At 38.7% G+C, this 57,671-nt stretch carries 47 protein-coding genes and 4 pseudogenes (2 of these 51 cut by a window edge); 4 read left to right on the plus strand and 47 right to left on the minus strand.

The annotated features are described in order from the left end of the window. From MKX60_RS29725 to MKX60_RS29820, 20 genes and pseudogenes are all read right to left on the minus strand, one after another. Positions 1-1,031: the 5' portion of an HlyD family type I secretion periplasmic adaptor subunit gene (locus MKX60_RS29725; protein ID WP_341061838.1), read on the minus strand. 307 nt of this gene lie to the left of the window's left edge; the window shows 1,031 of its 1,338 coding nt (coding positions 1-1,031); the start codon lies at positions 1,029-1,031; the stop codon falls past the left edge of the window. Positions 1,032-1,033: 2 nt separating this feature from the next. After that, a complete protein-coding gene (locus tag MKX60_RS29730; protein ID WP_341061839.1) occupies positions 1,034-3,202 on the minus strand; it encodes a type I secretion system permease/ATPase in 2,169 nt (722 codons plus the stop codon). Between the two features lie 306 nt (positions 3,203-3,508). Beyond that, positions 3,509-3,721: pseudogene (locus MKX60_RS29735) on the minus strand (manganese catalase family protein); the annotation flags it as partial. A 56-nt stretch (positions 3,722-3,777) separates the two neighbouring features. Beyond that, entirely contained in the window at positions 3,778-4,185 is a 408-nt protein-coding gene (locus MKX60_RS29740; protein ID WP_341061840.1) for a hypothetical protein, read from the minus strand. Positions 4,186-4,307: 122 nt separating this feature from the next. Further along, positions 4,308-6,206: a reverse transcriptase/maturase family protein gene (locus MKX60_RS29745; protein WP_341061841.1), complete on the minus strand. Its 1,899-nt coding sequence runs from the start codon at positions 6,204-6,206 to the stop codon at positions 4,308-4,310. A 542-nt stretch (positions 6,207-6,748) separates the two neighbouring features. Beyond that, positions 6,749-7,183, minus strand: coding sequence for a ThiF family adenylyltransferase (locus tag MKX60_RS29750; RefSeq protein WP_341061842.1), 435 nt, complete (start codon positions 7,181-7,183; stop codon positions 6,749-6,751). A gap of 1 nt (position 7,184) precedes the next feature. Next, complete coding sequence (locus tag MKX60_RS29755; RefSeq protein WP_341061843.1) at positions 7,185-8,519, minus strand: hypothetical protein; 1,335 nt, start codon at positions 8,517-8,519, stop codon at positions 7,185-7,187. Positions 8,520-8,580: 61 nt separating this feature from the next. Then, positions 8,581-9,276, minus strand: a complete 696-nt coding sequence (locus tag MKX60_RS29760) for a hypothetical protein (RefSeq protein WP_341061844.1) — start codon at positions 9,274-9,276, stop codon at positions 8,581-8,583. Beyond that, complete coding sequence (locus MKX60_RS29765) at positions 9,273-9,977, minus strand: hypothetical protein (RefSeq protein ID WP_341061845.1); 705 nt, start codon at positions 9,975-9,977, stop codon at positions 9,273-9,275. Before MKX60_RS29765 ends, MKX60_RS29760 begins: the two co-directional genes overlap by 4 nt. Before the next feature lie 18 nt (positions 9,978-9,995). Further along, a complete protein-coding gene (locus tag MKX60_RS29770) occupies positions 9,996-10,331 on the minus strand; it encodes a hypothetical protein (protein WP_341061846.1) in 336 nt (111 codons plus the stop codon). Between the two features lie 342 nt (positions 10,332-10,673). Beyond that, on the minus strand, positions 10,674-11,444 hold the full coding sequence (locus MKX60_RS29775) for a hypothetical protein (protein ID WP_341061847.1): 771 nt from the start codon (positions 11,442-11,444) through the stop codon (positions 10,674-10,676). 33 nt (positions 11,445-11,477) lie between these two features. After that, positions 11,478-11,957, minus strand: a complete 480-nt coding sequence (locus MKX60_RS29780) for a hypothetical protein (protein WP_341061848.1) — start codon at positions 11,955-11,957, stop codon at positions 11,478-11,480. 432 nt (positions 11,958-12,389) lie between these two features. Continuing rightward, the gene (locus tag MKX60_RS29785) at positions 12,390-13,118 is read right to left on the minus strand and encodes a metal-dependent hydrolase (protein ID WP_341061849.1); all 729 of its coding nucleotides are present in this window, start codon (positions 13,116-13,118) and stop codon (positions 12,390-12,392) included. Between the two features lie 19 nt (positions 13,119-13,137). Beyond that, on the minus strand, positions 13,138-15,084 hold the full coding sequence (locus tag MKX60_RS29790) for an ATP-dependent DNA helicase (protein WP_341061850.1): 1,947 nt from the start codon (positions 15,082-15,084) through the stop codon (positions 13,138-13,140). 181 nt (positions 15,085-15,265) lie between these two features. Beyond that, a complete protein-coding gene (locus MKX60_RS29795) occupies positions 15,266-15,502 on the minus strand; it encodes a hypothetical protein (RefSeq protein WP_341061852.1) in 237 nt (78 codons plus the stop codon). A gap of 424 nt (positions 15,503-15,926) precedes the next feature. Further along, positions 15,927-16,178 carry an RHS repeat domain-containing protein gene (locus MKX60_RS29800; RefSeq protein WP_341061853.1) on the minus strand — a complete coding sequence of 84 codons (252 nt, stop codon included), beginning with the start codon at positions 16,176-16,178 and terminating at the stop codon, positions 15,927-15,929. Between the two features lie 83 nt (positions 16,179-16,261). Then, on the minus strand, positions 16,262-16,429 hold the full coding sequence (locus MKX60_RS29805; protein ID WP_341061854.1) for a hypothetical protein: 168 nt from the start codon (positions 16,427-16,429) through the stop codon (positions 16,262-16,264). Between the two features lie 141 nt (positions 16,430-16,570). After that, complete coding sequence (locus MKX60_RS29810) at positions 16,571-17,197, minus strand: hypothetical protein (protein WP_341061855.1); 627 nt, start codon at positions 17,195-17,197, stop codon at positions 16,571-16,573. A 31-nt stretch (positions 17,198-17,228) separates the two neighbouring features. Next, the gene (locus tag MKX60_RS29815) at positions 17,229-22,682 is read right to left on the minus strand and encodes an RHS repeat domain-containing protein (RefSeq protein ID WP_341061857.1); all 5,454 of its coding nucleotides are present in this window, start codon (positions 22,680-22,682) and stop codon (positions 17,229-17,231) included. 576 nt (positions 22,683-23,258) lie between these two features. Then, positions 23,259-25,094, minus strand: a complete 1,836-nt coding sequence (locus MKX60_RS29820; protein ID WP_341061858.1) for a DNRLRE domain-containing protein — start codon at positions 25,092-25,094, stop codon at positions 23,259-23,261. Positions 25,095-25,356: 262 nt separating this feature from the next. Between MKX60_RS29820 and MKX60_RS29825 the strand changes: the two are divergent. After that, positions 25,357-25,662: pseudogene (locus MKX60_RS29825) on the plus strand (transposase); the annotation flags it as partial. Positions 25,663-26,917: 1,255 nt separating this feature from the next. Here MKX60_RS29825 and MKX60_RS29835 read toward each other — a convergent pair. From MKX60_RS29835 to MKX60_RS29915, 17 genes and pseudogenes are all read right to left on the minus strand, one after another. Then, positions 26,918-27,090, minus strand: a pseudogene (locus MKX60_RS29835) (IS5/IS1182 family transposase); the annotation flags it as partial. A 909-nt stretch (positions 27,091-27,999) separates the two neighbouring features. Further along, on the minus strand, positions 28,000-28,167 hold the full coding sequence (locus tag MKX60_RS29840; protein ID WP_341061862.1) for a hypothetical protein: 168 nt from the start codon (positions 28,165-28,167) through the stop codon (positions 28,000-28,002). A 37-nt stretch (positions 28,168-28,204) separates the two neighbouring features. Beyond that, complete coding sequence (locus MKX60_RS29845; RefSeq protein ID WP_341061864.1) at positions 28,205-28,543, minus strand: hypothetical protein; 339 nt, start codon at positions 28,541-28,543, stop codon at positions 28,205-28,207. Positions 28,544-28,738: 195 nt separating this feature from the next. After that, positions 28,739-29,527 carry a hypothetical protein gene (locus tag MKX60_RS29850; RefSeq protein WP_341061865.1) on the minus strand — a complete coding sequence of 263 codons (789 nt, stop codon included), beginning with the start codon at positions 29,525-29,527 and terminating at the stop codon, positions 28,739-28,741. Between the two features lie 537 nt (positions 29,528-30,064). After that, entirely contained in the window at positions 30,065-30,742 is a 678-nt protein-coding gene (locus MKX60_RS29855) for a hypothetical protein (RefSeq protein ID WP_341061867.1), read from the minus strand. 17 nt (positions 30,743-30,759) lie between these two features. Continuing rightward, the gene (locus tag MKX60_RS29860) at positions 30,760-31,137 is read right to left on the minus strand and encodes a PadR family transcriptional regulator (protein WP_280788550.1); all 378 of its coding nucleotides are present in this window, start codon (positions 31,135-31,137) and stop codon (positions 30,760-30,762) included. Positions 31,138-31,199: 62 nt separating this feature from the next. Further along, positions 31,200-31,523 carry a hypothetical protein gene (locus tag MKX60_RS29865; RefSeq protein WP_341061870.1) on the minus strand — a complete coding sequence of 108 codons (324 nt, stop codon included), beginning with the start codon at positions 31,521-31,523 and terminating at the stop codon, positions 31,200-31,202. A gap of 1,322 nt (positions 31,524-32,845) precedes the next feature. Beyond that, positions 32,846-34,855: a hypothetical protein gene (locus tag MKX60_RS29870; protein ID WP_341061872.1), complete on the minus strand. Its 2,010-nt coding sequence runs from the start codon at positions 34,853-34,855 to the stop codon at positions 32,846-32,848. Between the two features lie 354 nt (positions 34,856-35,209). Continuing rightward, positions 35,210-35,581: a DUF2085 domain-containing protein gene (locus MKX60_RS29875; protein WP_341061873.1), complete on the minus strand. Its 372-nt coding sequence runs from the start codon at positions 35,579-35,581 to the stop codon at positions 35,210-35,212. Positions 35,582-35,680: 99 nt separating this feature from the next. Then, a complete protein-coding gene (locus MKX60_RS29880) occupies positions 35,681-37,519 on the minus strand; it encodes a hypothetical protein (protein ID WP_341061874.1) in 1,839 nt (612 codons plus the stop codon). A 14-nt stretch (positions 37,520-37,533) separates the two neighbouring features. Continuing rightward, a complete protein-coding gene (locus MKX60_RS29885; protein WP_341061875.1) occupies positions 37,534-38,463 on the minus strand; it encodes a hypothetical protein in 930 nt (309 codons plus the stop codon). Beyond that, positions 38,456-38,713, minus strand: a complete 258-nt coding sequence (locus MKX60_RS29890) for a hypothetical protein (protein WP_341061876.1) — start codon at positions 38,711-38,713, stop codon at positions 38,456-38,458. Before MKX60_RS29890 ends, MKX60_RS29885 begins: the two co-directional genes overlap by 8 nt. A gap of 536 nt (positions 38,714-39,249) precedes the next feature. Then, positions 39,250-40,104: an ATP-dependent DNA ligase gene (locus tag MKX60_RS29895; RefSeq protein WP_341061877.1), complete on the minus strand. Its 855-nt coding sequence runs from the start codon at positions 40,102-40,104 to the stop codon at positions 39,250-39,252. 411 nt (positions 40,105-40,515) lie between these two features. Continuing rightward, positions 40,516-40,877, minus strand: a pseudogene (locus MKX60_RS29900) (GNAT family N-acetyltransferase). Between the two features lie 143 nt (positions 40,878-41,020). Continuing rightward, positions 41,021-41,767 (minus strand): hypothetical protein, encoded by a 747-nt coding sequence (locus MKX60_RS29905; protein WP_341061878.1) that lies wholly within the window; start codon positions 41,765-41,767, stop codon positions 41,021-41,023. Positions 41,768-41,930: 163 nt separating this feature from the next. Further along, positions 41,931-43,181, minus strand: coding sequence for a replication initiation protein (locus MKX60_RS29910; RefSeq protein WP_341061879.1), 1,251 nt, complete (start codon positions 43,179-43,181; stop codon positions 41,931-41,933). A gap of 1,838 nt (positions 43,182-45,019) precedes the next feature. After that, positions 45,020-45,643 (minus strand): hypothetical protein, encoded by a 624-nt coding sequence (locus MKX60_RS29915; RefSeq protein WP_341061881.1) that lies wholly within the window; start codon positions 45,641-45,643, stop codon positions 45,020-45,022. 280 nt (positions 45,644-45,923) lie between these two features. Here MKX60_RS29915 and MKX60_RS29920 point away from each other — a divergent pair. Next, positions 45,924-47,230 (plus strand): IS3 family transposase gene (locus MKX60_RS29920; RefSeq protein WP_341061882.1). Its coding sequence is split into 2 segments (ribosomal slippage): positions 45,924-46,311 and positions 46,311-47,230, totalling 1,308 coding nucleotides; the frame shifts between segments, so codons are not numbered across the junction. Between the two features lie 102 nt (positions 47,231-47,332). Here the strand turns inward: MKX60_RS29920 and MKX60_RS29925 are convergent. The 6 genes from MKX60_RS29925 to MKX60_RS29950 form a co-directional block, all read right to left on the minus strand. Then, positions 47,333-47,518: a hypothetical protein gene (locus tag MKX60_RS29925; RefSeq protein WP_341061884.1), complete on the minus strand. Its 186-nt coding sequence runs from the start codon at positions 47,516-47,518 to the stop codon at positions 47,333-47,335. Between the two features lie 38 nt (positions 47,519-47,556). Then, a complete protein-coding gene (locus tag MKX60_RS29930) occupies positions 47,557-48,033 on the minus strand; it encodes a hypothetical protein (RefSeq protein WP_341061886.1) in 477 nt (158 codons plus the stop codon). 568 nt (positions 48,034-48,601) lie between these two features. Next, positions 48,602-49,237 carry a hypothetical protein gene (locus MKX60_RS29935; protein WP_341061887.1) on the minus strand — a complete coding sequence of 212 codons (636 nt, stop codon included), beginning with the start codon at positions 49,235-49,237 and terminating at the stop codon, positions 48,602-48,604. Between the two features lie 345 nt (positions 49,238-49,582). Then, positions 49,583-49,744, minus strand: a complete 162-nt coding sequence (locus MKX60_RS29940) for a hypothetical protein (RefSeq protein WP_341061888.1) — start codon at positions 49,742-49,744, stop codon at positions 49,583-49,585. A 214-nt stretch (positions 49,745-49,958) separates the two neighbouring features. Then, complete coding sequence (locus MKX60_RS29945) at positions 49,959-50,156, minus strand: hypothetical protein (RefSeq protein WP_341061889.1); 198 nt, start codon at positions 50,154-50,156, stop codon at positions 49,959-49,961. After that, positions 50,150-50,518, minus strand: coding sequence for a hypothetical protein (locus MKX60_RS29950; protein ID WP_341061890.1), 369 nt, complete (start codon positions 50,516-50,518; stop codon positions 50,150-50,152). Before MKX60_RS29950 ends, MKX60_RS29945 begins: the two co-directional genes overlap by 7 nt. 610 nt (positions 50,519-51,128) lie before the next feature. Between MKX60_RS29950 and MKX60_RS29955 the strand changes: the two genes are divergently transcribed. Then, positions 51,129-51,659, plus strand: a complete 531-nt coding sequence (locus MKX60_RS29955) for a hypothetical protein (RefSeq protein WP_341061892.1) — start codon at positions 51,129-51,131, stop codon at positions 51,657-51,659. A 180-nt stretch (positions 51,660-51,839) separates the two neighbouring features. On the opposite strand, the gene MKX60_RS29960 is transcribed toward MKX60_RS29955, so the two are convergent. Then, entirely contained in the window at positions 51,840-52,202 is a 363-nt protein-coding gene (locus MKX60_RS29960) for a hypothetical protein (RefSeq protein WP_341061893.1), read from the minus strand. A gap of 274 nt (positions 52,203-52,476) precedes the next feature. Between MKX60_RS29960 and MKX60_RS29965 the strand changes: the two genes are divergently transcribed. Then, a complete protein-coding gene (locus tag MKX60_RS29965) occupies positions 52,477-53,013 on the plus strand; it encodes a DUF3267 domain-containing protein (protein ID WP_341061895.1) in 537 nt (178 codons plus the stop codon). A 96-nt stretch (positions 53,014-53,109) separates the two neighbouring features. Here MKX60_RS29965 and MKX60_RS29970 read toward each other — a convergent pair whose 3' ends face one another. From MKX60_RS29970 to MKX60_RS29980, 3 genes are all read right to left on the minus strand, one after another. After that, a complete protein-coding gene (locus MKX60_RS29970; RefSeq protein WP_341061897.1) occupies positions 53,110-56,031 on the minus strand; it encodes a hypothetical protein in 2,922 nt (973 codons plus the stop codon). Position 56,032: 1 nt separating this feature from the next. After that, entirely contained in the window at positions 56,033-56,683 is a 651-nt protein-coding gene (locus MKX60_RS29975) for a hypothetical protein (RefSeq protein WP_341061899.1), read from the minus strand. A gap of 138 nt (positions 56,684-56,821) precedes the next feature. Further along, positions 56,822-57,671 carry the 3' portion of a DUF6094 domain-containing protein gene (locus MKX60_RS29980; RefSeq protein WP_341061900.1) on the minus strand. It continues 86 nt past the right edge of the window, so only the last 850 of its 936 coding nucleotides appear in the window; its start codon lies off the right edge, out of view; its stop codon occupies positions 56,822-56,824.

Raw genomic sequence — 57,671 nt, forward strand, 5'->3', positions numbered from 1 at the left:
TCCTGGTTGGCAATCGTCGCTTCTACAATAAGCGGCGTATCATCCGGCACAATGGAAATGACATCCTCAGCCGAAGTTACTACCCCTCCAATAGTAAAAGAGGACAATCCATGCACAGTTCCGTCTACCGGTGAGGTTAATTGCTGCAGCTCAAACCGCTTCTCTGCTTTGGTTAACTCAGATTCAAGGGTGTAAAGTGTCTTTTCATTCTCAACAAGTTCGTCCAATACTGTTCTACTACGCTGTTTCTTAATGGATATGACATTTTCTTCGGCTTCAGCCAGTGCATCTTCTGCCTTGATAATTTTCTTTTCCTGAGAGTCTATGTCCAGTAACGTCTTATTTAAATCATTATCCGCCTGGAGTAGATCTGTACTGTCTGTGAAGTTCTCATCTCCGCCGTTTTGTGATTTCATTAGGGCGAGCTCATAGTCTTTGCTGGCCAATTCCAAGGCGGATTGTTCCAGATGAAGCTCCTGTCGGGTCTGAGATACCACGAGTTCGGCGGCTTTAATCTTACTGTCGAATTCCTCATCCCTAGCCTCGCGTAATTGCATCTGCACTTGCAGCACTTCTTCTGCAACAATAGCTGAGCTAGCTGGTGGAGCCTCACCCTGTTCAAGCCCCTCAAATGATTTGCCCTCAAGTTCAGCTTCAAGCATCGCTTTTTGCAGTTTGGCTACATATAGTTGCTTTGCCATCTCTTGAATGTCCGCCTCCGAGGTCGTTGAATCTAGTTCGATAAGCAGCTGTCCTTTTTGCACATGCTCTCCTTCAGTTACCAGCACTTCTTTGATGGTTCCCCCTTCGAGTGGCTGTAGAACCTTGGTTCTTCCATCAGGGATAACTTTTCCACGGGCTACTGCGACTTCATCAACCTTTCCCAGATAAGACCAGACCATCACAATAATAAATAAGATAATGATCGTCCAAATCAGCCAGCGTCCGAGCGGTGCCGGAGGAGTCTCTTCAATTTCCACTGCTGCAGGTAAAAATTCATATTCTAACCGATCTGATTTCAATCCAAACATATCTATTCCCTCTCCTGCTGGTTGTACAGATAATGGTATAACCCTTTGTTCGCCAGCAAGCTTTGATGTGATCCTGATTCAATTAAATGTCCTTTATCTAGCACGATAATCTTACTGGCTGTTCTGAGAGTAGAGAGCCGGTGCGCAATGATAATTACAGTACGGCCTGCACAGATTTTTTTCAGATTGTTCTGAATAATACGTTCCGATTCATAATCCAACGCAGAAGTCGCTTCGTCGAAAATTAGGATTCGCGGATCAGATAGCAACGCTCGTGCGATCGCTATCCTCTGACGTTGACCTCCGGATAACCCTTCACCCCGTTCACCAACCAACGTGTCATAACCTTCTGTCAACTCAATAATAAAGTCATGTGCCCCGGCCAAATGAGCTACCCGAACAATATCCTCAATCCGGGCAGAAGGATTATTTAAAGCAATATTCTCCCGGATCGTTCCGCTGAAGAGGTAGTTCTCCTGCAGCACGACACCGATCTGTCGGCGCAACCATGAGGGATCGGCCAAGGAAATGTCCACACCGTCGATCAGGATTTTACCAGACTCCGGGACATATAAACGCTGGATCAGTTTGGATACCGTGCTTTTACCGGAACCACTGCGACCCACGATTCCAACAACCGTTCCTTGTGGTATGGCAAAGGAGAGATCCCTTATAATTTCCGGACCATCCACTTTATAGCGGAAGGTAACGGACTCAAAACCAATCTTCCCTTGAATCCGCGGCAATCTTGTTTTAGATGCAGATACTGCTGGTTCTGGCTTAACCTCGAAAATATCTTTTAGTTTATTAATGGAAATGCCTGTTTGCTGAAAATCCTGCCACATCTGTACCAGCCTTAACACTGGATCACTGACACGGGAGGCTAACATCTGAAAAGCAATCAATTGTCCCACAGATATTGTTCCCGCTAAAACTAGATGTGTACCGTAGAACAAAATAACGAGATTCGAAATCTTCTGGATAAATTGTGCAAGCGATCCCGCTGTGCCAGATAGGAGAATAACTTTAAAAGTTGCCCTTGTATAATTAGAGAGTAATCCCTCCCACTTCTTCTGAGAAATCGGCTCAAGCGCGAATGATTTGATCGTTTGAATTCCCGATACCGCCTCAACCAGATAGGATTGGGACTCTGAACCGCGTTGAAATCTCTCCTCCAGCCTATTTCGAAGTAAAGGAGTAAAGATTAAAGATAGTAAAGCATATAAGGGCAACGTACCTAACGCAATAAATGTTAAATTGGAACTGTACGCAAACATAACAACTATGTATACAACAATGAATAAAAGATCAAGTACCGCCGTAAACGGGGAACCTGTAAGAAACTGGCGAATATTCTCTAATTCTCGAACTCTAGCAATGGTTGCGCCAGTTCTCCGGTTCTCAAAATAAGATAGGGGGAGGCGAAACAAATGACTGAACAGCTTTGTACTTAGGGTTATATCCACTCGGCTGGTCGTATGGGTGAAGACATATGTACGGCTAATTCCAAGAATCAATTCAAATGTGATTATAATCAACAGACCGACCGCGAGCACATTTAAGGTGGAGAGTCCATGATGCACAAGAACCTTATCGATAATGACTTGTGTAATTAATGGGGATACAAGCCCGAACAATTGAATAAACAGGGAAGCCAACAGAACCTCGGCCAGTATCTTTTTGTGCTTCCATAGAGCAGGTAGGAACCATTTGATTCCGAACTCTTCTGTATACCCCGTTTTCACTTTAGGAGAGAATAAAATGATATCATTGCTCCACAGTTCTATCATTTCTCTTGTAGAGAGAGAAGACGGTTTCCCTATAAGCGGATCGAAAATCAGAAACTGGTCATCTTTCGCTTTAGCCAGAACCAAATACTCTCCCTCTTTGGTAATCAATACAGCGGGTAATGGTAATTTGTACAATCTTTTCAGCTGAATTGTTGCCTTCTTAGATTTTAGACCTAGCTCACTGGAGGCTTTAAGCATTTGCAATGTGTTCATCCCATCATCGTCAATAGCAAAAGAATGCTTAATCTGCTCATAATCTGCTGAGATGTTATGATAGTTGGCCACCAAGATTAAACAGTGCAGCCCTGTATCAGTTTTCTGAATCTTCTCCTCTTCGTTTTGCTGAGTATTTTCTTCCTCATAAACCACTTCTGCCTTCATCGTTTGCACCCTTTATGATGTAGTTAAATCCAAATTTAAAATCTAAACATTTTAAATTTGGTATTTTACGGTATATATAGATTTATAAAATAATATTGATTATAACAGGTTCAAAAGAGAATTTTTACCTTTTTATATAAATTATCGGTTTAATAATTCTAAATATGTACATTATTGTTTTTAATTTCTCGTAAGCTAACTGAATCTGTTTCTTATAAAAATAAAACACACCGCAGAAAACGCCGGTGTGAGTTTGGTTTAGTGTTAAATTTCATTATTATGATTACGCCGCATTCCAAAGCCCCCTCAGAACACCCGGTTCTGATTCCGATCATCAATAATAATCTGCACGGCTTCTTTAAACTGAATCGCATGGATAATCTCCCGCTCCCGCAGGAACTTGAGACTATCCTGCAGATCCACATCATCCGTCATGTCAATCAGCCACTGGTATGTAGCTCCAGCCTTTTCCTCCGCTGCAATGTCCTTATACAAATCTGCCAGCGGGTCCCCTCTAGATACATTGATCATCGTACATATTGCTTTATCACTTTTTAACTAATTGCGGGAAAACTTTATCTGCATAGATTGGGACGGCAACTGCCAAAACGAGCGTTAAAATTATTATAATGAACGACAATACTATTAGAACTAAATAACTCGTTAAGGACAGTAGATATCTGAAAAGCTGCCATTTCATTTGCAATCATTCGCTGCGGTTGATACGGCTCTAGTCCACAGTTGTGAGAAGGTGGAATAGCATCCTTTGCATCGATAGGATATACCGAGTTAAGAGCAGGCAAAATGACTTCTCCTGCTTTCTTAAGACCTACAACGACTTGACCTGAATACCCACTTTCCAAATTGTCTAAGACTTCTTCCGGAGTCCACTCTTCCTCCGTCTTATCTTCAGGAATAAACACTCCTTCAATACCGGCATCTATATAAATCAAATCATCGGTTTTATTGAAGTATTCATTCATGATGTTTCGTGAATAGTCGTAGGGTAAGCCCCAAGCGCCAAATATGTTTACGCATACCGGTTTCTCAAGGCTCCCCTCGGAACCGGACTTGAAGCTTTCACCTCATCCGGCTCCCCAGATAACTAACATCCTACATATTGCCTAAGTGTACCTTTGTGTAAATCCACGTGACATTTCCTACATAGCGCTATAGTTTTTCGTTGTCTCGCTATCATTACTCTTTCCCATAGCTCCTTACCGTTCAAACCTTTGAGTTTACGTACATGGTGCATCTCTAGTTCTACCCCAGAAGTTCCACACCATTCACAAGTGTCTGCAGCAAGTCTTGCCATAAGGCTTCCTCTTCCAGTGTAGATAAGCTTATTTGGTATTAGATCGACGTCTACATCAACGAACGCCTTCTCGGACCGCTTAAATGGTCCATTAAAAAGTTTGTTGATCATTAGCTTCCCTTTGCTGTTCTTATATGTAACTGCAAGAGCGCCATCGATTGAATACTTTCGACGTATCTCGCTTGCCGATGTCCTATACTTATTGGCGAGCGTCTTCTGAAAGCTTTGATGAATAATGAAGTACGGATGGTGAAAATTGAATATGTTATGTGCAAGCTGGTAGTAGTTATAAAAGCCTCTAGTTGTTGCATTGTATGATCTGATGATTTCAAGTTCATCAAGGTTAGTTAGAGGTTTGTTATGCCTGGCTCTCCAGCTCCCATCTTGTCCAATTGACATATATCCATTTTTCAAGAGAAACTCTCTTACTCTGTCGTGAGGCATGCGTAGTATTACATTCCCGTTGAGCTGTTTTACTAAGCCTCTCTTCGTTGGAATACCTGCACTTGATCTCGCGATTTCAATTTCGTATCCAAGAAATCTAATTGGCTTTGAATTGTGAGTGATGAAAGTTTTCTCCTCGCTGAGATTCAACTTCAACTCTTCCTTAAGGAACTGCTTGATTTTCTGTTTTAGTTCTACCGCATCTTCTTTGTTTCCGATTACACTGATAATAAAATCATCTGTATACCGGAAATACTTTAGCCTACGAAACCCCGCGTCCATGTCATCTTTGCTTGACATATTACGTTGAATCAGCTCGGATTTCCTTATCTTACTTAAGAGTGTCTTTTTCTCCTTCCGATCAGTACATGCCGCGTAGTATTTGCGGTATTTTTTGACTTGGAAGTTGGCGCTACCCCAGGCATTGCTGTGTCCCCTTGCATCTCCCTTATAGAATTTCTGAATAAGGTTGTCCATAAATAAATCTAGTTCACCTAGATATATATTGGAGAGAATGGGGCTCAATATGCCACCTTGCGGAGCGCCACTGAAAGTCTTATGGTACACCCAGTTTTCAACGTATCCAGCTTTAAGGAACTTGCGGATCAGATTAAGGAATCTTTCGTCCTTAATCTTTTTGCGAAGAATGTTTATAAGAATATCATGGTCGATATTATCAAAGAATCCTTCAATGTCACCCTCAACCCACCATTTAGTACTTTTACATCTATCCCTTATCTTGAGGATTGCTGTGTGACAGCTGCGACCGGGTCTGTATCCGAAAGAGTCTTCGGAAAAGGTCGGTTCATATAGGCATTCCAAAATCACTCGGACTGCTTCTTGAACTATCTTGTCATCCATTGAGGGAATGCCCAATGGACGCATCTTACCGTTCCTCTTTTTGATATACGTCCTTCTGGCGGGGGTGGGACGAAAGCTTTCGTCCCCAAGAGACTTGATCATTCTGTTGATTCTATCGAGACTATACCCATCGATTGTCTTTCCGTCATAACCAGGCGTCATATTGCCTGGGTTAGAAGCTTTTCTCGAGTAGGCTCTTAAGTACAGCTCTGAATTGTAAAGAATACGATACAGATCCGTGAATTTAAAATTCTCCACTTTAGTCTTTTCTTGTAGGATGTCTAAAACTACATCAAGTCTTTGCATGGTATTCCACCATAACCTCTCGTATGTTTTAGAAAAGTAATCCTGCTCTCCTTCGCCAGCACCAGTAGTGTCACTCATGCCTCCATGAATGTGTGGGCGTCTTTCACGCTTCCGAATTTACGGCAATCCCTGTTAATTCAGGTTCCTCAGACTACTACGAGAGCTCCGACACCATATTGGATATTCATAGACCATTGTCTAATAGCTCATTCAGAGCGTTCCAACGTAGGTGTTCTCCGTTTAACCCTTAGCTGATATTTAAGAAACTACTTAGGCTCCCATTTCGCTCTTGTAACCTGCTTATTGTAGGCGGCTGAATCTACGGTTGACGTATGCGAGGATAACGAACCCACATAACCTAAGATTCACCTTCACTCTTTCCCACGATGACGTGAAGGGGGGCGCGTTCTTCCCTCCTAGAGCTTGGGTTCAGGCAATTCAGCTTTAGCCATATAGTTTCGTCTCACTCCAGAAGCACTCAGAATCGACGTGGTTTCAATTCTGCCACTTCTTCTGTTACCATGCGATTGTCCCCCAAGCGGTTTCCCTTTGAGGTAAGGTATGGAGTGGCAAGAGGCCACACTCTTGGCAGGCTTCCCTGTCATTCAGCTAAATGTCTTTTACGGACGCACGTTATCCACTGCTCCAATCAAGACTTTTTGAATATGCTGGTCATACCCATGACGATAGTCCGTGAGTGTAAATAACTTCTCCAGAGATTCAACTGATTCAATATAAGAATTGGAATAAGATCCAATCTTAAGTCCATAAGTAAGTCCGTATCTCTTGGCCAAGACATCTGCCTTTTTGAATCCAATATCAGAAGAGATAAAAGGTTGCCGAAGCAAATTTTTCTCTTCGACTGCATCCGGATCCGCTATGAGCAAATAGGAATTCACTTTATCAAAAGCGCTCATTATTTTTGTAATACGCTGAACGGCATATCCGCCGGTCCCTCCGCTACCAACGATCACGATATAATACATCATCTTTGAGACTGAAGGCAGATGAGATTGTGATTTCTCTCTTTTATGAAAGTCGAATAATTGAATCATTTTAAAGGACCTCCTGAGTTGAGATCACAACGCGGTTTCTCCATTTTTGCGGATAAGGTGTATAAAGAATTAGATTCCATGAGTCATCTTGGTTATCGTAGTTACCTTCTATCCAGACTGACGAGAGGAGCGGGAGGAATTTACCGGCTACTCCAGCACGAGTCTTGATGTCAAAACGAATAACGCCATCTCCTTTAATGATTCGGCCAATTACACCATATAGCATTGTGCCAATTTCATCTTCGTTATCAATAGAGCTGAAATATGCTCTCATCGTATTGTGGGAGTGAATTTCAGCAACACGGATGAGATTTGGTCGAAATTCGGTGTAATTCGGCTCAATTGATTCTTTGCTTACTTTTTGTTGAGGAATGTTTAGAACATAATTTTTATTTAAACTATCCCAGTAGAGAACCCCCATAACCTCGACTTCTAGAGCGGAATAATCCGCGAAGAAGGAGATTAGCTGAAGTATTAGGTGCTCAGGAATCTTTGGAAGAGATAGCTTAAAACCCTCCTGGCATTGATCTAGGCTATTTATCTCGGGAAGCTGTGTTAAGAGCTGCTGGAATCCTTCCCAATTTTGAAGTTCGCTAATATACGATTTGGCCACGAAAATACCAATAGGATTCTCACGTACTTCATAGAACCCATCTTGAGCTGCCAAGATATTGACTATTTCTTTATTTTCAAATAGCTCCTTGGCTGTAGAAAAAAAACCGCGGGAACCTTCAATAAAGAAGGCTCCTTTCTTACCACCAGTGATAATCGGTACGATAATGTTCTGCTTCGCATCCCAGTCCATTTTTGTTCTACTCTTAGAACATTCTGGGTGATCCTTCTGCAGAGCTTTTCGTACATCGTCTAGTGTGGCCACGGATAGTTTATCTAGTGCAATGTATTTAGTGATAGGTCGGTTTATACCGGCATAGCAGATGAATGTCGTACTCGTAAAAACTGGTTTCTCCTCTATTTTGCCTGCAGTAGACTTAGGTTCAGTAGATGGAGACTTCCCAGCAAGCTCATTTTCATCGGCATCTTTTTCGTTTTCCTCTTGATCTTCAGATAAGGCATCTTTCTCTTCTTCAGATAAATCGCTATCCTTCAGATCCTGGTCATCACATCCATAGTCAGAACAAGAATCTATTACGGATGGTTTAATCGGTTGTGAGGCGTTACGCTTTCCATTCAGAAGAGGCGAGAAGCTTTTATCGTCACTTTTTTTATCATCAGATGATTCTGTATCCTTTGACTGCGATTCAAGGGGGCTGCTGAAGCTACCGTTGAAATAATCAAAGAGATTTTTACCACCAAAGCTATCATTATTAGTTGTCATTTTTATATCCTCCAGATTCGATCTATTTTTTAAAAATGTAATCTTGATCTTATCGCTAGAATTAGATCAACTCATTAACCCAATTGAACAAAGTTTTCCCCGACTTTTTTAGGTATTCTTCAGGGAAATCTTTGCCTTTTAACGTTTCTAATAATTCTCTATACGGCAGGTTACTTGAATTTGCAGTATTGTAATAGCAATCAGAATTAGTAGAGTTAAAAAACAACTCTGGAATCGTTGTAAGTTGCGATATACGGGTCAGAATAGGACGATCTGTTCCACCCCAACAGACAACGAAATCTGATCTTACATTAGAATAAGGAAAAAGATAGATTTCTGAATCTTCATTAAGAACACCATAACTTTCACAAGCACCCAAAAATGCTCTAGTGATAACATACTCATCTCCTCGATGAAGTAGTTCAAATCCAAAGACAAGTCTCGGAAATGGAACTTCATCAACTAGGGCTTCATGATAGTAAATTGATCTGCGATGAGGAGCTATCTCTAGAAAGCAAGTACACTTTGACCCATCAGTTACCTCTGAATAATATAAAGAACCGCGAGGCAATATCGGAGTTGCAAAGCTACCTAACTCTACAGGTGGTTTAAACGCATTAGCGATCGCTTCATGGCTATGATATCCTTCTCCGGTTTTGATTCCATCTTGATAATCTTCAACGTACGGCAAATTAAAATCAGATATCTTAATGATTTGTACATTTCCTTCATCTTCTATATTTAGGGACACCTTCATGCTACTTCATCAGCCTCTCTATGATTTTTCGTCTTCTTAGATAGGAATGTATCTTGCTGTACTGCAGATGAACTAATCGTGACATCCAGAGCTTGATCCTGGAGTGGATCTTTAAACCCTTCTGCCTTGATTTTAGTAGACAGCAACTCCTGATCTATCTTGTGAAGAAGAACACTGCGAAGACGTTGCACCAATTTTTCTTTTTTTGAATCTATTTGCTCCTGTACTGCATTACAGATTTTTAACAATTGCGCTAAGAAGGTGTGGTTATCCTCGGCGTATCCTAAAAACCTGATTACCAAGCCATCGGACGAAAGTTTACCGGTCATCTCTCGATCCCCATAATTTGAGTCGATACGCATCATTTGATTAATGCGTTGGATAATCTTCGATTCTTCTTCTGGTGATAGTAGCGACAGTAGTTCCTTCATCTGAGGGAATGGTAGTGTTAGGGTGATAGATTCACCGCCAGTTTCCTCGTATTCTCCTTCGTCGATTTCATAGCCACCAAAAATGCGAGATATACACTCGTAAAAGACAGAGATCCGAGAATCGTAGTCATAGTAATAATTACTAATAAAATCAATCGGACTATTACAAATGTCGAATCCAGCATCATGAGTCATTTTTAGCAAGATCATTGAATCGAATTGGGATTGCAATTGTATTACTTCCTCACTAGAAAAAAAGCTACCCTCCATTTTTCATAACACACTCCCTTAAAAGAATTGAATGTCTTCAGTTTGCTTTACAGGATCGGATATTTTTAGACTTCTGATAGCATTTCTATTATGCAGATATTGATGAATCACATTATCCTTGTTTGGATTAATAAGGAGTTCTGAATCCATATACTCTTGGTCGCAATAACCAAATGCTTCGTACATTGCGATCATCGCATCCTCTAGTGTGAAGGAATTCCAGTCCACACAATTACTTTCTCCTTCAAAACCAGCTTCAATAGCTTTAAATACACCCGGCTTAAATTTAGGTGAATTTGTGGCAGTACCTGATAGCTTCCGTCTGAAGCTAACAAGATCGAAACTCTCTATCATTTTTATCCTCCCTTGTTTTAGGCACAAAAAAAGCCGTGGAAACCAATAAAAGCATGCGAAAATCGCATACTTATAGTCTCCACGGCTGATTTAGCCTACATTTTTTTAAGCAACACTACTGTTGCTCTTCTCACTCTTTCATCGAATCATTAACGATGAAGAAAATCAATTAAATCGGAATAAACTTATTATAGCATACGTGACTTGGCTGTAAAGAAAGGAGCATTTTTTTTGTACATAGGGGTACCATCTCATTTCACATACATTATTTTTTAACTCTACAACTTTATTTTCATTACAAAGAGCCTTACTACTGTATGTACCAAGACTCATTAATGAACTTTACTTTTCGTATAATTTCGAATCTGGTGCAACAGAATGAAGTCTGGTTTCTTCACTTAGTACAATTGCCCATCTACCATCAATCTCAACCATCGCAGGTAGAGTACCATCTGCTTCTGGTAAAATGTAGATTGACTCAGTATATGAATAATCTATAGATTGTAATTTATCTAAAACGAATTTCTTATATTCCGTTAAGTTGTAGAGTAAATTTGAAGCATCGTTAATCACGATTCTAAAATCGTCCTCATAAAGTAGACTTAGTGAGGTTAGAGATTTATCCGTTCCATCCGTAAAAGAGATGAAAAATTCTTGGTTAAAGCCTAATGTTATCTGATACTTCTTTGTTTTAAAATCTTTGAAAATATTCATAGCAACAAATGGCAAAGCGATTTTTCGTTCTTTATCATATGTTTGAGCTTTAGCTAAATTCACATTGTTTGGTGCAAAGGATAAATTTTCAATGAGACAATTAAAGGCGTTGTTATCGTGATGTTCTACAATAAAATTTTCAGCTCGAGCTTTTTCAAAATTATCCAGTCCGTACCAATGAATCATTACAACTTGATGTAATGTTTTAGCCCTTAATTTTTTTGAGTATGTAAAAATATATGTTTTTTTCTTTGCTTTTAAAGCATCGGTATTAACGTTCCAGGTGACACTATTAAGTTTCTTAAATAAATCTGCGTCATAGGTTGTATATCCCATGAAACCATTTTCTTCATTTCTAAAGTATATCCTATCTGTAGTAGCAGTTAAATTAAGTTTCACAAACAGTCCTCTTTTCTCTATCTATCAATTATTTTAACTTGGACTTTTAATATATTTTTCTGAATTTACAAGCCACTCATATTTAATATACGGTAGGCAACAATGCAGACCTTCCGTATTCATAGCTGCTCGTTCCCTTATTATATTTTTTAAAAGAGTGCTATACTTATTAAAGTAATCAAACCAGTTAAATTCATAGACAGTACAATACTTAAGTGGAACTTGTAAGTGAAGAATAATGTCCCCCTTTTTGAAGTTGAAACCGCAAAAATCTCCTTTTAGAATTTGTTGTTCTACTGATTTATTTGCTACGAAACAAAAAATAGGTTTTTTAACGATATTTTTATTTTTTATTGATATATATATACTCATGTTTATATAGTTATGTTTTAAGGTTTTAGAATTATAGCCTTTAGCAACATACTTCTTTTTATTGATAAGTTCAGCTAGTACATTTGAATGTTGAACAGTATATAATTCTAAATATTCGTTGGTTTTTGTTGAGAACTTCAATTTAATAGCCACCTTATGAATCATTTACTTGGATTTTATATTAACCCCATGATGTAATCAATAATTACTAAATTGCTTCATTTCAATTGCCATTCAATCTTTTTAATATTTTGAGCCTCGATCTTCAGTTCAGTATAATAACATTTGAATTTCAATTCTATTTAACTTATGGTCTAAAAAAAGACGCGATATTCGGCCCCAGTAGATTCCCTTCCCTTAACCAATTTCAAGAACTCCTTAAATAAGAAGAAAACTAAAGCTTGTACAGCTCCTAATAACTCAATTTTAACACATATTGGAACTATCCTCCTGCCCGTAGTTTATCACCTTCGGCAGTCTAGTACGTTATTGTTCAGTCTATTACATTATTTTCTTCTGAAAGCAAACATAGCACTAGCATGTAGTATTCCATATTGATGAGGATAATGTATATCAGAATATGAAATGCTCCAAATTTACTCTGCGAAAGAATACAAACCATACGAGAACGAACGTGAGACCGATACAGAGGTTTTCTACCAAAGTGCCTTTCATAGTTCCAGTACTCATCAGGCCTAGCTTCAGACGGAAATCGAACGGTGGTAATGGGCGAATTCCGTGGTTTGTGAGTGCATCAGCGATTAGATGAATTAGATAAGATAAGCCACCGGCGGTCCATAGCGCATGTCCATAGTTATAAGTTGAAAAGTAAAGAAGTGCAGTCCATCCAAGTACACCGTATAAAGAGTGGGTAATCCCACGGTGAGGCACTAGAGCACAGATAATGAGCAGGCAGCCGATGATAGTGCTCCACGGAATATAAGACTGACCAAACAAGATCAGGCAAGCGCCAATCAGGATCATCATGACGTTCCGGAGTGTTCGGGTTGGCATGAAAGATACTAGTGCAGCTAGAATGGCAATGACTGTGTTCCATGGTGCGAGTTCAGTTCCATAAAAATAAACGAATGCAGCAAGTGCGATAAGTACTCCCTGCAGATGACGAAGCAAGGATGTTGGGAGTGCTCTTGATACTATAAGTGAATTAGGTTCATCGATATCCGGCAGAAGAGAACTAACCACAGTTACAGCGACTACTGGTACTGTTATTTTATAATCGGCTAACCCTAAGATCGAAATAGTAACTCCGGTACTTATTGCTAAGTGAGCTCTTCCCATCATAAGAATCAACAACCTTTCTTTAGCAAGGTAGTATGTGAATGATATCCTCTAATTTTCTTGAATATTGACACTTTGGGAGACTACGAATGACTCTTCCCCCATATCTCTTGGTTAAGATCCTATTATCTAGAATGATAAAAGCGCCTTGGCACTTCATGGATCGATTTAAACGCCCAAATCCTTGCTGAAGCTTTACCATCATTTTAGGGAACATATAATCAAAGAAACTGCTGCGCTTGGCTTTTTCAATGACGGCGAGCTGGGCTTGGATTAATGGCTCATTAGGCTGAGGAAAAGGAAGTTTAGCAATTACTACTGTTGTTAATGCATCACCAGGAACATCTACGCCGGTCCAAAAGCTTGCACATCCAAGTACTATTGTTCGTGGATTGGTTTTTAACTGATGAATGATATCCTCTCGATCGCATCCAGGGAATTGAACTAGAAGGTTTAGCGAACGTTCACTGCAGTAATCTTCGAGACTACGAGCAACACGGTTCATACTCTCGAAACTGGTGAATAAGACAAGCATTCGGCCACCGCTATATAGTAATATTTCTTCAATTTTGTGTGGGAGGTATTCGTCATACTCGGGACTACTGGGGTCAGGTGCATCATCGGGGCAAATAATCATTGTTTTCTTCTCATATTCAAATGGGCTGTCTACTATAATGGTTCCATACTCTTTAAGACCGAGTCGGCCAGCATAAAACGTGAATGTTTTTCCCTCTTTAGTACTCGTGGACATGGTAGCGCTCGCCAAGATTACAGGTACCTTGTCGAATAAACCTTTACTTAATATGACTTTTGGGTAAAGAGGAGCGGCATGGAGTATTACATTGCCTCTGCCTTGAATCGTAGCCCAATATGCCCAAGAATTCTTCTCGTTTGAGCTAATGAATTCTAAATCATCATTACCTTCAAAGAGTTTTTCAGTTAAGTCTGATATCCCTCGTACCTTTAAACTTTTGACTTTCTCAATGAAGCTAGTTAGAGTAGCACAGACCTCGGAAATTTCAATCTTTGTTGTCATGAGCTTGAAGGCAAGCAATCCCCCCTGATCATCTCTCATCTTCTTTCCTACTTGAGCGTACACTTCATCAATTTGCTGGTGAAAAGATTGACGAAGCTGAGCAAGCTCGATTTGACTTCCATGATCAAGTTCCGAGAATGCACTTCGTTTGAAGATTGCTTCAAATAAAATTTCAAAACGGTTGATATCTACTTTCTTCTCGAAGACATTGCAGCATACATCTTCTATTTCATGTGCTTCGTCAAAAATGACGGCATCATATGCTGGAAGAGTACCATTCCCCGTCTTCATTCTCATTTTTAGATCATTAAAGAAGTAAGCGAAATTTGTAACAATTATATGGGAGGTATACATTTTTCCTTTCAGGTCTTCTAACATGCAGTTGCTTGGTTTAGTAATGGCTGGACAATTGGAAGCACTAATCTTTTTCCACACATTGTCTTCAACATCGAATCCTAGCGCCGCACGATCCCCAACCCGTTCTTGTTTTACCATCTTTGAAATCTGACGTACAAGTTTAGCTTCAGAATCATTACTGCGTAACTTTTCTTGCCAGAGTGTTTCTAATTTTGTATTACAGATATAATGATCCTTTCCTTTGACATGTTGGAACTTAAGTGATAACTTCTCCATCTTAAGGATGTTAACAACCCTTGGTAGCTCCACATTAACGATTTGATTCATTAAAGGGATCGTATGCGTACAGACAATAACTGTTTTCTTATTAACGACAGCCCAGCGAGCTGCAGGAGTTAAATATCCAAGTGATTTACCAGTGCCGGTGCCGGCTTCGCAGATTAAATGCTGTGAATTTTCTAAAGATTCGCCAACCTTTTTCGTAATCATTACTTGGGGGGCTCGTGGGATATATCCATTTACTAGCTTAGACAAATGTCCTTGAGCCCCAAAAGCCCGTTCAATAAAATCCTCCACAGCGAATCCTCCAATTAATATAGTAATATATTATATATGTAATATATTACTATATTAACAAAAGCGTGAGAAATATCAACGAAAACCATCATAATTATTTAGTAACAATGCTAATTCTTTCAGCACATATGATGTCCCCAGTCGCTGCCTATATTCAAAAAGTTAATGATAATACCATACACTAAACCATTATCACAAACGCCAAAATCCCAAATAAACAACAACCTAAGAAAGACTTCCATCGATCTAAACTATTCCCAAGTTTTATTGATCTAATGAAAGCTACAAAACCGGCCACGATAAGAATTAAATGCTGTGGTTTCTCAGGAAAAGAAACTATTCCAAGCATACCCCAGATTGAAATCAATAAATAGTAAATTGTAAATGCTTTTGCAGGAAGCTTGTTAATAAAAGCCATTGTATCACTCTCCTACTTATTTATTCATTTAAAATTTTGGAAGCATCTGATGCGTAAAAGTATTCATTTTGTCGATCTTTATACTCCTTAGGAATTTCCTTCCCCCAATATTTTAAAGCTTCCTATCCCACTTTGTGTACCTGTCAACCTCGTTGTTCGATTTGCTTTATCATAGGCATAGGCTGTCGAAGGTGTCATTTTTGATTCCACTACTCCCAAAGATGCCCTTATTTTGCTGTGTATTCCCTCCAGTTCCCGTAAGCAAAGAATTTCTACCTGATTTCTTCCATCATATTGATAATTAAAAACCGTACTACTGCGATCAGTTTTTTGTGCAGGCAACCCTAGTTGATTATAGGTTTGATTCTCGCTGAGCGACGCGGCATCTTTCTTGTTATAGAGTAATCCCAATTCATTATTCGCTTTACTCTTTTAGGCTGACCACTGGCCCATTACTACTATTTTGCATGGTCGTTTTTATGACCTGTCCGCTGCGATCATATTGGTAACTAGTGATCTGATTCATCGATTCATTTACAGAAATTAAGCGATTTAACCTATCATACGTATACTTTGTTGTCACTCCCTCATTGTTTTTGTTGTTGTTCGGATCTGTGTAGGTCAATACATTGCCTGTAATATCATAACTATACGATTCCGAAATCTTATTAGACACATTTTGAATGGGCCAGTCTATATAAGTTACGTTGGAGAGTAATTGACCCCATTGATCATAATTTTGTTCTATATAACTGCTCTTTAGTGTGGCATCGTTCGTTCTACAATAAGTTTCACTCCAGAAGCCGCTACTGTGTATTTCGTCTCTTTACGGAGCTTCAAGTTATAAGTATCTTCAATATCATCTTGCTGACCCCAAGCATTATATTTTGCGGTAGTTACGTTCTTAACAGGATCTATCACATACATAAATCTGGATAAATCTCCACATGGTATTGGGTTGTTACCCCTGTATCCAATGTTTCATCTATTCTCAGGAGTCCTAAAAGTACCGCCCAATGAAAAGAAAAACCACAATACGAGGGTTAGTCGCATTGTGGTAGATGAAGTTTAATTAACTCTACTTGTTGTTCCTGCTATGATGTCTATCTCGAATTTCTCTTCAGGTATACCCAGATCTTTTGTCGTATATAGAATATATTCAGAAGCGGTGTCCGTAGGTTCTAGCATGACCCAATGATTTACCTTTTTCACACCAAGTCCTACAATCTTTCTGGTCTGAATATCGATAGGAATGTAGGTTTCCGTTCCCGACCCTGAATCTTTTAGGTACAGACGTGCATGACTGTTCTTTTGAAATAAATTGATTAAATCAATTCGATATTCATACTTATTATCTGCCGTAACTTTGACTGAATCGCTTTCAATCTTTTCATTCGCCCAACCGTGTGTGCTTACACTTTGAATCAGCGTGACTGAGAGTAGTATGGATATTAACAGTCCAAGGAAAACTACAACATACTGTCCTCCGTTAGTTGGAGTCCATCCTTTAATGAGCAAGATAGTAAATAATCCAACAAGCAAGAGAACAGGTACAGCCGAACCCCAAAAAAAGGAAATTCCAATAATATCCATACCTCGTTGAAAATACGCTGTTGAACCTAGAAGAAACCAAACACATGATGAAACGCTAGATATTATTACTGCAATCAGTAGAAGCCGAAACCATCCTAGCATATTCGCCCTCCTTTTGAGTTTGGATTGTACATTATTTCAACTTTAATATGGGCTTAATATACTTATTCCAAATACTTATATTGCTGTGCATAGATGAATGTGCTTCGACCTTGGTACCATTTTTCTCGGCATCTTTGGCACGTACGTTATCAGCGCCATCCATTTTACGTGAACCTGAAACTCCTAAAATTACTTTCCACTTTGGGACTCCCAGTTGATTTTGGACAATATCCCTATTATTATACATATTTATATGTTGCCCGACCACAGTTTCAAGTTTATATCCTCTTACTGGAGTTGCTATAGTAATTAAAGTTTCCACCTTCACGCCTTTTTTTGCCAATGAATTAGACAGCATAATTGCTACGTTTCCTCCGTGACTATGACCCACTAATCTAATTGGCTCATCTGGGTTTTTTTGATGCTCTGCGTACACTTGGTCCACAAACACATTAGCTGCATCTGAGCGAGCATCATTAGAATCTTTACCCGACCAATTTAATTTCTCACTATCTTCGTGAAATAAACCCTCAGTATAATCCACAAAGTCGTCTGTCCAAGTATCTCCATTTGAGAAAGTACCATGAATAAGATATACTTTATGACCACTTGGGTCAGAATAAATCAAAGGATTATTAAGAACATACGTATAAAGATTCTGACTAAGCGGATTATTAATCTGCCCCTCATACGTATCCTCATTTAAAAATCGCCCTATAGAGGGATCATAATACCGCGCCCGCAGATAGTAAAGCCCCGTTTCTTCGTCATAGATTTCCCCAGCATACTTAAATGAGTTAGCGATTCCTTCCGTCTGGTTCGTAATGTTCCCCCATGCATCATAAGAATACGAATTAATAACGTTCCCATTTGTATCTAAGATTTGTACCACATCACCGTGACCATTGTATAAATAATAATAGTCCTTCGTTGTAGTTGTGGTGATAACATCCTTTTTAACTAGCAATCGATCTCCCCGTACGTAGTTTGCTCTCTGTCCATTACTTTTGGTCTCTGAGATCACCTCTCCATTCCCATTATAGTTATATTGCGTTTTTAGGGTACCGCTCGTTTTTTGATATCTTAACCCACTAGGTAAATAGTTTATTGTAGTTGTGGTGTTATTTTTTGTAACACCAGTTAGTGTGTTTTTTAAGTCATAGGTGTAGCTTGTATCTGTATATTCAGATGAGATAGAAGACGTATCCGAAACAATTTGTCGATTTCCTTGCAGATCGTAAGCATAGGTTGTAGTTCCACCTCCATTAGGACGTGTAATATTGTAAATTCGATTTAATTTGTCATATGCGTAAATTGTCGTCTCAACCGTTCCATCCATTAACGTTTCTGTCACTGTAGTTATATTTCCGTTGTTGTCGTAAAGATACGTGTATGAGGAGAGAACACCTGTGCCTTTTGAATTTTTCATTGTCCATATCTGATTTAAACTATTATACGTATACTCTGTTTTTAATACAGTTCCATTTGCCAAGGTCGGATAGGTAATCGTTTTTACCTGTCCTGTTGGAAAATACTCATAGGTAGCATTCACCGTTGCTGCGTTATTAATGATTGAACTTCCGTTTGTTTGAACTTTATTTAGGCGCTTCAAACTGTATTGATAATTGACATAAAAGCTACCTATCCCACTTTGTGTACCTGTCAACCTCGTTGTTCGATTTGCTTTATCATAGGCATATGCTGTCGAAGCTGAGTAGTCTGCTGTATTTGAAGAGAGTAATGTTGTTACTCTTTTCAAATTATCTATAGTTTCTGTTTGCGAGGATACCTTTGTTCCATTTAGATAAAGTTCTTTGGTATTATTTTTGATCCCACTACTCCCAAAGATACTCTTATTTTGCTGTGTATTCCCTCCAGATCCCGTGAGCAAACTAATGACTACCTGATTTCTTTCATCATACTGATAACTAAAAAACGTACCATTGCGATCAGTTTTTTGTGCAAGCAACCCTAGTTGATTATAGGTTTGACTCTCGCTGAGCGACGCGGCATCTTTCTTGTTATAGAGTAATCCCAATTCATTATTCGCTTTACTCTTTAGACTGACCACTGGCCCATTACTACTATTTTGCATGGTCGTATTTATGATCTGTCCGCTGCGATCATATTGGTAACGGGTAATTTGATTCGTCGAATCTTTTACAGAATTTAAGCGATTTAACGTATCATACGTATACTTTGTTGTCACTCCCTCATCGTTTTTGTTATTGTTCGGATCTGTGTAGGTCAATACATTGCCTGCAATATCATAACTATACGATTCGGAAATTTTATTAGACACATTTTGAATGGGCCAGTCTTTATACGTTACGTTGGAGAGTAATTTACCCCATTGATCATAATTTTGTTCTATATAACTGCTCTTCAGTGTGGCATCGTTCGTTCTACGATAAGCTTCAACTCCAGAAGCCGCCACCGTGTATTTCGTCTCTTTACGGAGCTTCAAATTATACTCACTAATGTACAAATTACCATAAGTATCTTCAGCCTCATTTTGCTGACCCCAAGCATTATATTTTGCGGTAGTTACGTTCTCTACAGGATCTTTCACATAAACGGCTCTGGATAAATCATCCACATGGTATTGGGTTGTTGCACCTGTATCCACTGTTTCTTCTAGTCTCAGAAGACCTAATCCATCGTAATACTGATTTTGCTCAGATAAATATGTGATCTCTCCATTCGACTTCTGCGTGTATTTCCGCTTGGAATTGACCTGAAGCATATAAAGCGATTGATTTTCTGAATCAAATAAATAAGATTTAAACATACCTAGAGTGTAGTTATATTGATCTTCAACATCATACTTTTCCTCGTTTAGATTGGTTATTGCTGGGTAGGAAATGGTTTTGACCCTACCTAATAGATCATAGGTGTACTTCGTTGTCTTACCATCCAGATCACTTTCTTCCTTCAGTGCACCTGAGCTCATATCATATTTCATTTTTTTTTGGACGAAAGAAGGCGTTGCCTGACCACTAGTGGAGATGTTAGTGAAGTTGTTGGTTATTTCAGTGGGGTAAGCATAATTGCTATCAGGTCCATAAACCGTTGTCGCTCTAGATACTAGACCATTTTCTATGGATTTCTCTTCAATTATTTTACTGATTTTCCCTGCATCACCAGGTACTGATTCATAGGTGTAATTGGTTATTTCAGGTTTAGGATTTGTATAGCTTTTTATTCGACCGTTATCGTAGTATTCATAATTTTCGGTAACATAAGTGGAATCATTCTGGTACCAAGATTTTGACTTTATAAAATGATAGTTAGGTTCATAGTCTAATGACGTCGTAAATTTACTTTTAATATTGGAGTCGTTGATTTGACTTAATGTTAAGGGTTGAGTCTGACTCTGAACTGCTCCCCAGTCGGTGTAGGAGATATCTGAATACAAGGTATTTGCAGTGCTGTCATTGTCACCAACTGCAAAGTCTGCGCTAGTTGTGCGTGTCGGTAAATATTTGAATATTGAATGAAATGCTGTATTACGTGCCTCTTTTCGTTCACCATTTGGCGCTTGTGTTATGGTAGCTATATTCTGCTGTAGTCCATTAAAGTGTGTAGTTGTTGATAATCCGTTGGTTGCTGAAGTGCTCTGCACTGTAGAAGTAGATGAAAATCCATATGTTTCTGGTAAATTATTTGGATCAGAATAAGTAGAGTATCCCGTGTAATCCCCCAAATACGTATATTTGACCTGATTATACGTGTTTTTCACTATATCGTTTCTAGATTTTATACGATACTCTTCTCCGAAGCCGTAAACACCTAAATTTCTCGTAACAAGTTCATATATGTAATTAGTCGTTGAAATAGGATAATGGACTCCAATTAATCTGTGATAGCTATTATAACCTGCGTAACTATTCACTTCTTTTTGGGTATAGTGAAACTTCGCAGAATTTGCACTATCGTAATCGAACCATGTTTCTTGTCCTATTTGGTCTTTTATCTTCCATAAAGTAGGTGCATATCCATCTGGAGCACCATTAAAAGTACTTGAGCTTCTCCATTTAGTCAAGGTAACCTTTTGCGCTTCAGTACCATTGGTATTAAGTACACTTACAACAATGTTTTCTCCATTAAACGTATCCGTCGTATTTAGATTACTTTCATAATTGAATGTTACTACTCTCCCCAAGCTATCTGTAATGGCAGAGATAACTTTATTAGTTTTTCCATCATAGGTTAGTCGATCTATATGCTCGAACTTAATAGTATTTCCAAATCGGTCGACGATTCCTAACAAGCGACCATCGCTAGCAAAGTACTCTCGCTTTTTATCGCTATATTGTAAATAGTAAGCTGAACTTGTTAGACCATTACTAAATGTTCCATTATCTTGAATGAATTGCATGTCTTTTCCTTGATACCCTACTAAATGTGTGTAGTTGCTTAAAGAATCACTTCCGTTAAAATCAACCCGGTACACTGCCCCTTGTCCATCGTGATAGTATATAAAGCCATCGGCTAACTGAACGGAAGGAAATTGAAAAGACCAACCCATTCCTAAATCATACCGCGAGATTAGATAATTATATTTTTTGATTTGCCCATAAGATTCATAGTCTCTCATGTACGAGAATGACTGATTGGAATTGTACATTAGTCCTATATTGAGATCCAGACCATCTCTTCCGGGCAGACTGATTTCATTTTCTTTCCATGTTAAAGATCCAGAAGCAGGGTCAATCAATTCACTAGAAGCATTTCTATCTGAATATTGTTGCTTGTTAGCTTGATTAATTAATTGCTGCGTCGCTAACCCATAAAACACACTGTTGACAATGGAATCAAAACTAGTAATAAACGGGGTCTCTAATTTTTTTTCGAGTTGACCTTTCAAAATTGTTTTGTCATATACATCATCCGTAACTGTTAGTGGATTCAAAGAGAACTCTGTCGCAAAAGTATCCTGATATACTGTATCTTCAACTGAGGATTGTAAATCGAAAACATTATTTCGTATTTGGATTTCGATGTCTTCCCAAGTCTTCTCCCCGTTTTTTTTGATATCCAATATATCCATTGGTGTTAGTGTGGACTCTTTAACAATTAAATTAATCCAATAAACATCAACTATACTTGCTCCAGCCAAAACGAGTTTTTCAATTTCTTCCTTATTCAAATCATCAACTCTATTAGGAGTAGAGGTAAGGCTTTGTCTATATCCCTTCAGGGTATTTCTTTGAATTGACAATGCCTTTATTTCTGCTAACTCTTTTGGTAATTCAGAACCATAAACGGCATTGGCCGCTGAAATAACATCTTTTGGGATCGGTATTGTAGGTACCGTATTATTTGGTTCCATATAATTATCAGTAATAATAGTTTCAGCAGAACGATCACTGATATTATTTCCTTGATTACTAGCTGCTGCATTTATCTGGTAATTAGGTAAGAGTACTATTACACATAATATAATAATTAATAGTCTCTGGATTAAACGGTTGTTTCTCAATTCTAATTCCTCCTAAGATTAAACGAATCTTTGTAAACGCGATGTGTTGTAAGTCAGTCGTTTGTAGAAAACAAGAAGACACGCGATTGTTCATTTTCACGGCCAAGATATAAGAGCAAACCTAAAATCGTGCTTGTAGCGTGAACCGCTAGTTTCTTTCACTAGAACAGGAATTCGAATAGCCTATTCTTTCACAATGTTACAGCCCTCTTTATAAGGGCATCCGAGCTGCTCAAGATCAATATCAACCGCTGCACCATTCACATAATACACACAACCAAATCGTTTCCTTGCCAATATGCAAATGCTACGCCTGTTAGTGGGTACGAACTTTGTACATTCTAAATCCGATTTACTCTATATTATCGATTGGGTTCCCAAAGTATTAGTGTCTACCTGTAATGATAGTGTATTACTAGTAAGCGTAGCTGAACTATTGATATTGAACAAAATTCAATTTTCCGAAGTGTCCACCCAGTAAATAGGTAAATGACACCACCTACAAGATTTCGAGTCTTTTCTTCAGTAGATTCTGTAAATGCTCGTCCCGTATCAGGCTTGCTACGGGGATTTTCATTATTTGATCTTAATTAAGTTTCCATTCAAATCATAAATGTAATATTTCGGGGTTCCATTTTGAGGGATTATATGATGTAATCGGCCATTCTCATAAAAATACTGAACGGTTTCTCTAAGGAGAATTGTTTGAAAGTATGGTTCTGATTTATTGCCAGCTGCATCTTTTGCAAGAACAGAGAATGTATATGTCTTCCCTATGGTTGTATTAGTGACGGTATACGAATTTTGATTAGCCGGTGTCGAATCAATATAAACCCCGTCTTGGTATATTTCGTAGAGACTAACTCCCACATTATCGGTGGAGGGGTTCCAGTTCAGTTGCACATTGCTGCAAGTATTGGTACACTTCCCACTTAAGTTTGTCGGTTTTGTAGGTGGAGTGGTATCGATTGTAGGAATTGTATATTGAACAATTAGTTGTAGAGGGTTGTAAACTTTACCTAAAGATAAAGAACCTGGGATATTATCAGTCATAAGGGAACCACTGGTGTGAGCCGCTGCCGCACATACAATGCCTACACTTACAATTTTGGAGTTGTTATAGCTATTCTTTGTTATATTAGTGATATCAAAGTTAATATTCCGTTGTCCTGCATCATAATTTGTTTTGGATATCCAAACGCTTGATGCAGCTGGTTCATAATAGTTGAGTGAAGGCTTTGTATTCCATGTAGTACCGGATATCCAAGTGTCCCCAAATATTAACCTTGACTCTAATTTTACCTGTGTAACAGAAGTGCTAAAGTTAAAATTTTCTATGAAAGCATTTATTTGAGCTTTTGAAATAGTAGCGTTTACAGGAACATTTTGCAATGAGAACTGAATATAAGTTTCAGCGATATCATTGGAACTCTTCTCAACCGGCAAACTATATGCAGCAGCTTGGAAATTCATTGTAGGTTGCGATTTTCTTACATATGTGGAGTACATTGAAGTATTTATCGTAACCGTTGGGTCAATTGTTATCGGATAGCTCAATCCTTTAATATCCCATGAAAAATCCATGAATTTCTTATCCCCCTGCTCCCTTTGTGTGACCTTGACTGGTTTCGTTCGCCCATTTTTATCAACGAGGAATGCTGGGAGTATGGTCAAGGAGCCAGAGTTAAAATTCTTATCCAAATCACCCAGCACCTGAAATGTTATTTTGCCGGGAGAACCTTCTCCTTTTAAAATAATATCCTCTTTAATTCCAGTGCTTGTCAGTGTTAGAGATAGGTCTGTGTTCGCCCAAACATTTCGATATTTAATTTGGTCCGGAGATCCAGGCATTACCACTCCAAAGCTATTTTTAGCATTAATAGGTATAAATGTTAGTCTGTCATAATCTTTTCCTATTGAATAACCTTTGCTGATATCTTTTGGGATTTTTACATCAAAAGGAGATTTAAGGGCTCGGTATCCATTCTTATCAGAATTCTCATTATGTATAGTTCGGTAAACTTCCGCTGAAGAATCCGTATGAATGGAGTCAATATGCATCTCGTCAACGAGAACAGAATCAATTTCCTCCCACTTCCCTTTCGCATCTTTGTAATGTACATCACTAGAAGAGAAAACTACTTCATAAGTACCATCATTCATTAAGAAATGCTTGCTACTAGCTGTTCGTTTCTCAATTAGTTCTTTTACTCGTTTCTTCTCCTTACTTTGATTTCCAGCTTCTTCTGGAGTATTAGGAGAATCAATAAACAAATTGTTAGAATAAACCGTGGAATTGACTGCTGACTCCGATTTTTGGGTTTCAGTGAATGATAAGCCTTCTTCAGAAAAGGCTGTCACTGGCAATAACAAAAAAAAAATTAATGAGATGCTCAGTGTATGCTTCCTCATTTGTTCGCCACCTTTTTAAATTTTTGTAAAGAAATTTTTGATTTGTGTAACAAGTTTAGTACTCAAATATAAATTTTCCCTTCGTTAGTATTATCAATCGATAATACTATCCGAAGAAAACGCTATCTTAACCGTTTTTTGAAATAATATATGAATTATTCAAGTGTTTTTTCACCCTCAATACAGTCGTCCGGTCCTTCCGCGCTTCAACATATTGGGATGAGGGGGTAACTCCATCATGAAAAACGCTCTGCTGTTTCCTCAGATTGAACACGAATTACATATCGTATTGGAGCGCATTCCCTATACCCAAAAGTTACTTACCATTCGAGGTATAAATGTTACCATTCTAGCCGGTATGTTGGGAGAAGCTGGTGATCTTAGTGATTACGCACACGGAAATGCCTTGCTTCGTCATGCCGGTCTAAACTTGGTGAGACTAGCTCTAGGAAATGGCGCGGAAAAATAGTACTCAGCAAGTGCGTCCGCCCGCGTCTAAGGCGTTTTCTCTATCTCATGACGATGTGTATGGTCATGACCAATCCGGATGTTAGAGCCCTGCACCACTACAAACTTGTTGGTCTAGTCAAGAGTAGCGTTCAGTTAAAGAATTTCCGCAAACAGCTTAATCGCGTTATTTCGCCAGCAGATGCATTCGCAGGATGGACAAGAAGTACGGAGTATCGGGAGGCATTAAACAAAAGGGCTTAGACCCGTTCCGTTAGAAAAACCGACCTCCCCCCTTAGTTAGATGTGATGAAAAAAAGGAATGAATTGGCATAGCCACATTGAGACATGGGAGTGAAAATCACTTGGGGTGATGTGAAGATGTGCACAAATGGAACAAATTGGGTGATATGCTCTCGCCTTTATTCCTGAATGCCCTTACAGTTGTCCAAATCCATTGTGGTTTTTCTGATGCTCTCTACCTTTATGCAATCTGCGAGTTCTAATCTTTTTGAGCTAATCCACGTCGACAGTATCACTGGCCGTAATGATCATTTACATTTGGAATTTTACTTAATAGAATTTTAGTTCGAAGATCGAGCTTGTCGTCACTTTCCCGGAATTCAGTATTCTCCTGGACTAGATACCCTTCGTTTATTGAAAGCGATTACATTTAAAGATTCGTGCTTACGTAAATCTTATTTATGTATACAAAAAATATACACTCTCCTTCTACCTCCTTCTACTTCTTTCTATATTCAATATAAAAATAGTGTATTTTCTATTTTTTTACAAGCTATTCGACAAAACCTCTAATCATTTACGATAATCTACAGTAAACTACAGTATTGAATTCTTATAGTTCACATCTGCGAATACTTCTTACAAGGGCAACGTGTAGAGGTTGACCCATTGTCTACCCTTACCCTAGAACTCTGAATAAGTAATTTTAATGGAGGAGAGTCTGATTTAACTTGTAAGTTATTATTTGATTCTTAGGACGAGTGGTTAGGAATAAGTGTTGCAAGTAACAACATAATTGAAGACAGTTTAGATCCTAATTACAATGATGCTATAAGCTACTCAAATAGTTTGGACAGTAATAAGAAAAGAAAGTCATAGCTGTATTACAGATCCTTATAACAATAAATACACAGGAATTGAATTATACTTGCTATCTCCTTACGACTTCATTAACTTCAAATGGAAATCTAAACGGTTCACTGAAATCATAGAGCATTGATTTACTTCTTTCTTCGGTTGAATTGCTGCTACTACATCCACTTATTAAAAAAATCAATACATGAATCAATTTCATAATTTATTGGCTAAAAAATTACAGACTACTCCAGTGCAATCGTATACCATTTTAAATTTTACGCTGCTTGTGCTCTTTGTTGTTTGTTCACACTAACCACGACTAGCTTAATACTGTTGTAAACTAATGTTGCGAGGGTAAAATGCAGACTCACTTTCTGACCTGAACGGTGCCTTACGTTGTTTAATTGAAACAGTATGCATTTACTCGTTCGACTGCGGATCTACTCTTGTCAAAAATAATTAGAGCCTCTGTTGATGTCTAGTACGTCAACAAAAAAAGATGAGATGATTAGCTCCCTCAATATGATTTAGTTTTCTCACTCAAGCTCATGAATTCGCAGGATTTCACCATTAGCTAATTTGTGAGATAAGAAGGAAACAGAGAAGGCGGTGAAGATGTTTATGATGATTAGGAGTGTATAGTTTTCCCAAATGTTATAAAGTTCGTCGCAAATATAGATACAGAAAGAAAGATCTGCGAAGGGTTTTACAGATAGTATGTTATCGGAAATTACCCTAAGTACATTAACCAAATATAACAACGAAATCGTGGTTAAGGCATAATACATAGGATTGTGACCAACCTCAAGACTAAGCGTATGAATTATCGGATTATCACCAATATCTCCTGCCATACGATAATCAGGATTGCTTACAATAGTAAATCGGCTACAAGTTCATCGTTGAAGGTGAAAAACAGCTCCTCAACGAAAAGCCTAAAGGTAAACAGAAAAAGGTTATGGTTTCGTAAGTGTTATATAGAAAAATTATCTTGCTCTAAATCTCCTACCTTGAATAGACGAGTTCTTTACTATTTTTTCATATAAGGTATTTTTATGACCATTATTTATTAGAAACCTAATTGACACTGTTAAAGCTAGCCAAATCATTTTTATAAAAATTCGATTGAATCTTTTCCGAACCAGGTAGACAGAGTTTCAATTGCTGGATCAGATAGCTTTTGAGTGAAAAGTAATGCTAACCGCTTTTTTGGCCTTGAAACAGCAACATAAAAAAGATTTCTATTTCGTTCAAAAAACTCAAGCTTTTCCGGGGGAATATTCCACTGAATGGAGCTAAAAAGATTCCTATATCTTTTAAAAAAGATAAATCAGCCACAATGAATACACCGTCCTATTCATTTTGTATCTTGCTGATCAATTTCAATTTTTCTTTTCTTTTCTACGATTGAATCGCTCTTTTTATTTTCCAATCTCCCGTAACAGCCCTCACCATTTATTTCGAATACTGGATAATAAATTTGATTATCTTGTTTAAGTTTTTGAAGTTCGTTCTCTTTCTTCATATTTAATACCTCACTTTCCCCTTTTTAATACACTAGGTTATTCATTAAGTGTCCAATCCTTCATATCTTGGTAATTACATTCTTCTTCTTTGTAATCGTTCATTTTTGAACCGTTCACAGGATTACTTATATAATAAATTATCTTATTTCCATTAGCCCAACCCATGATAACCCTAACTTCTTGGCCATCTGTATAACTTTCACCTTCAATAATCAACTGATCATTAATCTTTGGGATTTTGGAAATATCAACTCCCTGCCATTCAGTACATTCACTACATAAATCATGTTCTTTATTCAACCAATAACAAGGACCATTCTCTGACACGCAAGCGTTGTTATCAGTGTATCCACAAACTTTACAGATCCCGTACATAATGCTCGCTCCTATTCAATAGTATCTTGGCTCATGCAATGTTGACCCGTCGACATTTTTAGAAATTTGCTCTATTCCTTCTTTTGAAAAGATAACAAAACTCCATATACTTTCCATAACAATACTCTCTATTGATAATGTTAGATAATAGAACCTGTTGTGGTCACGATAGAAAATATAAAACTGGGTTCTTTTTTAGCGAATTTCACGTTTGAAAAAGGGATAAGAAGTTACGTCTTCTAATTCACTATCGAAGTTTTTATTATTTATTTCTTCAAGTGTACAATCAACACGAAGTGAAGTATTTATTCGATAATCTACAACTACTTTGCCATTATATCTTTCGATTTGCCCTTCTTTGAAGTCTCTTAACTCTTTAGAAAATACATAATCAACGGACTTAGGAGCAATAGTTTTTAGTTCTAAAAGCTTTGTCTTTATATAATCAAATGTTGCACGAGCATATTTTTCTGTTTTTACACGAGACGGAAATATCCCCTTGTGTGTTACATCATTACGGAAGGTTATATATTTATCTTTCATTAGTATAGGTGTTCGTTTAAATGTAATAAGGTATAGCATGATGTAAGCACCGTATTGTCGTTCAGACTGTTTACTTATCGCTTTCCAGGACTTTTGATACTCATCATCGAATGTTTGGTTAATAATTCTAAATACGTCCGAAGAATCGCTTTGCTCACCCCCATGTTCCTGGGCAAAAACAGCAACAGAAAATTCATGGAATCGCTCTATAGCAGCGGCGAAATTTGCTGCTGCTTCACGAGAATAACCGTCGTTTAATGCATAGAGTCCCATTTCAAAAAGCATTTCAAAGCTATGATTTCTTAAAACAAGAACATTTTCATGACCTTCTTTGCAAGTAAACTCATAAACTTTTTCTTCAGTTAATTCTAATTCATACAAATGATCGTCAGCTTCATCTTCAAAGCTATTGCACATAGGGCATTTCGTTAACATTTTCATTGTAACCTCCGAGGTTTAATCTGGACGCAGTGTATAAAAACATTGATACGTCAGACTTCTAATATTTCTTAATCTCTATTTCGCTTTTCTTCAAAGTCAGTCAAAATTTGCTGCAGAAGTTTGTGATTTAAATGCCGGTATATGCTCGAAGCAATATACCAAAGATTCGCGGATTAGATTCGGGTTCCTTCCTGGCATCTTACTTTGCCGTCTTACACTGCTGGTATTTATGATTGGTACCAATCGAATTATAGATCGACTTTTTCCATTACCGAGACGATGGCCACTCTACAGTTGATGTGAAAGGAGCGGGAACCGTTCATAACACATCTGCATTCATATATATTAATATAATAATATATTAATTAGTATTATGGGTAGTTAAGACTCTTTAACTCCTATTGGTAAGTATCATGACAATGCATAATTTCTAATAATTAATCCACTTTTTTTCTTTATGATCAAATATTTCCGCGATAAGTATGAAAAAACTAGTAGCAAAAAAACAGTAGGCTATTAAAATGAGTAAAGAAGATATCATATCGTTCTCCTTTCATTGTTTCGCTTCTCTTCAAAGTCAGTCAAAACTTGCTCCGGAAGTTTGCGTTTCAAATGTGCCGGTATATCTTCGAAGCAATATACCATTGATTCGCGGTTTAAATTCGGAATCCTTCCTAGCAGCTCCCACTCGGCATTAGTCAGATTTTCTTTACACTTCAGGCATTTATGGTTTGAAACCGCAAATGATTGCATTGGAGCGGCTCCATCCTCCACTCCTGCAGGTGGTCCACTCTGTAGTAAATGTGCAAGCGCTGGGTTCCCTGCCCAGTCCTCAAGCTTGTAGGGGGCGAGATCCTTCCATCCCATCTCATAAGTATCAATCGCGTCGATGAAAGCTTCATTGACTGCCTGATCGACCGCTGTACGTATTAACTTGGGCTCAGCAGCAGGATCTCCATTCATAATCGATAATCCGTAGCCATCACGAGAATAGGTTCCAATACGGATCTGTACGATCGCTTTTACATAGCGATGTGGCACGCTAATATCCAGCTCCTTAATCTCCTTATCCCACTCACTGCCTGTTGCATTCTCAATTCGATCTGTATAGACCTGATTGGGGATATAAACCCCCTTCTTATCTTTTCGGTGTGTTACTGTCCCTTCCGGAAAGCGCTCCTTCAGCGAAGCTATGATCTCCTGATAGTTATCCATCCTCTCATACCTTTCTATTAGTCATATTTTTTCATGATTTTAGAGAACCGTTCATAAACCTGGATGGCCATGTTTACTTTTTCCGGTAACTCTCGTAGCAGCTGCTGAAAATACTCTTCTCCGGAAGGTGTGATCTCATAGTAGCGGTTGTACCGGTTATCGTTTTCCCATCTACTAGTGGCATGGCCTTTCTCGGCTAACTTCTTCAATCGCTGTGACAGGTAGGAATCATTCACGCCCACGCCATCAAGAGCCTGAATAATAACCTGGTCAATTTGTTTACCATAACGCTCGCCCTTCTGCAGCTCAGCCAGAACCATGAAATCAATGACTTGCTGAACTTTAACGACTGAACCAAGCGTAGACTCTTTTTCAACCTTATCTGTATTTCTCATTTGTCTGTATCCTTTCTATAATCCATTCCAATCGCTATGTGTATGGAAAGTAAAATGAAGTATTAAACTACTTTTAGTTTGTTCATAGCATTTTGGAAAGCTTTCTGGTATAAATCAATCAGATTGGCAAGAACTACAGTAATGTCATTTTGATTTCCGTATTTCTGCTGAATCTCATGAAGCTCTAAGGCTGATGGTGAGAAGTAGTCATACATTTGTGCAATATCAGGTTCACTAATTCCTCTAAAGTGAATCTCAGGAGCCTCTATGACTTCGGAATACCAAACATCATCGTTGTTCAGTTGATCTATGGAATACTTTCTCAGTAGTTGATCACGAACCCAAGTAACATGACCTTTAAGTATCCAAGGCATTTGCCTTTTCATATGATCACCATCCAGTCTGTAACGTCTCAATGTCTTCTACCTACCAGTAACTTGTCCGATGGGGGAGAGCTAAACCCCGCTCCTAGCACAGAGTTACAAACCCCAAAAGCAAACTACTCATATTCCTAATTATACCATAACACACGTGATAATAACATACGTGTTAGCACGTATTCACAATATTTAGCCGCCTCATTCCCCTCTTTATCTGTATCTCCACCCTTTATACCGCACTTCAACACACTCCGTACTTAGACTCCACTTAGTAACAGAATTCAACTCTACATCTATATCCGTGTTTATTCTTTTGCTATCTACGTATCCAGTCGAAAAGTTCAACTCTACTACTAAATCCGGATCAAGTTACAATTTTAGATGGTTTGGGGGGCCGGGCGACGCGAAAGGCAAAAACCGGGTTAAAAGGTAAACCAAAAAGATCCAAAAATGCAGGTTACACCTGCAGGAGTTTATTATCGGCTATGTTGAAGAAATGGGTTCAGAAATAGACATAAGAATCATAGTCATTCCTGGATAGATGATAGATTCGTGGATATGCTTACGTGCAGTGTCCCAAAAGACAATACACATAAATAGATTTATCGATGTAGCTAAGCAGCCGGATCGAACGAACAAAATAGTAGCAAACAATCAGTGAAAGAAGTAGAAATGCGGGGATCGAGCTCGTAGGAGCGGGACGCTGGGGACGGTATGCGTGCAAACACGTATGTTTAAAACACGCGTTTATTTATTTGTTCAAATCACAAAGATTTTGATCCCTGTCTCAAAAACGAGAGTCAATTCCCTATACCTTTTTTTACAGACTAAGGGCGAACAATAACTATTATTATTAATAATTACAGCCGAATTTCTAACAGACGTCCTTTTTTTCTTATAATTTAAGCAGCCTAGTTTATCCTCTACAATCAGTAGATAGCCTATTTATAAACCACATCATCAATGATGTTCATATTGTTCCTCCAAATTTTGAATACGAAAGATAGCGCTAATTGATTTCATTATCCTCATTAAAGATTATCTTCTCAATTTACATAATGATTGACTGCATATTATTTAATCTATACTAAACTCAAACATAGAAAAACTGCACCTCAAATGTTAGTCGTGTCTCTTAATCTAAAACCTATTATTTTCTGCTTTGCAGAAATCCCCTTTCTCTGCTGAATTATAGTTCTGCAGAGAAAATTATAAGTAATTAACTAACCCAATAGTAGAACAGCAGTAATCAATGATGGGAAAAAGTCCATGACTACTGCTGTTATATTGAACTACCTATGTTAGTGGTGCATAACTTCTTTTCTCGACTACGAGATTACATCCTTTTTGAAATCTACCTCCTGAATAAATATCTGAGGAGTGGCATCCTCAAGCGTGATGCGGCTCTCCGAAAGCTCAAACTTTTTTAAGTGGTTTTTGACGATAACTGGTTTTCTAAGATACGCTTCGAAATGATCATAAAATTCGTTCATATTACTCCACATTTTATGCTGCTGTACTATTTCTGTTTCATTTTTATAGTTGTCGATTAATATAGCTTTACTATCGTTAATTTCTCCGGTATTCATATAACTCGATAGTGCCATAAAGTCGATCACCGGCACCCCGTCGATTTCCATTCCGGTGTAATGAGGATAGTTGCAAATGACCGCAATGTGAATTCTTTTCCCTTCAATTCCGGACAGCTCCGATTCGAAGATCGATTGATGCTTTAATATGAAGTCCCGTTTCCGCACCGCTTGTGCAGCACCTTCCTTCAATCGTTTATACCCATTATGGTAGTCCCTTGCTTCCATCGGGAATTTAATGTTCTTGACCTCAGCAATCAGGATCATTTTTTCCATCGATACGATTAGATCGATTTCTTCCCATTCCTTCTTACTTGCTTTGAATATCTGTTTCTCTGGAATTATCGCGTATTTGCCTTTTTCCTTTAGATAACGCCGAAAATCCTCTTTTATGAGTTTTTCCAGCGCAACGCCTCGCTCATCTAACGAATATTTCGCCGACTCTAACCATTCGTCTATTAACTGGAGATAATTGGGTGCTTGAAGACTCGCCAGAAGTAGAAAATAAACGTCCCTAGTTTTAATCAATGGTCTTGACCACAAATGGATTCTTATAGTCATGTTGTAAAAGTCGTTCTCAATAATTTTAAGGAATGATTCAATTTGCGATTTGGAATACATGGTTACGTTTTGTAAGTATGAGAAAAGGTCTTTCTTCTTGATTCTTATGAAATTACTTTTAAGTGCCTTGGGCTTGGAACTATCCTCTTGTCTCAACATAACCTCCAACGCCTCGGACAAGGTCAGCAAAGCGCTGTAGAGAACAAGTACATCTTTTATGCTCAGCCGGTCCAAGCCCTTCAACGGTTCCATGTAAATATGCGGATAGAAGGATACGATCGCTGCTAATCCATCTATCATTTCCTCATTAGGTGAGTAGTTATCTGCCTTCGTAACCCGTGTCGATACGAACCCTCGGTTATCCACCAACACTTCTTGTAGTCGTGCCTTTTTTCTCATATGGTTTGTCATCTTATGGTAAACTGGATTCTCAGTGTAGAGATTTCGGCCTGCTAATATAGCAGACAGTACATTTTGTTCAATACGATGTTGCCCAACCTTCAGAAGTAGAGGGTATTGCTCATCGTTAAATATCAGCCGAAGTTGGTTCGGATGCGATTCTTCCATCATTCCGTCTTCCCAAGCAATTCTGTCGTATGAATCCTTCACGGAAAACATGATGTTAGAGGAAGTGTATAAATAACTCGAGATCTTTATTATTTCCTCTTCGACGTAATTATCGTGAAGCCCCTTCGTATCCAGGAAATATCGTAAATAATTTAGCAAGTTAGTAAGGAGGTCAACTTGCATTTCAAAGGCACCTATCGCATTAACTAAAGGTCCTCCATTTCCTGCTTCTATTTTAAACTCGCTGATCTCTTCTAACCGAATGTTATCAGAACCATGAATAATATTTTCTTTCATATGCTTATTTAAAAGGATTGTATCCGAATTGCCAATGGCGACAAGGTACTTCATAACATGTTCAGGATGTGCCTTAGTTTGATCGATAGCATTCTTCATATTTTCATAAACCTGTTTGAAGTAGTAATGGAAGATTTGACCATTTTTTACAATCGTTAAAGCAGACTGGTCATCCGGATCAGGGATCTTCTCATCATTGACTTTCCATGCTGCCAAGTATGACTCCAAATCCTTCTTGATCTTCTCTGAATCGTATTGATCACTGAACGGATTCCAATGTTTCTGATTTCTTAGCATATGCCGAATATTTTGCGTTTTCTTCAAATTTGTTTCCCTCCGTGGATGACTCGTTTGGTCTAATAAATTAATTCTTTTACTTAGTTTATCATTTTTATATTAGCACATATTGGAAATATTCCTTCGTTAGCTGAATGACGGATCGGTGGATATTAACAGAAATAAGACCGATCGATGGATCAGTCCTATTAAGATATACAATGTCTAGCAGTGACGTCTTTATTAGTGCACTCGCCCCATTCATTATGCCACATTTAATGAGCCAGTGAATTTGTATCAATCATTTCTTTTATTACATCAAATCTTTTACATTTCAAGTTCACTCTATATGGATCGAACCCCTGTAGCTTTATCGCTCATTCTCAGCGCGAGGTAATATACTTACTCCAATACCAAGAGCAGCAGATTTGACCCGAACCACAGACCAATGCCGCATAAAGCGCCTGTAATGATTCGCCGCAAATTGGTACTTTCCAGCTTCCGCCCGTACTGTATCCACCCGTCCCACAACATGGGCAAGGTAAAGAAGACAGTGCCAGCTCCCAGTACGCCGGATCCCCATTTAAAATAATCGATCGGTGCTACGAGATGGAGCGCGCTACAAACTATCGTACTTCCGACCACGCTCGTACATCTCCAGCACAATGGCAAGCAGAAGCTACCGATATGAGGAGCCCGTTTCGGCTTGCCATTGCAGAGCGGAATGACGCCAAAGTCCCGTCGCACACCGCGTAACCACTTATTAAATCCCATAATCACTATTCCATTCCCGACAATCAGCGGCTGTTCAGCTTCGCGCAACAGCCCGCGATGACGAGAACGACCAAGACGCCTGCAAAAATGTAGATCATATCAGTAATCAACCCCCAAGTATGTTTTCCATTCTTTATCGAAGTCGATATTCATCTCGAAAGTCTCGTTAATTCTCTCGAGTTCCTGCTGCACGGAGTCGGTATGCGGGTCGATAACCCGTAGCCGTATTTTCGTCTCTTCGATCTCAGCAACGACCTCTCTCAGCTTTCGGTCCGTATCTTCCTTATTCGATGCGCTCAAGTCCCCAAAACTTCGTAAGTAAAGCTGATTCTCTCGCTGAAAAACCTGCTGGATATTCGTCAGCAACAGACCATGACGAACGTTAAACAGATCTGCCTTCTCTAAGACGAGCATGACCAGATTCGTGCAAACGACGGTAGCGATCACCTGCAGCGGCATTAGGAGCGGCTCAGGAATCGCGAACTGGTGCTCTACATACTCAAATAACAACTCCAGCACGAATGAAGTCACGGTTACAGAAAGCAACTGAAATACGGAGTCCGCCTTTTGACTCGGGGTCGCCTGTTTATCACCTATGGTCTTGGCCGCGTCGACAACCGCCAGAACGAGATTCTTCGCGAGCTTGAGCATCCTCTGAACGGTCGCCTTCACTAAGTTAATGAGTATATCGAAGAACGACTTCAGAAACTTCTTCAATCCCTGGCTCGCGATTTTCTTGAACATCGTGCCAAGTTTTGAGAAGACGTACCTTGCTACTCGCTCTCCAGCTTTACCGAGCTTTCGCAAAGCCTCTTTCAGATTAACCTTCTTATCCCGCAAGATCATCCGAAGCTCGTAGATCAGCGCAGGTACCGTATAATAGATGACTTGACCCGCGACCATCTTGCTGAGCGATTTTGCGGTATGATTGCCAGCATCCTTCGATACCTTCTTGAATTCAGTATCCTTCAAGATTTTTTTACTCTCCGCGTTTTGCGATCGCCGGTAATTCTTTTCCAATTCTGTCTTTACATGCCTCGAAACGTTTCCTTCTGCGTCGATGTAGCCTGCGTCCTTCAACTTTTGCTTCGCTTCACTAGGAAGTTGCTCCCATCGATCTGCGACGGCTTTTGCCATCTGATGGGGAGACGCTTTGTGCGTAATATCGACTTTCTCGTACCTCTCTCCGTCCCCGTCTTTCACTTTTACTTTCACCTCGACCTTCACATCGCCCTTTGATTGATTGGCGGTTTCGAACATCATGGTGAAGTTATCCGAGGAGTTATAGAATTCTTTGATCCGCTCCTCCGCACTCTCTTTCATATAGCGATTGTACACATACGCCGTACTCAAAGCCTGCGTATGCTCCACATGAAGTTGACTTACTTGTTCCCCGCGCGAGTTCACTCTCGACGTCTCCGTCTTCCCTGTGTAGTCGTCTTCCATCGTCCCTTCCGCATGGCGGTCTGCACGGTATTGCTGCTTACCTTTCTGAATCATGCCTTGATCTTTATATCTAGACTTCAGCTTGCCATTCTCAATCCCGATTTTTTCCTTATTAAACAGCTTCTGCTTGGATCTTTCCAGATCGTTCATGATAGATTTCATCGTTGAGGCGCTCTCGGGATCGTTATAATTGAACACCATCTTATGTACCTCGTCACCTACCATCAGCGGATCGTATTCGTTGTCGTACTTAAACTCCAGAATTCGTTTCATCATCTGATCGGCAGTAATATGATAGTCAGATGTATCGAAGAAGGTTCGAACGAGCTCACCGGCGAGGTCACGTCCACAGTTTTTGATAAGCTGAGAGCCGAAGTCGTTCGTCAACAACTCTTTCATGTCAGTATTAATCTGTGTGATCGCCGAGGTGTATAGCTTCTGTTCCTGTTCCAGTATCGTTGCTCTTGCATCTATGACTTCTCGTAGGGACATCTTTTTCTTTCACCTCAATCTACGCGGTATTTCTCCAACTGCTTTCGCTGTTCCGTAACGATCCGGCCGTAATTCGAGACGACTTCCCTCTCCGCGTCGTGCCGTTCGTTGGTAAGTAACTTCGTTAACACGGGAGTATCATAAATTTTGGAGGAGACAACAAAGAAGAGAAACGCATTCTTCACAAAACGGTAATGTTTCTGATAGAGCCCAGCGCTCAGCAGACCTGCGTCTGTCTCTGCAGTCACCGACAGTTCCCGTTTTGAGAGCACTTGATTTTTGATTTCTTCGCATTGCAAGAACGCCTGTATGAGCTGCAACTCAGGCACGATTTTTGTCTCGATCGTGTCGTTAATCACTTCCACGCTTTCTTGATACATCTCCAATATTCGAATATCTTCTTTCACGAAACGAAACTTCAACTCTCCTAGCTCCAACGTCCGATTTCCGTTCATCGTGAATTCTTCAATTCGCTGTGCCGCCTGGACATTCACCTTCTTTGTCTCCCTACGCACGCCGAGCATCCCCTTGAAGAATGTTTTCGTGAAAACGTCGTCTTTACTCCAGTCAATCGTCTCTATATAATCTTCAACCGCCTCAAGATGCTTTCGCGGCATCTCAATCCGGTCGATGCTCTCCTCCGGTGCAAAGCGTTCGACCGCCTTGATATTGCCAAACTGCGCTAGAAAGACACCTAGGTAAGCGATGTTCCTCTTTATTGTCGTGCTACGGTACTCGTTCAGATTCTCGATTCGATCATTAAATCGCTTAATCTGCCTGTTGATCCGTTCGACTAATCGGCTGATTCTATTGCTATATGACACGTATACCTCTTTAAAGCCCGAGACCAGCTCTCTGCGTTCCTTCTCCCCTGTAAATCCTTGGACTGTAGAGGCCGCACGGTCCAATATTCGATCCGCCGTTCGCTTTATCCGATTAAACATCTTCCTTCCCCCTGTAGTACACGAAATCCTTATGACGTGTCAGATCCTTGCAAGCCGTTATGACCCCATCTTCAACAAGAAATTCAAACCGATCGTCCTTTCGGATCACAAATCGATTCCCCCTTCCCTTAACCCGGAACGTGCCCTCTTCCGACATGTATGCCCCATCGATTTTCCCCGTAGACTTTTTACGGAAGTACATTAAAGCGACGACGATGAGCAAGAAGATACCCACAAAAGCAATCGCCATCTATTCCCACACTCCTATACGATAAGATGAAAGTATTAGTTCAAATTTACTAGTCTAGTAAATTTTACATTAAAACTAATGTCTTGAATACTATATAGAGGTTATTAAAATATATAACTTTTGCCTATCTGTTTAGCTCACTTTAGGACTTCTCGCTCTAATTGATGTTCGGAACGAACACCGTTAAAGGTATCTTGGAAAATTCATATTAATTACGATGACAGAATCAATGGAAGGACGTCCGTAATCTGCGTAGGACAACCGATGAACTTTATCATCGATAATAGACATAAATAAGGCTGTCGAGACTTTCTCGACAGCCTGGAGGTCCCTAAAAAGACCTTTTTTATATTAAAGATAAAATCAATACATATATAGAAAACCCTTACTTATTTCAGATACGCCACTATCAGAAACGTTATGGATCCATTGACCCTAATCAGATGTTAAAATGGGAATATGGAAGAGAAAAAAAAGACACATGAAAAAAGAATCTATCGAAAGATTCATTTAAAAGGTCATAAACCTGAGAATCATCATACTATTACCCGTTCCAGGACCGGCAATCTCAGCTTCCCAGCCTTTGTCCAGTGACGAAAGCGAACCTCTATCTTCACAACCGGCTCTACGTACACAAAATCTTTAGTTTCTCGAATAGCTGCTTCCTTGAGAAATGGAAAGATCTTTTTCCCGATTAGGGTGTTAAGTCCGTGTTCAAGTAAACCGGCTGAAATGATCATTCCATCACGCTCGACACCTATAGACCAAGCATGTGTTTTCTTTGAATAACCCGTGATAATGCATGCTTCTCTATTATATACAACGACGCGTTGCCAAATTCCCCGAGGTCTTTGTCCCTTATAATAGAGACTATCTCTACGCTTTAGAACAATGCCTTCCAGCTCTTGCTCGCGACACTTTTCATAGAGAGGAATAAAACCTTGCTCTACATATCGGATGCGTTTAATGAACTGATTCTCCTTCACCGCTTCTTCAAGCAGTGCTTTACGCTGCATAAGTGGTAAAGCGGTCGTATCTTTCCCCTTGTATGACAATATATCAAAGGCCACAAAGCATAATCCAGGTGCAATCTTCTTTTGCCGTGTAGACTGAAACCGCGCCATTGTGGATGCAAAGTCAGGTTTTCCCGTACTAGTATCACAAACAACGATCTCACCATCTAGTTTAGTTCCACTGTCAATTGCAGCTGTCGCAGCTTCTGTGATCTCATCAAATCGAGAGGTAATTTCATTATGATGCCGGCTATATATTCTCGTTCTGCTCTCTTTACCAACAATACCGCGTATACCATCTATTTTTAGTTCTGCTATATGAAGATCTGACTCAAATGGAACATCTACTTCATCTAGTAACATTGGATCAGTAAACATTATCATCACCCATTATAGCGTAACAAACTCTATGAGTGATTGATATCGGTAGATGGTGGTAATCATCATTAAACATTATAAAATATTATGGTCTAGGTAGCCGCTTATACAATGCTGGTCCAATGTATAAAACCCTAGGTAAAGAAATGCAAACCAACATTTCCCCGAGCTTATATGTATTTGTCCAAAGAAAATAAAGTATTAGACTGCCGCCGCTTTGTTGAACTAACGTTCTCCGTTAGCTCAATTTCAAACAGTATATGGGTTCATCATGCAAACCTTTTTCAATTTCACCTTCTCATTTTGTTCGCTCTACAGAATACAGAAAAAATTCCATATCTATATTCCTAAAATTCTTAGTATCTTTATCAATAATATTCATACCGTTTCGAACAGCAACTTTTTGAGAGGCTATATTTGTGTCCCTAATAAAACCCTATTTGCGTTAAGAACTGAGAAAGCGTATTCCTTGCAAGCAATTGCCGCTTCTGTTGCGTAACCTTTGTGCCAATACGCTTTTTGAAACAAAAATCCTATTTCCAAAATTTCTTTTTCTCTCCAGCCTTGCATTGTCAAGCCACATTGACCAATCATTTCGTTTGTTTCTTTTAATACAACAGCCCAAAGTCCAAACCATATTCTTCATATCTTTTAAGATGTCTGTTAAGCCAATTTTGTGCTTCTTCTAAGTTGAATGCACTTTCATAAGCAGCACGCATTACTTCCTCATCACACAATATTCCGCACAATGCATTATAATCGGACTGCACCATTTCTCTAATTATAAGACGTTTTGTTTCTATCAAAAATCTCCCACCTTTCTATTATATCAATAACCTTTCAAAAATTCCTTATCCTGCCCTATGGATTAATGAGGCTGCCATACATATACGTGCAGCCTCGATTGTTTTCTTCATTAGTCTATTATTCTCCGATGGTGAATCGCATGCCAGCGAAAATACACCTGGGCAGGACCGTGCCATGAGGGAACCCGTTTCCCTAATAGCTCGGATATTTTATTAACCAACCAGTCTGTTCCGTCTCTTCGGATGGGCACCACGTTACCGTCTTCAACTCCGATCCAGCCATGTTCAAATAGCGCATCACACCCGAATTTGCACATAGGGAGTACAATATTTTCATCCTTGCGTTCCTCATCGCTAGCTTGGGACCGTTTTTTGATATGAGCCACAATGAGAAACTCAGGTGGTAGCGAGGTACCACAAATAGCACATGCCTCCAGTTCCCCTCTGCCTAACAAATATTTGCGAAGTCCTGGCTGCTCACGCCGCCGTTTCGTCACGACCGTCGTATCCGTGGGACCTTCAAACGTAAAAGTCTCGTTTTCGCCTTGCTGGGTGATCTTGGGTTCAGGGAACAACTGCATCTGATAGATCTCACGGAAAAAATTTATCCGTGAACTATTAAACGTTGCCCCTGTGTAATTCAGCACCAAGTCCTTTAGTTCCTCGTCGCCATCCCATGTTTTTTTCCAACCCTCACCCCAGTTCACCCCTACCATGTTTAGCTGACGTTTAGCTCCTTCTATGGCTATCCTAAGCCCAACTTCTCCTTGAGGTCCCTTTAGTACATATTCTTTTCGGGCAGGATTCTTAACATCTATACACACAAGCTCTACATCTACATCTAATATTGATTCCATACGAAACCTCCAATTAAATCATCTTATCCCACTTGTTTAACAGCCAATTAGCCAAATGCTATTCCCATTCAAATACTACAATTAACTCAGTCTACTAGTTTATATTCATTTAACTTCTATATTGATTTCTTTTAAAAAAGACCCTACCACAACGGTAGGGACTCTAAAGTAATATTTGTTCTTCCTTTTCTGATTCTAGATATTTAAATACCTCTTTTGCTTTACCATCTGTGAAGTCTTCGATCTGCAAAGGTCTTTTATTGTTCATGGAGCGCCGATCAGAGGTGGCCACAATGTCTTCCATAATTTTTTGTCTCATGGAAAGCATACCTTCTGCTTTCGTCGTGATTTCCTCTCGAATACACTGCTCATAAAAGAAAATCGATTTGCCGATCCTATCATTTAACCATATCAGTGAAGTGGCTTTATCATCTTCATCTTCCGGATCATACTCACGCTTAGTATCCGCGTAGTTATCTTCAATTGCTCTTATTATGTAGCCGGCTAAATTACTTACATCCATATTACGTTTTTTATCATATACATACTGTACATTCTCACGTATAAGTACTTCACCATACTTATGGATCAGCTCTTTAGCTGTCTTTTTATTAATTTCAAAACGAGCTAACAAAGCGATGAGATCTTCCTGCGCGATATATTCCGCATCATTTAATCCTTCACGTCCTCCACGAGGGTTCGGGAAGATATGAAACACGATACCAACCACTTTAGCACCTTTTTTGATCTCTTCGAACGTAAATTTTATATCTGTCTTAGCTTCTAGTTCCATTTGAGAGGATAGTAAAATACGATTTTTCAAATGACTGTATTTCACATACTTACCTTCTTCCAGCTCAAGCATATCCCGTAGCTGTTCCAGCGTAAATCTTCTCTTTTGGAGCGGGAGATACTGTTTAAGTAGCTTGTACAACTTGGAAGAATAAAAGCTTTTCAAATAAAGAACATTCCACATTTTAAACTTCGTAAAGTTTTGTTGGAGCTGTAGTAAATAAGGGCGAAGCATTGAAGAAAACTCAAGCTCTATCGTACCCTTACCATGATAGTACCTTGCTGCAGCCAACCAGTGTGCTGACAGTGTGGATTGCATGCTCTTTTCTTCGATAATCACCTTTTTATCCTGTAAACCCTCTACAATATCACGAACGCGTTTATAAAAATTCTTTTCGGTAAGATCCAGCTTCTCAGCAATGTCCTTAACCTTGAAAAAATGAGTCTTAAATTGTGTATCATCAGGATGAATCCTAGATGCTAGTATGTATATTAGTCTCTCTTCGTATAGTGTGAGATTAGTCCTGGCCTCAATTAATGCATTAGATTCCGAAACGATGTAATGATCCGAGATGGCATCATGTTCGAAATCGAACTCTAACTGCTGCTCTTTCTCTATCATGCGTTACCCTCACTAAACTTTATTTAATATATAGATTGTATTGTACCTTGAAAGTATTATCTACTCCCTTCGATGTGGCATTTTTTTCATGAATATTGCCCACTATCAGAGTTGTAACTCTAATAAATGCCACGTAATAAGGAGTCTGAGTACTCAAAATAGTTAATTTGATGGTGTTTCTATTAAAGTGCCACATGAAAAGGAGTCCAATGACGTTAAAAGTGGCATATAGTCGACTGTTTACTCCCGCAAGTGTGGCATTTTAACTAAAGTGCCACATGAAAAGGAGTCCAATGACGTTAAAAAGTGGCATATAATCGATTGTTCACTCCTTTTCATGTGGCATTCTAACTAAAGGCCACATGAAAAGGAGTCCAATGACGTTAAAGGTGGCATATAATCGATTGTTCACTCCTTTTCATGTGGCATTCTAACTAAAGGCCACATGAAAAGGAGTCCAATGACGTTAAAGGTGGCATATAATCGAATTTACTCCCGTAAGTGTGGCATTCTAACTAAAATCCTCACTTACGGAAGTACTATAGTAACCTTCTTTATTGCTATCTCAATAAACACTCCTTTTTATGTGGCACTTAGGCTAAAATTCTCTTAGAACGGACTTATTTCGGATGTAAATCAAAGGTGATTTCACTCAAATTCATGAAATCACCTTTGATTTTTAGAAAAGCTACAGTACAAAATGCCACACAAAAAGGATTAACTAAACCATATACAGCGGATCTTGTAATGACTCCCTTGTAAGTGGCACCTATACTCCCTTTAATGTGGCATTAGACTCCCTTCTATGTGGTACCTAGTACTCCTTTTTTTGTGGTCATAGACTCCCTTTGATGTGGCATTTAACTCCCTTCTTAGTGGCACTAATCTATGTTTAACCCTTACAGGTACTAGCATTTCAGCCTCTTAAAACAATAAACATATTAATAAAATAAAAGAATATAAACACATTAATAAATAACTATGTATATCACTTAAGAGATTAAGAGAATCTTCATTAATAAATCTCCAATTTTAAACCTTCTCTATACTCTATTCTCCTATACTCTAATTAAGAACACTGAAACCCTTCATATAGAGTAATTCTAACCTCTAAAAACACAAAAAAAGCAACTTAGCTGGTTTTAAGTTGCTCCTACGCTATCGATAACCAAATGGTTAATTAACAGATACCTCAAACACACTAAACTTCAAAAGATCATTTTATTCAGGTAATAATCCTGATCACAACGATAATTTTTTTTTTCATAAATTCTCTCTGAACCAACACTTTATTAATGGTTTGGATCACTTTAAATTGAATTTTATCTTCAGCAATAAATAAACTATCATTTTTTAAAAACTCTTATAACCCACTAATCGCGACACTGATAAATCCCATAGTTTTCTTTCAATAGCATCACCAATTTCAATGACTCTTTTCCCGCTTCTTCCCACGGATATCTCATGAGAATACACTGAAAGTACATGTTTTCCATCAACCATAAGTTATTTTCTGATTCTTCATACATCGGTTAGCCTCACACAATTTCCTGCGATTTATCCGAAATACGTGCGTAACCGACGATCATTTTCTTCGCCTCCTTTTTAGACCGACCTTTTAGAGTTTTTAATCCCTGATTCTATCGTTTGACCTTTTTATTCAATTTGGAAAAACCCGAACATTCTCCTCTTTTTGGAGCCTAGTTCATTTGGTGTACCTTTTAGACTTACTCTATTATGCAAAACAAACCCAAAAAAAAGAAGCCCTTTTGGGGGCCGATCTTTTTATTTAGTAATTTATTTTCACAGAGTTCTCCTGATTTTCTTATGAACCAGCACTAATTACATAACTGTTTAAATGCTTCTACTGCTTGATCTCCTTCGACCATCAATGCCTTGGCACTTGCAATAGTTGCAGCAGGATTACTCGCTGCTTTTTTAACGAAGGATTTTAAATAATTTAGCACGCTCTTTTTGGGTTTCTCGTTTGCATCTATTGTTTCGTTTAACTCAACCAACGCTTCATTGGCCTCAATCTTTTCTTCCTCAGGTAAATATTCAAATACTCCTTTTAAAGTTGATATTAGTGCTTCTACGTCAATACCTTGAGTAACATAGTTATTTTGAGTATTACCTATTGCATCAACATTTTGTTGCAAGTTATGTATGGTGCTACCTTCGATTGAAATTGTAACTGATCTTCCGTTGGTAATTGCTTCAGATAGTGCCTGTGAAAGCTTTTGAGTTGATTGCAAACTTTCCTGATGTCTCTGCTCTGCTTCGGCATCTTTCCTCGCGGCTTCCCTTTCTCTGTCCTCTATTACTCTTTCCATCATCTCTTGGGATTTTTGTGTCATGGCGTTGTAATAACCAGATACAGCATGAGGTACAATAATATCATTCTTGTTAATCACAAAATCCTTCGAAATAGCAAACTTTTTACTACTCATTTCATCTGACAATTTCTATACCCTCCTATGAAAATAATTATTTTACTATTTATTCTTCAAATCTCTTATGTAACCTCTAATTGAGAAAACTAGTTCCCCTGGTGGCCAAAGAATTGGAAGGTAGTAACGGGATTATTTATGAAGTTTATGTTGTAATATTCACAAATCCGAAAGTATCGATTAAAAAAGCCTATGGGAAAGCTAAACTGTACCCTATCGAGTAGACACTTTTAAAAAGTCTCTCGGTAGGGTATTTTTGTTTATAACGAAGAAGATAGGGAAGAGGAATGGTATGAGCAAGAAAATATTTACAGATAAAGAGATCAAGCAGTTATCTAACAATCCGTATGTGAGGTCCGTATCTTTAAAGGCAATTACATATACGGATGCGTTTAAGCAATTGTTTATCTCAGAGAATAATAAGGGGAAGCCGCCGAGAGAAATATTTGAAGTATGTGGTTTTGACGTAACTGTCATTGGCCTCCAAAGAGTCGAATCCTCAGCAAAGAGATGGCGTGCGAGTTACCAAGAGAACGGAATCTTAGGTTTGCAGGATACAAGAAGCCACGCCTCAGGAAGACCCCTTAAACGGGAGCTAACGCTCGAAGAGAAGTATGCCAAGCTAGAAGCTCAGAATGCTTTGCTGCGAGCGGAGAATGAACTGTTAAAAAAGATTCGTTTCATGGAAAGGAGGCAGAACAAGGGATAGTACTTTCATCTAGCCAGAAATTTGTCCTTATTCATACCATCATCGAGAAATATCAACTCTCCCGTTTGGTCAACTATTTATGTAAAGTATCCGGGGTTTCCAGGAGTGGATATTACAGGTATTGGTCTTCCGAAGCAAAGCAAAAGAGAATCCAGAAGAAACAGCAAGATGAGCAACTAAGAGAAGTCATTCTAAAAGCTTTTCATTTCAAAAGACGAAAGAAAGGTGCCCGATCCATCAAGATGACATTGGAGGGCCAGTTTAAGATGATCTACAATTTGAAAAGGATTAGGAGGATTATGAAGAAATACAGCATTGTATGCCCCTTTAGGAGGGCCAATCCCTATAAACGGATGATGAAGGCTACTCAGGAGCATAGGGTCGTTCCTAACCTGCTGAACCGGGAGTTTAAGCAGAACATTCCAGGTAAGGTGTTACTGACGGATATCACTTATTTATTTTACGGATTGGGTAAAAAAGCCTATTTATCCACAATCAAAGATAGTTCAACCAATGAGATCTTGGCATATCACGTGTCAGATCGAATCACAATGGATCTTGCGACAGATACTCTCCTAAAGCTTAAGAAAAACCAAAGGTTTAAAAGAGCTGATGGTGCCTTCATTCACTCTGATCAGGGATCTCATTATACACATCCTTATTTTCAAAAAATGGTTAAGAAAATGAAATTGAAACAATCCATGTCTAGGCGGGGAAACTGCTGGGATAACGCCCCACAAGAATCTTTTTTTGGTCATTTTAAAGATCAAGCTTCCATTAAGCCTTGTTTGACTTTGATTGAGTTAAAACAGGAGATTAAGGATTACATGACCTACTATAACCACTACAGGTATCAATGGGATTTAAAAAAGATGACCCCTGTTCAATAAAGAGATCATCTTCTTCAATCTGCCTAGACTTTTTTTAAATGTCCTTTACATAGGGTACAGTTTAAGCATCCCTTAGGCTTTTTTTACGTGCCTGCGAAGATATTAACGTCCCCAAAACTTGGTGTTACAAACCAGTCGATAATCGTTGGGAAAAGCAGATCGCAGTGATGCATCTCCCCCGCTCAAATTTCCGTGTTCATTGCGATACTGGATCAGATAGTCATACATTGCACTGAAGATTGTATTTTGCGGTTGGGCATTAATCATTGCTTTCAACTTTTTGATCATGGTTTGTTGACCTCCTCCGCCGTAGCGGTGATTTTGGTTTACAGCAGTGCAGCCTCGTCTTCGTGAATTCCTCGATACACTCCGTACCCTTCTCTCAGCCAAGCTACTTGTTTAAATGGACAGTCGCTTTTGTCTCCACCGAGGTGGTTCTCCCATCGGCCCATGCGGAAGACCCCACTCAACGCGCCATGAGGCTCTAAGAACGGGAATTGTTTTTTTAAGATAGCCGCAGATACATTGCCAGGATTTTTCGCCATCCATTTGAGCACTACACTTTGGTTATCGGACCCTTCAGCCATAAATCGTTTGATCATCGCGGCATTGTCTTCAACAGTGACACTACTATGTTGGATGTCTAATGAGGAGTTTTGTTCATCGCTTTCTATTTCTGTGGTTGACTCAATCGCTTCATGCAATTCTTGATCTTCCGCCAAGTAGCCGAGAATGTTCTTCCATTTGCGTACCGTTTCCTTATCACTTAGATCTACCTTGAAATTGAATTCTGCAACGTTCATTTGGCACCTCCTTTTTTTCAATCATAATCCAATTGAATTGTAATGTCAACATAAAATAGCCCTAAAAAATAAATAGCACTATAATAACATTTGTTTATTAGTTTTAATCATTCTTTTTTAGTATTTAGAACTATTTAGAACATTTAAGACAAAAGAAAAGGATAGTTGTGAATTTCCACATTTGTTACTTGAGTTGATCGGTAATTCACACAACTATCCAGAGGTACAACAAGATGACGATCAAAGAGCCAAGTTTGCAAGTTGTAAGAACTATACGGTTATACCAATAACAAACGATGAAGCTCTAGATCATATCAAAGACATCATCAGCTCACTCTTTGGTTTTAATTATTTTCACGAAAAAATGCACCGATTAGCTATGCAAGATTCAACCCCATATGATGATGTTGAAATATTCGACATCAACGATTTTCCAGATTTACCATTATGACTCCTGGTTAGCAGAAGTGCATGCCTTATGTGAGAAGCCTAAAAAGAGAAGCCTTTGGCTTCTCTTTTTAGGCTAGGAACTTGGCTTCCCTAGGTCATATTTCAACGCATTATTTTATTACTTATTTGTGCTGATACTTAATTCCATTATTGCCGTAGCTGCTTGCAAACGTCTATGTGGATCGTCGCTGTTCATTTCTTCCTTCAGTATGTTTAAAGCATCAACTACCATTAAGTCCAGTTCAGCTGCTACTGATCCATTTTCTAAGCCTTCATCCTCCACATCTATCCCTTGTTTTTCGTTTGCGTATTTAACAAAATCGGATTCATTTTTACTAATGTTTGCCAAACCTAATTGTGTTTTTATTGATAATTGAAGTTGTTTAGGAAGCTCTTCTCGATTAAAAGATTCCCCCCCAAAAAGCCACTCAACTTTACGTTGATGCTCAAACTTCTTAGAATTTGGATCGAAGTAGTAATCACTATTAATTACTGCGGAGTAGAAACCATCTTCGTAAGGAACGATACAATAATCACCAATCTTCATCTGATTTACGAAACGATTCAATAGCCCTATTTTCAAGCTGGCATCCCGTGGCTTTAAATTGGCTTGATCCACTACTCTGGCAATATCTTCTTTAGTATTGCACCCTGTCAGATCCCCGATGCCCCAATGTACGGCAATAATATTTTTCTCCAAAAATGTATCCTTCCGATCTTCTTTCCCTGGAAAAGCTCTAACCATCCACAGCATAATTTACACTCCCTCGAATTAAGGTAAATAAAGAGTATCATTTAACTAAGTTAAAATCAATAATTAATTTAAAATAACTTTATTATAATTAACTAATATTAAATAAATAATCATTTATAACTTAGTTAAAACGCTGTTTTCCGCCTTTTTTTTGCGGCTAGTCAGTTTCAACCTAAAAAAGAGCGACCCTTGGGTCGCTCTTTTTTAGGTTTTATTTCAATCCTCTGTAGGAATGCACTGCGTTCTATCAGGTGCTTTTTAAGTACGTCATTACGAGGTTTACTTCCACTTCACATCGAAAACAAAAAAGTCATGACAGCATATGCCATCATGACCTTATCCTCATTACCAATCATCATCACAGGGGGTATTAGTTTGGCAATCTAAGGTACCATCTTCGGTGTACCAATCTGTTGTACCACTCTCTTTATCATCATATCCAAAAAAATTTTGTCCATCAGATTCATTTGTACTAGTCCGATCATAATCATTCGGCGGTTGTCCCATAATCTTATTACCACTCCTTATGACGTATGTATTTTATTGAGAAATCACTTTTATTATGCACCAGCACCAAAATCGCTAAACTGATTCCAACAAATAAGTCATATTTCAAATTCATTTAAGAAATTGATCAACTACGAAACGAAAAAGCCTTCGCGGACGACTCGAGGGCGGTTATTTTTTTATTCAAGTAAAAAGACGCCTTTCGGCGTCCTTTTCACTGTGCTATTGGAGATCGGTCATTATCATCCAACCATTCTGACAATGCTTTCATCAATTCCATTCGATCTTCTTCAACTCTTTTTTCCTGGTTGATTCGGTCTTCTTGTATTTTCTTTTCCTGTTCAATTATTTTGCTGATGATTTCTGCATCTTGATTGGAACGCAATCCACGACCAATAATAAATGTTACCACAGGTCAAGTTCCTTTTCTACTTGTTTATTCCAGATACGTAAAACATCTTTGCGGTGCGTTATTGCTGTATAATCATCCTTTTTCTTATCGGCTTCTTTCGAATGTGAATCTTCCCCATCGAAGTCTAAGACCAGGTGTGGGTACTGTTTTATCCACAAATCATACCGATAGACGGAGCCATCACTGTACGTAAGTTCGTACTCATACTCAACATCAAGTCCACACTGCGCTAGTCGTCCTGCTACCAGTTCAACATAATTCGTAGATGGTCTTATTTCTTTTCTTTTCTGCGCCTCAAAAACCATGATCTCACGCAATTCTTTTTTGAAGATCCCTTTGAAAAAACATTCATCATTTCCCATGATTTTTAATACCTCCGCAATTTGATTTTAAATGTCCGTAGTCAAATCGCGAATTTAGGCTTATTGTTCCCCATAAGCTATTTTAGTTTCACTGTACTGTATGACGGAAGCTTAAATTTATGAGTGAATTACAAGAGATATTTCAAATTTATTCAAGAAATTAATCAACTACCCAGCAGGGTTTAAAAATACATAGACTCCGCAGGATAGTTCCATAATCCCGCCGAATAGAAGATAAGCTAAGTTTAAAAAGGGAGACTAGTCGTATAAATAACTTCACTGGTAAAATTGAAGTTCTCGCTGATGGTGTTTGGACAGAGATTGATAATTAGGGCCTCTTTCAGAGTGGACAGTGTTATGGTACACTATTTCTAAATCCGAAGTATCGGTTAAAAAAAAGGCCTAAGGGAAAGCATCCCTTAGGCCTTTTTTTGCGTGCCGACGAAGGTATAAGCGCCTCTTTAATGTTAGCCCCAAAAGTTTGGTGTTCACCTCTCACATCAAAATGTAAAAGTGTATTTATGTATTTATGTATTATTGTAAAACAAATTGACACAATACATTAACAGTGTTATATTTAACCTAAATATTCCAAAAGGAAGTGTTAAATATGGAAAAAACATTGATATCGTCTGAAGCCTTTTCGTTATTGGAACAGACCTATTTTGCGAAGATACAAACGGCAGCTCAATCCAAAGACATTAACAAAATATCGAAATTAATGAGTGTAGGAGAGCAGCTTAATACTTTGAAAAACAGTATCAGAGAAGTAAATGATCAATATTCTCAAATAACCCAACTCCTCGAAGAAAAAGATAGCTGCTTTGACATAAAAATCACGTCAGGAATGTTAAATCAGATGTATCTGACGTTAAAGCCGATAAATAAATCATTAGTTACGGAAACAATCATCCCTTCTGAAAACATCAAATTTAAAGTCACCTTTCCTGAACCTATGGGAACCATAACGACATCTTATATAAAAAAGAGTAATTGGCTGCAAGATCGCGGAAAGATAAACACTTTTTTCAATACGTTCGGACTTCAACCAGGGGACATTATTACTTTCAAACAAATAGAACATAATGCTGAATATGCCATTGAAATCAAAGAGAAAAGGGCAGATGTAACTATAAAATGATATCAGTAAAGGGCCTAAGGGACATCCCATAGGCTTTTTTTACGTGTTTGCGAAGATTTAAGAAAATTATGATTTTTTAAAGGTTAACTCGGTTAACTTGGAAATAGAAAAGGAGCCCAGCGGAATAATATATATATTATTATATTATTATATTATTAAAGTAATATAATTGTCTGATTATTAATTCTCAGTTTCATTCTTAGAAATAGATCTTTTTATAAAAAAAGAGTTTGCCCATTGTTCCAAAGTAATCCCATGTTTCTCTATAAATTTATCAGTTTCATCGTTCTTATCAAAAATAAATAACTGTCTATCCTCTTCCTCATCTACTGATTTACCACCTGGTAAACGACCATAATTGTATTCATTAGGAGAAGCATGAAGCAATCGTACATACTCACCAGAAAGAGAACAAGCTCCAGCAAGAGCAGTATTATCAATATTCTCTGGAGCAAGCGCACCATAGATCGCACAATGAGTCATTTCTGCATTAAGCTTGTCACATAATCGGCACGTCGGGTATATTCTCTGTTTCATTATCATTTGGATAAAACCTCCATTATTTGTTCTGTTGAGATTATCATATAACGGAATTTCTAAAACTCAAAATATTTTATTCGTAAAAAGTATACGAATATATATAAGAAATTATCTTATATTCATAACGAAAATAAACAATATTAAACATTGCAGATTTGAAATCGTAGGATAGAACCTACTTAAACCGATCACATATAGCATTTAAAATTAGATAGCCTAGAATATTCAATAAAGGACAAGTTCCCTAATACAAGTCCCACAGAGGAGAGATAAATTTATGTATACTATCAATCAAAAAGAAAAACGGACAAAAGCTATCTATTTTAAGATAGGAGTAGCTTCAATAATTCTTATGTTATTTATGACTTTAGTTGTAATGGGACTTAATAATTTTTGCGACCGGCTTATAGATTTTGATAACATCAATTTGCAAACAATTGTTTTCTTTATTTTGCTCTTAATTGTTCTGCCTCTATTTCATGAAAGTATACACTGGGTTCTACTTAAAAGAGGTAACGAATCAGGAAATATTAAATTCCGTTATAAATCAGTTACTTTTGACGGGAAAGTATCCAAACTAAGATATACCTGTCAGATTATATCTCCGTTCATATGGATATCATTCTTTCTAGCGCTCATTACGTTTTATTCTCCAGGCTATGAAGGGATCTTTGCTTCATTCATCCTTGCTTCACATGCCGCAGGTTGCAATAGTGATTTATACTCTTTTTATATTTCGCTAAAACATTGGAATCAAATTTCTTATATCACTGATGATGATGATCATGTGTATTTTCATTTTCATGAGGATTAGTAATCAAGCGTTACGCTGCCATTAGCTTAACAACAATAAAAAAGGGAAAGCAATGAATTCAGCTTTCCCTTTTTTAGTTTCTACATAGTAATTTATTTAAAAATTAAATACCATCTGCCCCTCAGAAACGTTATACGACTTTTTCCTCTTAGTCACTGGTGTCTTTCCTTCAACAAGAAGTTCCAGCTTCCATTCGTTATCTCTCATAACATTTGATTCAACCGGCTTAGTTGTCAATGCTAACAACCAACGGCGGAAATCGATATCGTTTAACTGTACCTTACTAGGATCCCAATGCAGTTCATAAGGTTCCAAGAAAGATGTTCTTGTTACAGTTAACCCATCAACCCCTAGATCAATGTTATTGGATACATACTCAATTTGTTGTTCAAAGCGTCCATACATATCTTCTGGAGCGATGGAGTGTGCCCAAGATATTAACGCTTCTTCTACCGTTGTTCCAAAATACGTAGAGATAGTAGGAAGTTTATCAATAAGAATGTCTTCTTCTAAACCTGTTATTACTGTTGTTGGAGTAATAGGAACCAAATGTGTAGGCGTAACAGACATCTTGCCCCAAATGGATTCAGCACTCTCTACTCCAGCAATATTGTTCCCTACAAAGCGTTTAGCAAGTTCATTCGCCAAACTTCCTCCGGAACTTTCCGTTAAGGCAGCAAGACCATCCTGACTAAACTGTCCTTCTAAAGCAAGCGCTGTAACCATTTTCGTGGCCATAAGATTGATCGCTAATTCCTGCATCGTACCTTTATAACCGCTATATACAGTTTCGCATAGCGCCTGCTGACCAATTCTCCAATGTCGCCGGCTTGCTTGACGAACAATAGATAATCGATACCCCGTTTGATAAAAATAGAGTGACGGGAAATTCAGAAGATCTAAACCTGTACTCACCAAAATTGGATTCGTGAGCATAACTTGAATTCCTTCTTGTTCCCGCTCCGCAATCCAAGCTTCCCGTAGAGGCCCATCTACACTGGATTCTAGAACACCTGTTTTGATTCCGCGCTCCTCAAATAAGGTTTGTAAGCGCTCGAGTGTACCCAGCTTTCCAGTGTACGTAGCATAGACTCCAACTTTCCGTCCCGCTTTGATCCTTGCCCTAGCGAATTTGATCAGCTGAAGTTCTTTTGGATATAACAACCGATCGCTAAGTCGATATCGCGGCGAGACAATCTCTTCTCCTGTGTCAGGATGATAGACACCTTTAAAGTTGAATGGTACATCTGGATAAGATAAAAGTGTATTAAGTAAGCTACCGAGTAAGACAGGTTGTCCACCTGCCTCAATTTCTTTCTGTACAGCTTTACGCAATAGATCAGATACTTCATTCAAGTTCTTTTCCAAATACCACGAGGGAGCTAATAATCGAATACCCTTCTTCACTATTCGTTTAGTTCGTCCTGGCTTTCGCTGAATTCTCGTTGTACAGGATACAAAGGTTCTTTCTCCCCCAAGCTTAACGTTCAAGGGCCCTTCCTGCAGCTCCGGTAAAACTTCGAACATATCAGACATCTGAATAAAGCAGGCGACGTCACTTAGCATGTCCGTGAAAAGCTGAGGTGCAGCTGCCGGCAATTCCTTTACACTAGTTCGAACAGGAGATCCATTACTGGATGAATTCAATGCATTATCCTTACGAATTTTAGTTACCCTTTCTCGTACGCCATAAAGATCGATCCATTTCCCAACATCGCCCCAATTAAACCCCATTTGCTTCAAACGCTGTGGAAACATACGAAAAATAAGCTCAAATAGGTTACTAGCATATCCATTGAGCAGTGTGCCGGTCATTGCAATGGACCGTTTCGCACAACCAATTAATACATGAAAAGCATGCGCTTGAGCGCTTCCACCCGTAAGTTCGTGGCATTCATCTCCAATAGCTAGATCAAATTTATTTTTGAAATAACGCTTAAAGAGGTTCGCTGGTGACACTTTACGAGGAGCTGGACCTACTGGCTTTTTCGCTAGCCCTAAGTAGCTGCTTTGATCATGATTCTTCGCCGTCCACAAGGAAGCATTACATTTACGATTTCCCATCTCATAAATAGGTCTCTTTTTAATAGATCCATCCAGCTGTGACTCCTCTACATGTCGTGTGGCCTTAACATAAGAAACCAAATTGGAACAATATAGATTATTTTTACGCCGAGTCGGCTTTCCCTGTTTATTAAAGAAATCTTCGTACTCCATCGGTACTAGATCTCTCTCTTCTTCTTTCATGAGTAAACCACCACAATCCGGACAAACCCATCCCTTAAAGGCTGTTTTTGTAATAGGTTTATCCTCGCTACCTCCCTTTGGGATACAGGTATACGTACGATCTACCCACTTAGCTGCAGGAGCATTAACATATCCTAATTTGGCTGTATCCCTTGCAATAATATAGACCTCTATCTTTGTAGGAGCGGTCTCCATTTTTTTGCTATCTCTTAAGTGGATAACATCAACATAATTATTCAAAAACTGGACTTCAAATAACTCTTTATTTAGGAGAAGTCCAACTTCACGCTTTGTTTTCTCAATGAGATGGTTTGGAACCATATATATTACGCGACCTCGACCATGCAGAACTTCTGAGAGCAGTGCGAAAAAGGTAGCAATACTCATAGCCGTTTTACCGGTGCCTGGTTCACCAATAAGGAAAAGATTACGTGATTTACGTAGACCTTTAATCAAAGCAGTTACAAGGTGAGCTTGGGACTTAAACAAAGGCCGCTTAAAATGATTAAGAATCTCAAGCGGTTCATCTCTCCCTGGGTGATGGATCGGCACATACTCTTTATCCAAACGCCGGATTAAATCCGCTCCGAACATAGATAAATAATCCCCTATGTTTTCAATGTCCATCAGTGTATTGAGTTCTCCCGCTCCTATAACCCCATCTTCTGTCTCAAGCTCTGCTTCGTTTCCCTGCTCTTGAACACCTGACTGCTGATCATTGATCTCTAATAGCTCATCTTGGCTTTTTTCCATAACTGCAGGATAATTCAAATTAGACAACCTCCTGTACTTGTTCATCTTCTGTGAGTATTAATGCGCCAGTCTGAAGACCAAATGAAATACAGCCATCAAGCACATCTTCCTCAACCAGTAATTCATAAACAACCAATTCAGGATTATCATTTGAAAAATCATGTACGTTCAAAGGAACTAAGCCTTTACTTTTTATTAGCTGCTCATAGAGATAAGGTGTCCACTCTTCAAGCAATGGTGTCTCATAATACGAATCAATGGTCCAAAAAAGCTTCTCATGAATGTTCCCATCCCATGCGAATATGATATAGCCATCTTTTTGGCGTTCTAATACCTTTTCACTCACGACTAACCCAGTAACAAAAGTATCATCCTCGCGTAAAGACATATGCTTATATTTTCCGGATGGATAGACATAAAGTGAGTTCTTATCATAATCTTTTTCGCCAATCCGTGGTGCATGAGATATACGGAAGAAAACATCACTTTTCTTCCGAGAATGATGAAATTGAGCAAACATCGCCTGCACTCTGGAATCAATATCAATGACGTTTGCATACACCAACTCATTCTGTTGCTTTCGATCTTTCTCATTTACCTCACGGGTTACAATAATAGAAGTATGTGTTTTTACATAAATATCTTTATGCTTAAACTCCATGAATTTCATATTTTCTATTCCTCCAGATTCGTTCTTTTTTAGCTTTGAATAGTACGAATGTTGCCATACCGATCTACAATTTTAAAAGTAATCGTAAACTTTTCACGTTCGGTAATTACGGTTTCATTGTCTGTTACCTCGGTAGTACTAATACTCTCTTTTGACAACCCCTTTAAGAACATGAAGAAGTTTCCCACTTCCCACTTTTCCGTTCAGTTTTCCAGAAGCCATTCTAAGTACTCTGTGCATTTCTTTGTCTGGGAGGAGCGGCTGCAGTCGTTCTGCAGGCTTCTTAGGGGTTGACCATTCCATCCCTTTACGAGTGAGTGAAGACAAGCGTGATACCTCTCTCACATGATCTACGTCGATATGACTCGATCGAAATAGCTTAGGGCTAATGTTTCCAGGAAACACTTTATATAGCGGGGCCTCTGCCCTTGGAATACGTTGTAGTTCGCTTCCCTCAAGCATTAATCCCAAGATTCGCTGTACCTCATTCCTATCAATATATTTAGTAGCCCTCTTTCTTCCGATCGTATACACCTGATTGAAGGTATCGTCATGGGAGGCATATACACGGATATCATCCAAGTTGGCCACCAAAATATTCACTATATCTTTGGTCATACGACCACGAGGGATATTAAATATTAGGATTCCATCCACAGCAACATAAGGAAAAAGCTGCCGAAGAAACCGCTTTTCTTTACGCTCCATCTTCGATTCTAACGTCTCGCTATCGTTATCATAGGGAGGATTAAGATACATGAGTCTAAAGGTATCTCTGCTGATACGACACTCTTCATATCCCCCATATAGAGCGTAGTTCGCACGTTCTCGAAGTTCGAGATACTTCTCTTCATTTGGCTCAATCCCGAAGGTTACCGCCTCAGTGCCTTCTGTCATGACATTCAATGCATTTCCACTACCGGCACAAAAGTCGGCTACAGAAAATGCGGATTTCGGAAATTGAAGAAGAGTACGAATACACAGCGTA

The organism is Paenibacillus sp. FSL R5-0914 (assembly GCF_038004525.1).
In the GTDB taxonomy this organism is placed as follows: domain Bacteria; phylum Bacillota; class Bacilli; order Paenibacillales; family Paenibacillaceae; genus Paenibacillus_AQ.

Excerpts from the sequence above, each read along its gene's own strand:
- MKX60_RS29730 (WP_341061839.1), bottom strand. The coding sequence starts at position 3,202 with ATGAAGGCAGAAGTGGTTTATGAGGAAGAAAATACTCAGCAAAACGAA.
- MKX60_RS29740 (WP_341061840.1), bottom strand. The coding sequence starts at position 4,185 with ATGAATGAATACTTCAATAAAACCGATGATTTGATTTATATAGATGCC.
- MKX60_RS29745 (WP_341061841.1), bottom strand. The coding sequence starts at position 6,206 with ATGAGTGACACTACTGGTGCTGGCGAAGGAGAGCAGGATTACTTTTCT.
- MKX60_RS29750 (WP_341061842.1), bottom strand. The coding sequence starts at position 7,183 with ATGATTCAATTATTCGACTTTCATAAAAGAGAGAAATCACAATCTCAT.
- MKX60_RS29755 (WP_341061843.1), bottom strand. The coding sequence starts at position 8,519 with ATGACAACTAATAATGATAGCTTTGGTGGTAAAAATCTCTTTGATTAT.
- MKX60_RS29760 (WP_341061844.1), bottom strand. The coding sequence starts at position 9,276 with ATGAAGGTGTCCCTAAATATAGAAGATGAAGGAAATGTACAAATCATT.
- MKX60_RS29765 (WP_341061845.1), bottom strand. The coding sequence starts at position 9,977 with ATGGAGGGTAGCTTTTTTTCTAGTGAGGAAGTAATACAATTGCAATCC.
- MKX60_RS29770 (WP_341061846.1), bottom strand. The coding sequence starts at position 10,331 with ATGATAGAGAGTTTCGATCTTGTTAGCTTCAGACGGAAGCTATCAGGT.
- MKX60_RS29785 (WP_341061849.1), bottom strand. The coding sequence starts at position 13,118 with ATGATGGGAAGAGCTCACTTAGCAATAAGTACCGGAGTTACTATTTCG.
- MKX60_RS29795 (WP_341061852.1), bottom strand. The coding sequence starts at position 15,502 with ATGGCTTTTATTAACAAGCTTCCTGCAAAAGCATTTACAATTTACTAT.
- MKX60_RS29805 (WP_341061854.1), bottom strand. The coding sequence starts at position 16,429 with ATGTATGTGATAGATCCTGTTAAGAACGTAACTACCGCAAAATATAAT.
- MKX60_RS29810 (WP_341061855.1), bottom strand. The coding sequence starts at position 17,197 with ATGCTAGGATGGTTTCGGCTTCTACTGATTGCAGTAATAATATCTAGC.
- MKX60_RS29820 (WP_341061858.1), bottom strand. The coding sequence starts at position 25,094 with ATGAGGAAGCATACACTGAGCATCTCATTAATTTTTTTTTTGTTATTG.
- MKX60_RS29840 (WP_341061862.1), bottom strand. The coding sequence starts at position 28,167 with ATGAAGAAAGAGAACGAACTTCAAAAACTTAAACAAGATAATCAAATT.
- MKX60_RS29845 (WP_341061864.1), bottom strand. The coding sequence starts at position 28,543 with ATGTACGGGATCTGTAAAGTTTGTGGATACACTGATAACAACGCTTGC.
- MKX60_RS29850 (WP_341061865.1), bottom strand. The coding sequence starts at position 29,527 with ATGAAAATGTTAACGAAATGCCCTATGTGCAATAGCTTTGAAGATGAA.
- MKX60_RS29855 (WP_341061867.1), bottom strand. The coding sequence starts at position 30,742 with ATGGATAACTATCAGGAGATCATAGCTTCGCTGAAGGAGCGCTTTCCG.
- MKX60_RS29860 (WP_280788550.1), bottom strand. The coding sequence starts at position 31,137 with ATGAGAAATACAGATAAGGTTGAAAAAGAGTCTACGCTTGGTTCAGTC.
- MKX60_RS29865 (WP_341061870.1), bottom strand. The coding sequence starts at position 31,523 with ATGAAAAGGCAAATGCCTTGGATACTTAAAGGTCATGTTACTTGGGTT.
- MKX60_RS29875 (WP_341061873.1), bottom strand. The coding sequence starts at position 35,581 with ATGGGATTTAATAAGTGGTTACGCGGTGTGCGACGGGACTTTGGCGTC.
- MKX60_RS29880 (WP_341061874.1), bottom strand. The coding sequence starts at position 37,519 with ATGTCCCTACGAGAAGTCATAGATGCAAGAGCAACGATACTGGAACAG.
- MKX60_RS29885 (WP_341061875.1), bottom strand. The coding sequence starts at position 38,463 with ATGTTTAATCGGATAAAGCGAACGGCGGATCGAATATTGGACCGTGCG.
- MKX60_RS29890 (WP_341061876.1), bottom strand. The coding sequence starts at position 38,713 with ATGGCGATTGCTTTTGTGGGTATCTTCTTGCTCATCGTCGTCGCTTTA.
- MKX60_RS29895 (WP_341061877.1), bottom strand. The coding sequence starts at position 40,104 with ATGTTTACTGATCCAATGTTACTAGATGAAGTAGATGTTCCATTTGAG.
- MKX60_RS29905 (WP_341061878.1), bottom strand. The coding sequence starts at position 41,767 with ATGGAATCAATATTAGATGTAGATGTAGAGCTTGTGTGTATAGATGTT.
- MKX60_RS29910 (WP_341061879.1), bottom strand. The coding sequence starts at position 43,181 with ATGATAGAGAAAGAGCAGCAGTTAGAGTTCGATTTCGAACATGATGCC.
- MKX60_RS29925 (WP_341061884.1), bottom strand. The coding sequence starts at position 47,518 with ATGATCAAAAAGTTGAAAGCAATGATTAATGCCCAACCGCAAAATACA.
- MKX60_RS29930 (WP_341061886.1), bottom strand. The coding sequence starts at position 48,033 with ATGAACGTTGCAGAATTCAATTTCAAGGTAGATCTAAGTGATAAGGAA.
- MKX60_RS29935 (WP_341061887.1), bottom strand. The coding sequence starts at position 49,237 with ATGCTGTGGATGGTTAGAGCTTTTCCAGGGAAAGAAGATCGGAAGGAT.
- MKX60_RS29940 (WP_341061888.1), bottom strand. The coding sequence starts at position 49,744 with ATGGGACAACCGCCGAATGATTATGATCGGACTAGTACAAATGAATCT.
- MKX60_RS29950 (WP_341061890.1), bottom strand. The coding sequence starts at position 50,518 with ATGGGAAATGATGAATGTTTTTTCAAAGGGATCTTCAAAAAAGAATTG.
- MKX60_RS29955 (WP_341061892.1), top strand. The coding sequence starts at position 51,129 with ATGGAAAAAACATTGATATCGTCTGAAGCCTTTTCGTTATTGGAACAG.
- MKX60_RS29960 (WP_341061893.1), bottom strand. The coding sequence starts at position 52,202 with ATGATAATGAAACAGAGAATATACCCGACGTGCCGATTATGTGACAAG.
- MKX60_RS29965 (WP_341061895.1), top strand. The coding sequence starts at position 52,477 with ATGTATACTATCAATCAAAAAGAAAAACGGACAAAAGCTATCTATTTT.
- MKX60_RS29975 (WP_341061899.1), bottom strand. The coding sequence starts at position 56,683 with ATGAAATTCATGGAGTTTAAGCATAAAGATATTTATGTAAAAACACAT.